Origin of the sequence: Streptomyces sp. NPDC050433, from assembly GCF_044458565.1 — a bacterium.
Lineage (GTDB): Bacteria > Actinomycetota > Actinomycetes > Streptomycetales > Streptomycetaceae > Streptomyces.
Genome location: NZ_JBITIB010000028.1, coordinates 5,405 through 60,921, shown reverse-complemented (window position 1 = coordinate 60,921; position 55,517 = coordinate 5,405). Strand labels below are relative to the sequence as shown.

Genomic DNA, 55,517 nt, shown 5'->3' with positions numbered 1-55,517 from the left:
TGGTGCCGGGCAAGGTCCAGATGATCGGCGAGGCCGGTTACGACTTCGTCCGCCGCGGGATCGTCTACGAGATCATCGGCAAGAAGGACGGTGAGAAGTACGTCCCGTTGATGGTGTCCATCTTCTTCTTCGTCTGGCTGATGAATCTCTGGTCGATCATTCCGCTCGCCCAGTTCCCGGTCACCTCGCTGATCGCGTTCCCGGCGGCGATGGCGATCATCGTCTACATCCTCTGGGTCAGCCTGACCTTCAAGACCCACGGATGGAGCGGTGGTTGGAAGAACATCACCGGCTACGACAAGTCGCTCGGCTGGGTCCTGCCGCTCGTCGTGGTGATCGAGTTCTTCTCGAACCTGCTGATCCGGCCCTTCACCCACGCGGTCCGACTGTTCGCGAACATGTTCGCCGGTCACCTGCTCATCGTCATGTTCACGCTGGCCACGTACTACCTGCTGAACGGACTGGGCTTCGTCTACGCCGGTGCCTCGTTCGCGATGGTGCTGATCATGACCGTCTTCGAACTCTTCATCCAGGCCGTCCAGGCGTACGTCTTCGTGCTCCTGGCCTGCAGCTACATCCAGGGCGCGCTCGCCAAGAGCCACTGAGCCCAGCCCCGTAATTCCAGAACCAACACCAGAACCAACAAACGTCCGGTGGCCAACCCCCACCGGGTCCGTGAAAGAGAAGGAAGTAACGGCATGTCCGCTGCTCTCGAATTGGTCAACCTCGCCTCTGCCAAGACCACGGTCGTCGGCAACGTGGCCTCGATCGGTTACGGCCTCGCCGCGATCGGCCCCGGCGTCGGCGTCGGCATCATCTTCGGTAACGGCACCCAGGCCCTCGCCCGTCAGCCCGAGGCGGCCGGCCTGATCCGCACCAACCAGATCATGGGTTTCGCCTTCTGTGAGGCGCTCGCCCTCATCGGCATCGTCATGGGCTTCGTCTACCAGTAAGCCGGACCGACAGCCCTACCCCTTTCACGGAAGGCATTGATGTGAACGCTCTCTACGTTGCGGCAGCGGCGGAGCCTCAGAATCCGCTCGTCCCGCTTCCTGACGAGCTCATCATCGGCCTGATCGCCTTCGCCATCGTCTTCGGCTTCCTCGCCAAGAAGCTCCTCCCGAACATCAACAAGGTTCTGGAAGAGCGACGTGAGGCCATCGAAGGTGGCATCGAGAAGGCGGAAGAGGCCAAGACCGAAGCGCAGAGCGTCCTGGAGCAGTACAAGGCCCAGCTCGCCGAAGCGCGTCACGAGGCGGCTCGTCTCCGTCAGGAGGCGACCGAGCAGGGCGCCACCATCATCCAGGAGATGAAGGCGGAAGGGCAGCGGCAGCGCGAGGAGATCGTCGCGGCCGGTCACGCCCAGATCGAGGCCGACCGCAAGGCCGCGGCCTCGGCGCTCCGCCAGGACGTCGGCAAGCTCGCGACCGATCTCGCCGGCAAGCTCGTGGGTGAGTCCCTTGAGGACAGCGCCCGGCAGAGCCGCACCATCGACCGCTTCCTCGACGAGCTCGAGGACGGCGCGTCGAAGGCTGAGGCGGCCCGATGAGCATGAACGGCGCGAGCCGCGCGGCGCTGGCCGCCGCACGTGAGCGTCTCGACGCGCTGACCGACAACACCTCGGTCGACGCGGCGAAGCTCGCGGAGGAGCTGACCGCCGTCACCGCGCTGCTCCACCGCGAGGTGTCGCTGCGCCGGGTCCTGACCGACCCGGCGCGGGCCGGCGAGTCCAAGGCCGAGCTGGCCGGCGGACTGTTGGGCGGGCAGGTGGGCGGCGAGGCCGCCGACCTGATCACCGGCATGGTCCGGTCCCGCTGGTCGCAGCCGCGTGACCTGGTCGACGCGGTGGAGGAGCTGGCGGCCCTCGCCGAGCTCACCGCCGCGCAGCGGGCCGGTGGCCTCGACGACGTGGAGGACGAGCTGTTCCGGTTCGGCCGGATCGTCGAGTCCAGCACCGAGCTGCGTGCCGCGCTGACCGACCGGGCGGCGACGGTGTCGGCCAAGACCGGGCTGCTGACCAGCCTGCTGGGCGGCCGGGCCAACCCGAGCACCGAGCGTCTGGTCGTCCGTCTCGTCACCCAGCCCCGTGGACGTAGCCTGGAAGCGGGTCTTCAGACCCTGTCCCGGCTCGCCGCGGCGCGCCGGGACCGGATGGTGGCCGTCGTCACGTCGGCGGTACCCCTCACCGAAGGCCAGAAGCAGCGCCTCGGCGCGGCCCTGGCCAGGCTGTACGGCCACCCGATGCATCTGAACCTCGACGTGGACCCCGAGGTCCTCGGCGGAGTCTCGGTCCGTGTCGGCGACGAGGTCGTCAACGGCACGGTCGCGGAACGCCTCGACGAGGCGGCACGGCGGCTGGCCGGCTGAAGGCCGCTCACCGTTACGTGACAGCCGGATTACCGACACACATATCCAGAGATCAAGAACTGCGGCCCGGTTGGGCCGTGCAGAAATTGCAGAAGATTCCTGGGGGTCGCCCCCAGACCCCCATAGAACTTCGGGCCCAACAAGGAGAGCAGGGAATCCAGATGGCGGAGCTCACGATCCGGCCGGAGGAGATCCGGGATGCGCTGGAGAACTTTGTCCAGTCGTACAAGCCGGACGCGGCCTCGCGCGAGGAGGTCGGGACGGTCAGCGTTGCCGGTGACGGCATCGCGAAGGTCGAGGGTCTGCCCTCGGCCATGGCGAACGAACTGCTGAAGTTCGAGGACGGGACCCTGGGTCTCGCCCTGAACCTGGAGGAGCGCGAGATCGGCGCGGTCATCCTCGGTGAGTTCAGCGGTATCGAGGAGGGTCAGTCGGTCACCCGTACCGGCGAGGTGCTCTCCGTCGGCGTCGGCGAGGGTTACCTCGGCCGTGTCGTCGACCCGCTCGGCACCCCGATCGACGGCCTCGGCGAGATCGCGACCGACGGCCGCCGCGCCCTGGAGCTCCAGGCTCCGGGCGTCATGGTCCGTAAGTCGGTGCACGAGCCGATGCAGACCGGATACAAGGCCGTCGACTCGATGGTGCCGATCGGCCGGGGCCAGCGTCAGCTGATCATCGGCGACCGCCAGACCGGCAAGACCGCCCTGGCCGTCGACACCATCATCAACCAGCGCGACAACTGGCGCTCGGGCGACGTGAACAAGCAGGTGCGCTGCATCTACGTCGCCATCGGCCAGAAGGGCTCCACCATCGCGTCCGTACGCGGTGCGCTGGAAGAGGCCGGCGCGCTTGAGTACACGACGATCGTCGCCGCCCCGGCGTCCGACCCGGCGGGCTTCAAGTACCTGGCCCCGTACACCGGTTCGGCCATCGGTCAGCACTGGATGTACCAGGGCAAGCACGTCCTGATCATCTTCGACGACCTGTCGAAGCAGGCCGACGCCTACCGCGCCGTCTCGCTGCTGCTGCGCCGTCCGCCGGGCCGTGAGGCCTACCCGGGCGACGTCTTCTACCTGCACTCTCGTCTGCTGGAGCGCTGCGCCAAGCTCTCCGACGACATGGGCGCCGGTTCGATGACGGGCCTGCCCATCGTCGAGACCAAGGCGAACGACGTGTCGGCGTTCATTCCGACCAACGTCATCTCCATCACCGACGGCCAGTGCTTCCTGGAGTCCGACCTGTTCAACGCCGGCCAGCGGCCCGCGCTGAACGTCGGTATCTCGGTCTCCCGAGTCGGCGGCTCCGCCCAGCACCGGGCCATGCGCCAGGTGTCGGGTCGCCTCCGCGTGGACCTCGCCCAGTACCGCGAGCTGGAGGCGTTCGCCGCCTTCGGTTCCGACCTGGACGCCGCGTCGAAGGCCTCGCTCCAGCGTGGTCAGCGCATGGTCGAGCTGCTGAAGCAGCCGCAGTACGCGCCGTACCCGGTCGAGGAGCAGGTCGTCTCCATCTACGCCGGCACCACCGGCAAGATGGACGACGTCCCGGTCGAGGACATCAGCCGCTTCGAGAGCGAACTGCTGGAGCACCTGCGCCGCGAGCGCAAGGAGCTGCTGACCAGCATCGCCGAGGGCGCCAAGATGTCGGACGACACTCTTGAGTCCATCAGCGACGCCATCGCCGCCTTCAAGAAGCAGTTCGAGACCTCGGACGGCAAGCTTCTGGGCGACGACGCCCCGGCCGGCGTCAACGTCTCCAAGTGACGACGGAAGGGACCTGACTCATGGGAGCCCAGCTCCGGGTCTACAAGCGTCGCATCAAATCCGTCACCGCGACCAAGAAGATCACCAAGGCGATGGAGATGATCGCCGCCTCGCGCATCGTCAAGGCGCAGCGCCAGGTGACGGCCTCCACGCCGTACGCGACCGAGCTGACCCGCGCGGTCACGGCGGTGGCGACCGGATCCAACACCAAGCACCCCCTGACCACGGAGGCCGAGGCGCCGGTACGGGCCGCGGTTCTGCTCGTCACGAGCGACCGCGGACTGGCCGGCGGCTACTCCTCCAACGCCATCAAGGCGGCCGAGCGGCTCACCGAGCGGCTCACGAGTGAGGGCAAGCAGGTCGACACGTACATCGTCGGCCGCAAGGGTGTCGCCTACTACGGCTTCCGTGAGCGCGAGGTCGCGGAGTCGTGGACCGGCTTCACCGACAGTCCGAGCTACGCGGACGCCAAGAAGGTCGCCGGACCGCTGATCGAGGCGGTCCAGCGGGACACGGCGGACGGCGGCGTGGACGAACTCCACATCGTCTTCACCGAGTTCGTCTCGATGCTGACGCAGACGCCGGTGGAGAACCGGCTGCTGCCTCTCTCCCTCGATGCGTCGGCGGAGGAAGAGGACTCGGCGGCAAAGCACGAGATCCTTCCGCTGTTCGACTTCGAGCCGTCGGCGGAGGACGTCCTCGACGCCCTGCTGCCGCGCTACGTCGAGAGCCGTATCTACAACGCGCTGCTCCAGGCCGCCGCTTCCAAGCACGCGGCCACCCGGCGCGCGATGAAGTCGGCGACCGACAACGCCGGGGATCTCATCAAGAGCCTCTCCCGGCTTGCCAACGCGGCCCGCCAGGCCGAAATCACCCAGGAAATCAGCGAGATCGTCGGTGGCGCCAGCGCCCTGGCCGACGCGACCGCGGGGAGTGAAAAGTAATGACGACCACTGTTGAGGCCACGGCCACGGGCCGCGTGTCCCGGGTCATCGGCCCGGTCGTCGACGTGGAGTTCCCCGTCGACGCGATGCCGGAGATCTACAACGCACTGCACGTCGAGGTGGCCGACCCGGCCGAGGACGGCAAGAAGAAGACGCTGACGCTCGAAGTCGCCCAGCACCTGGGTGAGGGACTGGTCCGCGCCATCTCGATGCAGCCGACCGACGGTCTGGTCCGCCAGGCCGTGGTGACGGACACCGGCGCGGGCATCTCGGTGCCCGTCGGTGACGTGACCAAGGGCAAGGTGTTCAACACCCTCGGCGAGATCCTGAACGACCCGGACGGCACGGCTCAGATCACCGAGCGCTGGCCGATCCACCGCAAGGCCCCGGCCTTCGACCAGCTTGAGTCGAAGACCGAGATGTTCGAGACCGGCCTGAAGGTCGTCGACCTGCTGACCCCGTACGTCAAGGGCGGCAAGATCGGTCTCTTCGGTGGAGCGGGCGTCGGCAAGACGGTCCTCATCCAGGAAATGATCATGCGTGTGGCGAAGCTGCACGACGGTGTTTCCGTGTTCGCCGGTGTCGGTGAGCGCACCCGTGAGGGCAACGACCTCATCGACGAGATGACCGAGTCGGGCGTCCTGGACAAGACCGCGCTGGTCTTCGGCCAGATGGACGAGCCGCCGGGCACCCGTCTGCGGGTCGCCCTGTCCGCCCTCACCATGGCGGAGTACTTCCGCGATGTGCAGAAGCAGGACGTGCTCCTCTTCATCGACAACATCTTCCGCTTCACCCAGGCCGGCTCCGAGGTCTCCACGCTGCTCGGCCGTATGCCGTCCGCGGTGGGCTACCAGCCGACCCTGGCGGACGAGATGGGTGTGCTCCAGGAGCGCATCACCTCGACCCGTGGCCACTCGATCACCTCGATGCAGGCGATCTACGTGCCGGCGGACGACCTGACCGACCCGGCCCCGGCCACGACCTTCGCGCACCTCGACGCGACGACCGTGCTGTCGCGTCCGATCTCGGAGAAGGGCATCTACCCGGCGGTGGACCCGCTGGACTCGACGTCCCGCATCCTGGACCCGCGTTACATCTCGCAGGCGCACTACGACGCGGCCAGCCGCGTCAAGGGAATCCTGCAGAAGAACAAGGACCTCCAGGACATCATCGCGATCCTCGGTATCGACGAGCTGGGCGAGGAGGACAAGCTCATCGTCCACCGCGCCCGTCGCGTCGAGCGCTTCCTGTCGCAGAACACCCACGCCGCCAAGCAGTTCACCGGCCTGGACGGCTCCGACGTGCCGCTCGACGAGTCGATCTCCGCGTTCAACGCGATCTGCGACGGCGACTACGACCACTTCCCTGAGCAGGCGTTCTTCATGTGCGGTGGTATCGAGGACCTGAAGGCGAACGCCAAGGAGCTCGGCGTCTCCTGAGTCACCGACTCATTCGGCGGGGGGCGGGCTCGTACCGCCCCCCTCCGAACCGCCGATCGTGACCCCATAGAATTAGACCGACACCCGGCGACACAGCCGGGTGGTGACCCGAGGAGCACCCTTGGCTGCTGAGCTGCACGTCGAGCTGGTCGCCGCGGACCGCAGTGTCTGGTCCGGCGAGGCCACCCTGGTCGTCGCGCGCACCACCTCCGGCGACATCGGCGTCATGCCCGGTCACCAGCCGCTGCTCGGTGTGCTGGAGTCGGGCCCCGTGACCATCCGTACGACCGAGGGCGGAACGGTCGTGGCCGCTGTGCACGGCGGTTTCCTCTCGTTCGCCGACAACAAGCTCTCGCTGCTCGCGGAGATCGCCGAGCTTGCGGACGAGATCGACGCCCAGCGTGCCGAGCGCGCGCTGGAGCGTGCGAAGTCGGGTGAGGACGACGCCGCCGAGCGGCGCGCCGATGTCCGACTGCGCGCTGTGGCGGTGCGCTGACGCACCGCTCCTGGAGAATTACCCTCAGCCGCGGCCCGTTCTGGAGTCATCCAGACCGTGTCGCGGCTGAGGCGATGGGGCCGCTGTTTCTGTTCGTTCGTACGGGTTACTCGATGAGGCGAGGAGGTCGGTATCGATGGTCCTCGCTCTGCTTGTCTGCGGACTGGTCGTCCTGCTGGTCGCGGTGGGGCTCTTCGTCTTCGGGCTGCGCCGACGGCTGATCCAGCGGTCCGGCGGGACCTTCGACTGCTCGCTGCGCTGGAACGTGGGCGAGGAGCCCGACACGTCCGGCAAGGGCTGGGTGTACGGCGTCGCCCGCTACAGCGGCGACCGGATCAACTGGTTCCGGGTCTTCTCGTACTCCCCGAGGCCCCGCCGCAGCCTTGAGCGCTCGGCCATCGAGGTGCGCGCCCGGCGCGCTCCCGAGGGCGAGGAGGAGCTGGCGCTGCTCTCCGACTCCGTCGTGCTCGGCTGTGTCCACAAGGGGACGCGCCTGGAGCTGGCGATGAGCGAGGACGCGCTGACCGGCTTCCTCGCCTGGCTGGAGGCGGCGCCGCCCGGCCAGCGGGTCAATGTCGCCTGAGTAGCCGGGCTTCTCGGACGTACGACGAGGGGGACGGTGCCCGTGGGCGCCGTCCCCCTCGCTGTGTGCCGTGCCGGTGCTACTTCAGACCGTTGTTGATCGCGGTCACGAGTTCGCCGTTCGCGGTGTCACCGGTGAAGTCCCAGAAGAACGCTCCGCCGAGACCCTGGCCCTTGGCCCAGGTCATCTTCGACGCGATCGTCGCCGGGGTGTCGTAGCTCCACCAGTTGCTGCCGCACTTCGCGTACGCCGTGCCGCCGACGGTGCCGGTGGCGGGGCAGGTGTTCTTGAGCACCTTGTAGTCCTCGATGCCCGCCTCGTACGTGCCGGGGGCCGCGCCCGTCGCGGTGCCGCCAGGCTCCGCCTGCGTGACGCCGGTCCAGCCGCGCCCGTAGAAGCCGATGCCCAGCAGCAGCTTCTTGGCCGGGACGCCCTTCGCCTTGTACTTGGCGATCGCGTCGGCGGAGTTGAAGCCGGCCTGCGGGATGCCGGGGTAGGAGGTGAGCGGGGAGTGCGGGGCCGTGGGGCCCTGCGGGGCGAAGGCGCCGAAGAAGTCGTACGTCATCACGTTGTACCAGTTGATGTACTGCGCGGCGGCGCCGTAGTCGGCCGCGTCGATCTTGCCGCCGCTGGAGGCGTCGGCGGTGACGGCCGCGGTGACCAGGTAGTTCTGGCCGAACTTGGCGCGCATGGCCTGCATCATGTTCGTGATCGACGCGGGACCGCTGGTGTCACAGCTCAGACCACAGGCGTTCGGGTACTCCCAGTCCAGGTCGATGCCGTCGAAGACATCGGCCCAGCGCGGGTCCTCGACCAGGTCGTAGCAGGACTGCGCGAACGCGGCCGGGTTCTTCACCGCGTCACCGAAGCCGCCGGACCAGGTCCAGCCGCCGAAGGACCAGAGGACCTTGATGTGCGGGTTGGCCGCCTTGAGCTTGCGCAGCTGGTTGAAGTTGCCGCGCAGCGGCTGGTCCCAGGTGTCGGCGACTCCGTCGACGGACTGGTCGGCGGTGTACGCCTTGTCCGTCGCGGCGTACGCGTCACCCATGGTGCACTTGCCGCCCTGGACGTTGCCGAACGAGTAGTTGATGTGGGTGATCTTGGACGCGCTGCCGGACGTCACCAGGTTCTTGACGTGGTAGTTGCGGTCGTAGACGCCCCACTCGGTGAAGTAGCCGAGCTTGACCTGGTCGCCGGGGCCCGGGTCCGTGCCGCCGCCGGTGGTCCTGACGGCGACGGAGCCGCTGACCGGTCCGGTCTGGTCGGCCGTGTCGCGGGCCTGGACGCTGTAGGAGTAGCTGGTGCCCGCCGTCAGGCCGGTGTTCGTGTACGTCGTACCGGTGACCGTGGCGATCTTCGAGCCGTCCCGCAGGACGTCGTAGTTCTTGATGCCCTTGTCGTCGGTGGCCGCGCTCCAGCTGAGCTTCGCCGACGTGTTGGTGATCTCGCTCGCCGTGGGTGTGCCGGGCGCGGTGGGGGCCGTGTCGCCGGGGACGCTGCCGCCGTCGCAGGACAGGCCGTTGAGCTTACAGCCGGAGGGGGCGCCGGGGCCGGTGCCGTTGAAGCCGAAGGTGACGGAGGCGCCCGGGTTCAGGGTGCCGTTCCAGCCGACGTTCTTGGCGGTCCAGTGGTTGGTGCCGCTCTTGGTGACCGTGGCGTCCCAGGCGGTGGTGACGCCGGTGCCGGCGGGGAAGTCCCACTCGACGGTCCAGGAGTTGAGGGTCGTGGTGCCGGTGTTCTTCACCGTCCACGAGCCTTCGAAGCCGGTGCCCCAGTCGGACTTCTTGGTGTACGTGGCGGTGGCCGACTCGGCTGCCTCGGCGGGGGACGCGAGGCCGACCATGGCGGCGAGGGGGAGGAGCAGTGCGGTCAGCGCCGCGACGGATCTGGACCTGAATCTGGTTCTTCGCAGGGAGGTGTTCGTGCTCAACGGGTACTCCTCGACGGTGAGTTGAGGTGAGTCCTGGGATGGTCCGGGGTGGTGCGGTCCGTGACACCCGACTCTTGCGACAGCTCGCGCACGAGTCAGTGGCGTGAGAGTAAGGAGGTCTGGACCAATCGTCAATAGGTCCAGACCAGAGGTGTGACGGGTGGGTCAGATGCCCAACTCCTGTGCCATGACCGCCGCTTGTACCCGGCTGCGCAGCCCCAACTTGCCCAGCAGCCTGCTCACATGTGTCTTGACCGTCGCCTCGGCCATGTCGAGCCGTACCGCGATCTCCGCGTTGGACAGCCCGCTGCCCAGAGACGACAGCACCTCGCGCTCGCGCCGGGTGAGCGCGTCGAGCACCGCGAGGTCCGGCGCCTCCGGTGACCGTACGGCCTTCGGCGACGCGAACTCCGCGATCAGCCGGCGCGTCACGGCCGGTGCGATCAGCCCCTCGCCGCGCGCCACCGTCCGTACCGCCTCGATCAACTCCCGCGCCTCGGTGTTCTTCAGCAGGAACCCGGACGCGCCCGCGCGCAGCGCGCCGAAGACGTACTCGTCCAGGTCGAACGTCGTCAGTACGAGTACATCCGCCAGCTTCTCCGCCACCACCTGCCGGGTCGCCGACACCCCGTCGAGCCGCGGCATCTGAACATCCATCAGCACCAGGTCCGGGCGCAGTTCACGGGCCAGCCGTACGGCCTCCTCGCCGTCCCCCGCCTCGCCCACCACCTCGATCTCCCGCGCGCTGCGCAGGATCAGCACCAGCCCCGCGCGTACCGCCGACTGGTCCTCGGCCACCAGAACCCGGATCGTCATGAAGTGCCGCTCTCCTCGTCGACGGGCAGCAGCGCCCGTACCCGCCAGATCTTCGTCCCGCCGGCGTCGTCCGCCGTCACCGGGCCCGCCTCGAACGCCCCGTCCAGCAGCGCGACCCGCTCACGCATCCCGACCAGACCGGCGCCGGAGCCGGGCGCGCGGGGGCCGGGCCGGTCGCCGTACGGGCTGGCGACCTCGACGCGCAGAGCGCGCCGTGAGAGCTCCAGGGCCACCGTCACCGTGCCCCGTGGTGCGTGCTTGAGCGCGTTCGTCAGCGACTCCTGGACGATGCGGTACGCGGCCATCTCCACCGACGCGGGCAGCGCCGCGCCGTCGCCCCGCCGGTCCTCCAGCGCGAACACCAGCCCGCTGGACGCGCCGTTCGTACGCGCCTGCTCCATGAGCGAGTCGAGCGCCCGCAGTGTCGGCGCCGCCGCCGGCTCCCGGTCGTCGCCGGCGTCCCGCAGCAGCCCGATCAGCCGGCGCATCTCGGCCAGTCCCGCGACGCTGTTCTCGCGGATCACCGCCAGCGCGTCCTTCGTGGTGCGCGCGTCGTCGAGGGAGAGCGCGGCGGTGGAGTGGATCGCGATGGCCGACAGATGGTTGGCGACCATGTCGTGCAGCTCGCGGGCCATCCGCGCGCGCTCGGCCGTCACGGCCTGCGTACGGTCCATCTCGGCCAGCAGCGTGGTCTGTTCGGCCCGCAGCCGGGCGGCCTCGGCGGCGTCGCGGTGATTGCGCACCAGCACACCGGTGGTGGCCGGGGCGATCGTGATCGCGGCGACGACCACCCCGAACAGCAGCGCCTCGGGCGAGCGGAGCCAGCTCAGGGCCGCGACGGTGAAGGTGACCGTGACCACCGCCGTGCCCCAGGGAATACGGCGGGCGGCGGACGGGCTGCCGTACAGCACCGCCGCGTACACGATGTCCGTGAACATGGCGACCGTCGCCACACTGCCCAGGGTGAACTGGTCGGCGACCAGCGCCAGTGTGGCGACGAGGAGGGCGGTGCGGGGCGCGCTCCGGCGCACCAACTCCACCAGGGAGATGGCGACGAGCGGCCCGAGCACCCAGAGACCGGGCAGCCCACGGCCGCCCTGGGTGTGCAGCCCGAGCGCCCACAGCAGCACGCCGCCGAGCAGGCCGGCCGCCGAGATCAGCACGTCCTCGCGGTGCGGACGGGGGAAAACGGTCACCCCTCCATCAAACACGGCACCCCGCGCGGGCACCTCCACGTACCGGGCGATGACGCGGTACATCGAAGGATGCAGTCACGGTTCGTCACTGGTGACGACGTTCTCGGCCCGGAGGGGCGGGAGGCTGGGAATGAGCCGAAAGGGGGCTGTCGTGATCATCACGCTGATCATCATCTGCGAGGTCGGATTCTGGGTGCTGCTGGGCATCGGACTGTCCTTGCGTTACTTCGCCCGCATGCCGCGCGCTTCGATGGCGGTGCTGCTGTGCGAGCCGTTGCTGGAGGTCCTGCTGCTCGTCGTGACGGCGATCGACCTCAAGAACGGCGCAGAACCGGACTGGAAGCACGGCCTGGCCGCGGTCTACATCGGCTTCTCGGTGGCCCTCGGCCCCCAGCTGATCAAGTGGGCCGACCAGCGCTTCGCCCACCGCTTCGCGGGCGGCCCGCCGCCCGTGCTGCCGCCGAAGTACGGCAAGGCCCGCGCGATCCACGAGTGGAAGACGGCCGCCCGCTGGATCGTGGCGTCGGCCATCGCGATGGGCCTGCTCCAGGGCGCCATCTGGTACGTCGGATCGGACGGGGACATCGGATCGCTCCAGGCGTGGCAGCAGAAGATGCTCTTCCTGATCGGCATCAACCTGGTGTGGGCCGCCAGCTACACGCTGTTCCCGAAGAAGGGTTCGGGCGACCACGCCCCGGTGGACAAGCCCAGGTCCTACAGCGACCGCTAACCGCGCGGCGGCTAGCGTTCCCCGCCCGGTACCCACAGCACGTCTCCGACCTCCTTGTTGGCCACCCTGGCCAGGATGAACAGGAGGTCGGAGAGACGGTTGAGATACGTCGCGGTGAGCGGATTCATGATCTCCCCGTGCACCTCGAACGCCGCCCACGTCGAGCGCTCCGCGCGCCGTACGACGGTGCACGCCTGGTGCAGCAGCGCCGCCCCCGCCGTACCGCCCGGCAGGATGAAGCTCCGCAGCTTCTCGACCTCCTCCAGGAACAGGTCGCAGTCCGCCTCCAGCTTGTCGATGTACGACTGCTCGACCCGCAGCGGCGGGTACTTCGGCTCCTCGACCACCGGTGTGGAGAGGTCGGCGCCGACGTCGAAGAGGTCGTTCTGGACCCGGACGAGGACCTTCACGACGTCGTCCCTCAGCTGCCCCAGCGCGATCGCCGTACCGATGACGGCATTCGCCTCGTTGGCGTCGGCGTAGGCGGCGATCCGCGCGTCGGTCTTGGCGGTACGGCTCATGTCGCCGAGCGCCGTGGTGCCCTTGTCGCCGGTACGGGTGTAGATACGCGTCAGATTGACCATGCGGTCAGCCTAGGCCTGCCGGTCGGCCCAGGCCTGCCGGTCGGCTGCCGACGGCATCGGCGGCGTGCGGGGCGAAAGAACGCTCAAGTACGCTGTACGGCACGGTTGATGAGGCGCCCGGTGCGTTCTCGATGTGATGTCCGTCATGTGAGACGTGACGCGCATCTCTTCACCAACACAGGGCAGCTCACGACCGATAACCTCCGGCAGAGAGAGAAATGTAAAGCGCGTGTTAAGCCGCGCGCGCCGGTCCGGAGCGGAAATCAAGGGGTACGTCGTGGCCAGGAAGCTCGCCGTCATCGGTGCCGGACTCATGGGGTCCGGAATCGCGCAGGTCTCGGCCCAGGCGGGCTGGGACGTCATTCTGCGAGATGTGACCGACGAGGCCCTGGCCCGTGGCAAGGACGCGATCCGCGCCTCGTACGCCAAATTCGTCACCAAGGGAAAGCTTGAGGAGGCGGACGCGGACGCCGCGCTCGCCCGGATCACCACGACCACCGATCTGGACGCCGCGGGCGACGCCGACATCGTCGTCGAGGCCGTGTTCGAGAAGCTCGACATCAAGCACGAGATCTTCCGCACGCTCGACAAGCTCGTACGCGACGACACCGTCCTCGCCTCCAACACCTCGGCCATCCCGATCACCAAGATCGCCGCGGCGACGCAGCGCCCCGAACGGGTCGTGGGCGCGCACTTCTTCTCGCCCGTACCGATGATGAACCTCTGCGAACTGGTACGCGGCTACAAGACCAGCGACGAAACTCTCGCCACCACACGGGAGTTCGCCGAATCGGTCGGCAAGACCTGCATCGTCGTCAACCGTGACGTCGCGGGCTTCGTCACCACCCGCCTGATCACCGCCCTGGTCGTCGAGGCGGCCAAGCTCCAGGAGTCGGGCGTCGCCACGGCGCAGGACATCGACATCGCGTGCAAGCTCGGCTTCGGGCACGCCATGGGGCCGCTCGCGACCGCCGACCTCACGGGCGTCGACATCCTGCTGCACGCGGCCGACAACATCTACACCGAGTCGCAGGACGAGAAGTTCGCGGCGCCCGAGCTGATGCGCCGGATGGTGGACGCGGGTGACATCGGACGCAAGAGCGGGCAGGGCTTCTACAAGCACTGATCTCGTACGTTCCGCTCTCACTCCGCCGTTCTCACCCCACCGGGTGAATTCGGTATCAGTTCACTCACGGACGACAACTTCCTCGGCCGCGCGGCTGTCAGTTGTTGCACAAGGACATTGCACGAACACGTCGTACGAAGACAGAGAAGACAGAAGAAGCCAGAAGAAGCCAGAAGAAGCCAGAGAAGACGCACGCGCAGCACATAAGCATTCGGGGAGCGCATATGTACATCAGGGGCGACCACGCCGGGCTGGTCGTCGAGGGCCGCCTCGACGTCCGCAGCGCGGCGGACGCCCGTACGGTCCTGCACACGGCCGTCGACGACGGAGTCGGCGATCTGGTGCTCGATCTGACCGGACTTGATTCCTGGGACGCCACCGGGCTCGGCGTCATCATGGGCGCGCACCGGCGGGCCGGCCGGTGCGGTCGCAGACTCGTCCTGCGCGGGGTGCCCGCCCAGATGCAGCGCCTGCTGGTGGCCACCCGGCTGCACCGCATCCTCGCCATCGAGGGCGGTATCGCGGCGGAGTCGCTTCCGCGCGTCTGAGCGTTCCCGCGGCGCCCCGCACAATCCTCACGAGACCGTGACGTCTCGGACGCGGTGGCACCCCGGCTGTTCCTGGATACTGTGCCGAGGTTTAGGGTTCGGCCGTCGGCCGACCGAAGACCCATGCGGCGGGCACCGGACCAGAAGTGACAGCGGGGCGTGCGGGGCCGGGAGGGCAACCGTACGCCACGATCTGGGGGGCTTTGACGATGAACCCGACCGACCCGACCCACCCGGCGGACCCACGTCCCGCGGGTGCCGGCCCCGCCGACACCGGTGCCGCCGGTGCCGGGCGCGCCGACGACAGACCCGCCGAGGCCGCCGACCGGCCGACTCCGTGGCTCACGCACCCGGCACCCGCGCGCACCGTCGAGTTGATCTCGGGCGACTTCCTGATCACCGTCAACCCCGTCGACGGCAGCGAGATCGAGCCCTGCCCGCCGGGCTCGCATCCGCCCGCCCCCGTCAGGCTCGACGCCGACGAGCGGGCGGAGCGGCGCCGCGCGGGCCGCCCGCCCATGCCGCCGGGGCCCGGCGCGGCCCCGCTCCCGCTGCTGGAGCGTCAGGAGGAGCGCGAACAGCTCGTCGCGCTGCTGGGGCGCGGACTCTCCGTACGGCTCACCGGGTCGGCCGGCTCCGGCCGTACGGCACTGCTCGAAGCTGTCGCCGGCGACTGCGAAGGCCTCGCGCCGGACGGGGTCGTACGGCTCTCCGGCCACCACCGCACCGTCACCGAGCTGCTGTACGAGCTGTACGCCGCCGTCTACCGGTCCGTGCTGTACCGCCCCGACCGCGGGGGTCTGCACGAACTGGTCCGTGGCATCGGCGCCGTGGTCGTCGTGGACGACCTCGAATTCGGCGGCGAGCCGCTGGACGAACTCCTCGAAGCGGCGCCCGAATGCGCCTTCCTGCTCGCGATCACCCCCGACGTCGACGCCCCCATATCGCGCGCGCGAATCGAAGACGTCCTGCTCGGCGGTCTCGGCCGCGGCGCCTCGCTCGACCTGCTGGAGCGTGCCACGGGGCGCCCGCTGACGGACGAGGAGACGAACTGGGCGGGCGACCTCTGGTTCGAGTCCGAGGGGCTGCCGCAGCGCTTCGTCCAGGCCGGGGCGCTGCTGCGCGGACGCGACCGGCAGCGGGCCGAGGCAAACTCCGAGCCGTACGAGGCGGACGGGGTCCTCGTCCACGAGCTGGCGGACGCGCCGTACGGCCAAGGGCCGGGCCGGGGCGACGGGTTCGGGGACGAGGGGGGCACCGCCGGCGGGTACGACGTACCGCTGCCGACCCTCGGTGAGGGCGCCGCGCCCGCCGTGCTGCTCGCGTCCCGGCTCGGCGAGGCGGCGCGTGAGACGTTGCGGTTCGCCGTCGCGCTCGGTGGCGAGGTGCCGCACCAGGCCCATCTGCCGGCCCTGGTGGGCGACACCCACGCCGACGCCGCCGTCGGCGAACTCATGAACGCCGGGCTCCTGTCGCCCGTCGGGCCGCGCTACCGGCTCGCCGCGGGAGCGCTCACCCAGCTTCAGGCGCAGGGTTACGCCGACGAGGCCACGTCCCGGGCACACGTCGCCGTCCAGCACTTCAGCTGGTGGGCCGGGCACCCGTCGGTCACCCCCCGGCGGGCCTCCACGGAGGCGGACGCGCTGCTCGCCGCGATGACGCCCCTGGTGTCGAGCGGCGAGGCGGGCCACGCGAGCGCCGCCGTGCTGCTGGCCAGGGGAGCGGCGCCCGCCTTCATGGCGGGACTGCACTGGGGCGCCTGGGAGCGCGCGCTGCGCATCGGCCAGGAGGCGGCGAGGATCGCCGGAGAGGTCGCCGAAGAGGCGTATTTCCACCACGAGTTGGGGATCCTCGCGCTCTGCGTCGGCAGCCTGGACCGGGCCCGCGCCGAGCTGGAGACCTCGATCGGCATGCGCGGGGCGGTCGCGGACAAGCGGGGCACGGTCTCCGGCCGCAGGGCGCTGGCCCTGGTCACCGACCGCGAGAACGGGAACACCCCGGCCGCCTTCCGCGCGGTGGACGGCGAACCGCCCGTGTCGCCGCCGCGCGGGGTCTCGATGGTCGTACCCGTCCTGAACGACCGGACGACGCTGCTGACCCGGCGCGACGACAGTTCCTCCGCACGCCGCCGTCGTCCGGTGCTGGGCGGCGCCCGCCGCAACCTGGTCGCCGCCGGCGCGGGCGCGGTGCTCGCCGCCGTACTGGGCACGGTCGTGACCCTCGGTGCGTCGGGCAACGACACGTCGCCCAACGACCGCGTCCAGACGGACCACTCGGCGGACGACGACGGCACCGGCGGCTACGACAGCCAGACGCCGGCGGACGCGAGCACGAAGAAGCCGGCCAAGCCGGGCAGTGCCCCCGCCACCACCGGCTCGGGCGCCCCGACGCCCAGCACGAGCGACGGCTCTCCGTCCCCGGACCCGGACGACACCCCGTCCGACGCCCCGTCGACCCCGTCCGACGACCCGAACCCCCCGGACCCGGACCCCTCGGACCCCGAGCCCACCCCGACGAAGACCACCCCGCCACCGAGCCCCACGCCGACCAGCCCCAGCCCGACGGCCCCGACGACACCCCCGGCGTCCCCGACGGACCCGGAACCGCCGCCCATGGAGTCGGCGACGGTGGGCAACCCGGCACAGCCGACTTCGGCGTCCCCGTCGGACTCCCCGACGACGGACAGCACGTCCGACGCGCCCGAACCGGACCCGACGTCCCCGGTCATCTGAGCGGCCGGGGCACCACAACACGGCGCTCCCGAACCGTGGTTACGATCCGGGGGCGACGGTGTCGAGCACCTCGCGCTCCCGCTCGGCGCTGAGGCCGGCACGCCGTATCCGGTCGAGGCCCTGCTCGCGTTCCCAGACCAGCGCGTCGGTGAGCAGTTCCGCACGCGGCCGATGACGCAGCCCCGCGGCGAGCGCCGCCGACCCGTTCCGGGCCGACCACCCTTCCCAGCCCGGCTCGACCAGCCACATCGGCAGCGACTCGGCCCCCATGTACTGGGCCAGGCCGTTCGCGAGCAGTCGCGCCGAGTCGACGGTGACCACCGGACCGGTGTGCCCGCCGACGGTGCGGGACAGCTCGATCCACTCCCTGAACGGGACGGCCGGACCGACAGCGTTGTACGTGCCGGTGGTGCCCGCCCGCGCGGCGTCGAGCAGCCAGGCGCTGAGGTCCCGTACGTCGATCGCCTGTGTCGGCGTGTCCGGGGTGTCGGGCACCAGCATGGGTCCCCGCGGATCACGTGCGGCTCGGGCCACCCAGTAGCCCGAGCGTCCCGAGTGATCCCCGGGGCCTCCGATCAGACCGGCCCGCGCGATGAGCAGGCGGTCACCCACGACGGCCGTCGACGCCTGCTCGCAGGCCACCTTCGCCTCGCCGTACACGTCGCGGTCGGCCTCGCTCCGGTCGATCGGAGGCAGGAGGACGGCGGACTCGTCCGCGTCCAGCGCCGCGTGCGAGGCGTAGGCGCTGACCGAGGAGACATAGACCCAGTGCCCGGCCCTGTCACCCAGCGCGTCGAGCGCCCCACGGACGAAGCCCGGCTGCCACGACACCTCGACGACCGCGTCCCACCCCCGGTCGAGCAGTTCCTCGTACGCCGACGGATCACGCCGGTCGGCGGCCACCAGGCGCGCTCCGTCCGCGACTTCCCCACTCTCGCCGCGAGCCAGACAGGTCACGCGATGCCCACGCTCGATCGCCTGCCGCGACACCTCGCGGCCCACCCACGCCGTTCCGCCCAGAATCAAGATCTCCATGCCACCAGCCAAGCACCGCACACACGGAACACCGGAGAGAATTAGCTGACAGCAGACCGGGTCCGTCGCCTCCGGACAGGACCTAGAGGTTGGCCTCTTCCGCGAACTGGTTGGTGTCGAACAACTGGTTGATGTGTCCCCCGAGTTCCGACCAGTGCTGGGCCGAGAGTTCGGCGGCGGCGCGGGCGTCGCCGGTGGCGCAGACCTCGACGAGCTGGGCGTGGTGCTCGATGGTGTTGCGTCCACCGAGCAGGGTGGAGAACTTGCGGTAGAGGATGCGGTGGATCTGGGGGTGGAGCTGTTCGACGATCCGGCTGAGGACAGGGTTGTCCGCCGCTGTGAGGGGGACGGCGTGGAAGCGGTCGTCGGCTGCCAGGGCGGCGGCGGTGTCATTGGCGGCCACGGCGTGTTCGAAGTCGCGGTTGGCCTCGCGCATGCGCCGCAGGTCCTGCTCGGTCATGACCGGTACCGCCGTCTCGACGGCCAGCCGGTCGAGGGAGCGCAGAACGGCGAGGGCCTTCTCGACGTCGCGGCGGTTGAGGGTGGTGATGCGGGTGTAGACGCCGGGCTTTGCCTCTACGAGGCCGATGTCGGCCAGCCGGGCGAGCGCCTCGCGTACCGGGGTACGGCTCAGACCGAGGCGCTCGGCGAGCTCACCGTCCTTGACCTTCTCGCCGGGGAGGAGATCACCGCGCACGATGGAGTCGCGCATGCGCTGGAAGACCTCGTCGCTGAGGAGGCGGCGGGATACCGGGCTGTCAAGTGACATATTGCGTACAATACATCGCCCCTGCTTCGGTGTCCCCGCCCTTGGGTCATGGCCTCAAAGCCTCCTGAGCTCGGCGGATCAGGGCTCGGGCGAGAGAGACGGCCGGGTCGACGAGAGGGACGTCGACGCTGTCGGCGGGCAGGCCGAGGGGGACCTCCGTGCAGCCGGCGATGACCGCCTGTGCGCCCCGTCGCGTCAGTTGGTGCGCGGCGTCCGCCAGTGGGGCACGCGCGGCGGCGCGGTCGCCGGCCTTGACGGCGCGGATGGCCGCCATGACCTGGTCCTGCTCGTCGGCGGAGGGCAGGACCAGCTGGATGCCGTGGCGGTCGAGCCATTCCTGGTAAAGGCCCGCGCGGACAGTGCCGGTGGTGGCGAGCAGCCCCGCGGTGCGCACGGGCGGCTGGAGGGCGGTGAGGTCGCGGGCGGCCTCACCGATCATGTGGATGATCGGCAGGCCGACGTGGTCGGTGATGCGGGGGACGAAGGCGTGCGCGGTGTTGCAGGGTATGGCGATGACGGTCGCGCCCGCCTCGCGCAGGACGCGGCTGCCGTTGAGGAGCCAGGGGGTGGGGTCGGGGCCGTCGCCGAGAAGGGCCTCGGTGCGGTCGGGGATGGTGGGGTCGGACCAGATCACTGTCCTGAGGTGCTCCTGGTCGGTGCGGCCGGGTGTCATCGAGACCAGGGTGGTGTAGAAGTCGGCGGTGGCCGCCGGTCCCATGCCTCCCAGGATGCCGATGATCTCCGTGGTATCGGCCGAAGTGGTCATTGAGCGGTGTCCTTCTGGAGAGGCTGAGGCCGAGCGGCTTCGTGGCCGGCGTTGTCGGGCGTGGCCGCCGTGGGTGCGGCCGGGTCGGTGGGGTGTTTGGCCTCCCGGCGTTTCTCGGAGCTGTCGACGACCGCAGCGGCGAGGGAGTTGCCGATGACGTTCACGCCGGTGCGGGCCATGTCGACGATGAAGTCAACTCCCAGGAGCAGGGCGATGCCTTCGGCGGGCAGGCCGATGGTGTTGCCTGCGGCGATGAGGACGACGATGGAGGCGGAGGCCACGCCTGCCATGCCTTTGGAGAGGATCACCAGCACGCCGACCATGAGGAGCAGGGCGGGCAGGGAGGTGTCGGCGCCGTAGGCGTTGGCGAGGAAGACCAGTGCGGCGGCCTGGTAGAGGACGGAGCCGTCGGTGTTGAAAGAGTAGCCGAGGGGGACGACGAACGAGGTCGTGGACCGGCTGAGGCCGAAGGCCTCCAGCTTGCCCATGAGCGGGGCCAGGACGGCTTCGGAGCTGCGGGTGACGAAGGCGATGCCCGCCAGGTTGGCAACCGACTTCAGCAGGTGGACGTATCGGATGCGGTAGATCGCGGCGATGAGAGGGAACAGGACGCCGAGCACGATGGCCAGACCCGCGTAGACGACGGCGATGAAGCCGACGAGGCTGCGCAGGCTGTCGAAGCCGTAATGGGCGACGTCGTAGGAGATGAAGCCGAGCACGCCGAGCGGGGCGACGCGGATGACGTAGCCGACGACCTTGAACATGACCGCGGCGACGGACTCCAGCACGTTGGCGAAGGGCTCGGACTTCTCCCCGATCGCGGCCATGGCCACGCCCACGAGCAGCGCGAAGGTGATGGCGCCGAGCAGGTTGCCCTCGCTGAAGGCCGCGAAGATGTTTTTCGGCACGGCGTGCAGAACCAACTCATGGAAGTCGATGCCCTGGCTGACGCTGTCCAGGTCCTTGGCGTCGGCCTCTTGGACGGGGGCGCCCTTGCCGATGCCGGTGAACTTCGCGAGCCCGACCGCGATCAGCAGGATGAGTGTGGTGACGACCTCGAAGTAGAGGATGGCCTTGGCGGCGATCCGGCCGACCTTCTTGACCGATTCCATGCGTGCGATGCCCAGCACGATGAGCGGGAAGACCAGCGGCAGGACGACGACCTGGACCAGGTTGAGGAAGAGGTCACCGAGAATCTTCATCTGCTCGCCGGCCCCCGGAGCGAAGGAACCGATCAGGGCTCCCATGCCGACGGCGATGATCGACTGCACGCCGATCGGCAACCGCAGACAGCGACGAAGGAGCCCGGGGCGTGATCCCGGCCGCGTACCCGAGTCGGCATCTGTGCTGTTCACCGGGGTCTCTGGGGGTTTCATCAGAACCTTTGACCTCTCTAATATATTGCGCTCTGCGTATTGGGCGGTAAGACTGGGTCCCCGAGCAGTCACCTGTCAAGAGGTCTCGCACTGACATCACGAGCGGTGCCGGACCGGCCCACGGCAGGTCTGCCGCAGTCGACGGCTGGACGAGGAGCACCGGATGGCACAGAGCACACGCGTCGAACACGACATGGTGGGAGACAAGGAGGTACCGGCCGACGCCTACTACGGCGTGCACACCGTGCGGGCCGTGGAGAACTTCGTGATCACCGGGTCGACCATCGCCCAATTCCCGGACCTGATCACGTCACTGGCCGCGGTGAAGGAGGCGGCCACGACCGCCAACCGTGACCTCGGCCTGCTGCCCGCGGACATCGCCGAAGCGATCATCGCGGCGTGCCGGGAGATCGGCGTCGGCCGTCTCGCCGACCAGTTCGTCGTCGACCCCGTCCAGGGCGGCGCGGGCACTTCGACGAACATGAACGCCAACGAGGTCATCGCCAACCGGGCCCTGGAAATCCTCGGCCACCCCCGCGGCCACTACGAGGTCGTCCACCCTCTCGACCACGTCAACCTGGGCCAGAGCACCAACGACGTCTACCCCACCGCCGTCCGCCTCGCCCTGGTCATGTCGCTGCGCAGGCTCTGCGACGTCCTGGGCGCGCTGGCCGACAGCTTCACCGCGAAGGCGGCGGAGTTCAGCGACGTGCTCAAGATGGGTCGCACCCAGCTCCAGGAGGCCGTACCCATGACCCTCGGCCAGGAGTTCACCGCCTACGCCGTCATGATCGAGGAGGACCGCGAACGCCTCTCCGAGGCCGCCGACCTGCTGTTGGAGTCCAACCTCGGCGGCACCGCCATCGGCACCGGCATCAACGGCCATCCCCGCTACGCCGAACTCGCCTGCGCCCATCTCGCCCGGATCAGCGGCGAACCCGTCAAGCCCGCGGGCAACTTCATCGAGGCCACCCAGGACTGCGGCGCCTTCGTCCAGCTCTCCGGCGTCCTCAAGCGTGTCGCCGTCAAGCTCTCCAAGACGTGCAACGACCTGCGTCTGACCTCATCCGGCCCGACCGCGGGCCTCGGTGAGATCAATCTGCCCCCGGTGCAGGCCGGTTCGTCGATCATGCCGGGCAAGGCAAACCCGGTGATCCCCGAAGTCGTCAACCAGGTGGCCTTCGAGGTCATCGGCAACGACCTGACCGTGACCATGGCCGCCGAAGCCGGACAGCTCCAGCTCAACGCCTTCGAACCGGTCATCGCCTACAGCCTGCTGCGCTCCCTGACCCACCTGCGTGCCGCCTGCGACACCCTCGCCACTCGGTGCGTTCCTGGCATCACCGCCAACCGTGACCGCCTTCACGGCAGCGTTCACCGCTCCGTCGGTCTGGTCACCGCGCTCGTCCCGCACATCGGCTACGCCGCCTGCACCGCCCTCGCCCGCCAGGCCCTGGCGACCGGCCGCCCCGTGAAGGACCTGGCGGCCGAGGCCGGCTACCTCACCGTCGAGCAGCTCGACACGATCCTGAGCCCCGAGAACCTCACCGGCCGGACCTCCCCGCCCTCCGTGGCGCTCACCCCGTGACCGGGCGAGCCGCCATACCCGTGAGGGCGGCGGGCCCGGGGCCGGCTCCCGTCGTGCGGGCTCAGCGGGTGAGGCCGTCCCCCGTGCACCCTCTCGCGCACTTTTGTGGCGAGGAGCCGCCAACGGCCGGTCAGGGCGGGCCAGTTCTCGACGAGACGGGAGTCCGGGGTCGTCATCTTCCCCAGTACCCCGTGGGCGACCCACAGCGCCTTGTCGCGGACCTCCTCCGAGGCGGTCCTCTCCAGCAGGTCCACGACCACTTCGGAGTCCGAGGCCTCCGCGTTACCGGCGCCGATCAGATTCAACGCACTCACGTGGTTGGCGGCCGCGCCGTACTGCGGGCTCAGTCCCGGAGGTGAAGGAGGCCGCCGAAGTACTTCGCGGGCGCGCCTGAGCACCTCGGGCTCGTACGCTTCGACGTCGTCCGCGTCAAGGACCTCGGACACTCCGTCACCGTGGTGGAAGTGGTCGAGCGCGATGCCCACCGCCATCGGGTGGTCGCTGTGCAGCAGTCGGAGGCGAGTGCCAGGGCGTCGGCTATCAGGTCGGCGTCCTGCGGCTGTGCGATGTTCATCATCGCGTTCAAGGCGCTCGCGTGACTGGCGCCCTCGAACGTGTCGTCGTCCTTGGGTGTGGGGGTCGGCGAAGCAACTCACGGGCTACCGCGAGTACGTCTGCCTCGCACCGTTCGAGCGCGCTCTCCCCACCGAATCGGGTCAGCGCGCCCGCGTACTGGAAATGGTCTAGCGCGATGCCCGCGGCGACGGTGTTCCCTCTGTGCGGCAAGGAGCTGGAGGCACGCAGATACGCGCTGCTGCCCGTGGGACTCAGCAGCTCGTCGAGCGCCCGGTTCAGCTCGGCTCCCTCCAGTGCGCGGCCCTGCCAGTGGAAGCTGTGAAAGCCGGACACCGCGCCCCGCCTCTCAGAACAGCCGCAGCTTGTCGTCCTCGATGCCCCGCAGCGCGTCGTAGTCCAGCACCACGCACCCGATGCCCCGGTCCGTCGCCAGAACACGGGCCTGGGGTTTGATCTCCTGGGCCGCGAACAGGCCGCGGACCGGGGAGAGATGGGGGTCACGGTTGAGCAGGTCGAGGTAGCGCGTCAGCTGTTCCACGCCGTCGATGTCGCCCCGGCGCTTGATCTCGATCGCGACCGTCGCGCCGTCCGCGTCGCGGCACAGGATGTCCACCGGGCCGATGGCGGTGGGGTATTCGCGGCGGATCAGGCTGTAGCCCTCGCCCAGTGTCTCGATGCGGTCGGCCAGAAGCTCCTGGAGGTGCGCTTCCACGCCATCCTTGATCAGGCCTGGATCGACTCCGAGCTCATGTGACGAGTCATGGAGTATTTCCTCCATGGTAATGATCAGTTTCTCGCCCGCTTTGTTCACGACCGTCCATACACCGACATCGTTCCCGGTGCCCTCTTTGAGGGTGCAGGGCGGCGACATCCAGTTCAGCGGTTTGTACGCCCTGTCGTCCGCGTGGATCGACACGCTCCCGTCAGCTTTGACCAGGATCAGACGGGGCGCGATGGGCAGATGGGCGGTGAGCCGGCCCGCGTAATCGACGGAGCAGCGGGCGATGACGAGACGCATGGTCCGCAACGCTACTCGACTGCCGCCGTTCGCCGCGATTCGCCCCTCAAGCCCCGTTCGTTTGTGGCCGGTTGTGTTCCCATTCGCCTGGTGCGGTCCGGACAGCACGCATAACGTGGATGCAGGAGGTCGTCGGTCGTGCACGCTGCGTCGTCGTCTCCCCCTTCCCTGCCCGTAAGGCCCCGGTTTGCTGGGGTCGCGAGAGGAGAACCCATGTCGCTCGACGTCTCACCGGCACTGTTGGAGCAGGCCGAGCGAGGCGAGGTCGACGAAGCGGAATTCGTCGACTGCGTCCGGACCTCCCTGCCTTTCGCGTGGGAGATGATCAGCTCCTTGGTGGCCCAGCTGAAGGTGGACGGCGGAGAGTTCGCCGACAACCAGACGCCGCCGCCGGACGAGCAGGCGCGCGGTCAGCTGCTGCGCGCACTCGCCAGTGACGCGATCCGCGGTGCGCTTCAGCGTCACTTCGGAGTACGTCTGGCATTCCAGAACTGTCACCGGGTCGCGGTGTTCCCGCTCGACCCCGCGGTCGACGAACGACTCGCCCGCTTCACTTCCATCAGGGGGCAGCTGCTCAACCAGTCCCCGGAACTCCGGGACTGCTGACGGCTTCGGTCCGGTGGCGGATTCCTGGGTCGACACAGGAATCCGCCCGACGGCCACGCTCACCCGGCCGTGCCCTCAGCACAGTTGGGGGAGCACGTCCGTACCCATCCTCCGTACGTTCTCCTCCGTGGCCGCCAGGTCCCCGGAGCCCTCGACGAGCAGCGCGAAGCGCGTGATTCCGGTTCGTTCCGCCGTGGCCGCCAGGCGGTCGGCGGCGAGCCGGGGAGGCCCGACCGGATGCAGACCGCACAGCAACTCCGTGTACGCGACGGGATCGCGCATGGACCGGTGCCTGCCGTCCACCGTCACATGGGCGTCGAGCCCTTGCCGCAGCCAGCCCGGCATGGCCTTCACCAGCGTCTCGGTCGCCTCCGTACGGCCGTCGGCGATCTGCGCCACCCCCGCCGACACGTGCCCGGCGCCGTCCACGGCCTCGGGCGGGTGGCCGGCGGCGATGGCGTGCGTACGCCAGAGGCCCACCATGTCGGCCTTCTCCTCGTCCCCGCAGTGCATCCCCAGCAGCATCGGCAGGCCCCGCTCGGCCGCCAGCCGCACACTCTTCGCGGATGTGCACGCCACGACGACCTCGGGCCCGCCCGCGCCCCCGATCAGCTCGTCGGGCCTTGGTACGACGGGGACTTCACGGAACCGGTAGCGCTCGCCGTCCGCCGACACCCGCGGCTCGCGCAGCCAGCGCAGCAGCAGGTCGAGCGAGTCGGGGAAGCCGCTCTCGTACGCCTGGAGACCCGAACCGAAGACCTCCAGATCGACCCATGGCCCGCCGCGGCCCACGCCCAGCGAGAAGCGTCCGCCGGAGAGCAGGTGCAGCAGCGCCGCCTGCTCGCCGAGCGCCACCGGATGCGTGTTCGGCAACACGCTGACCGCGGTACCCACTCGTATGCGCCGGGTACGTCCCAGGAGCAGGCCGGCCAGTGTCACCGCCGACGGGCACGTGCCGTACGGCACGAAGTGGTGCTCGGCCAGCCAGACCGAGTCCAGTCCGGCCTCCTCGGCGACCTCCGCCGTCCGCACAGCTCTGTGCAGTGCTTCCCCCTGGCCCTGGCCCGGGAATTGGGCGGCCAGTACAAAAGCTCCAACTCGCATCGCCTTCTGCCTCCTTGCGGCTGACGCGGCTCCCCCCTGTTGGCAATAACGTCTGACACGTGCCATGGGCACGGGCGCCGCAGAAGTTGTTGCGATTGTCCGCTAACTCCACCGTGCGGGTGCCCACGGTCTCACGCCGTGCGGGCACGGCACCGGGAGAGCGGCCCGTACGCTGGAGGGGAACCATGCTGTCTGCCCCGTGAGGTGTCACGTGTCCCCGCGCCGCAACCGCCCCCGAGGCGGCGAGAGCCCGACCGACAACGCAGGTGAGGCGTCGGACCGGTACGGCAGCTTCCAGCGGACCGAGTCCTGGCAGGGCGAGGAGTGGGCGGTGCGCAACGTGGCCGGCGCGACCGCCGCGGGCAAGCGGTACCGCTGCCCCGGTTGCGACCAGGAGATCCCCTCGGGTGTGCCGCACGTGGTGGCGTGGCCGGAGTACGGCGGCGTGGACGACCGGCGGCACTGGCACAAGGCGTGCTGGAACGCGAAGGACCGCCGCACCTCCCGGGTGCAGCGGTCCCGCAACGCGCCGAAGTTCTGATGCGCGGGCGACCTGTTGGCGTCGGCCCGACAGCCCCTACACGTCACGCCGGTCGAGCGCGAGGAAGGCGAAGGCCATGACCACGGCCGTGACCCCCGTCGCGATGAACAGCGGGTCCCAGCCGCTCGGCCCCGAGCCGGTCATCGAGGCCTCGTAGAGCACCGCGATCTGACTCGGGATCGAGTACTCGAAGAGAGCCTGCTGCACCTTGGCCAGCGACGACGAGAACATGAACATCGCCAGCACCAGAGGCAGCAGCACCACCCCGATCATGAGGGTGATCGCGCCCGCCGAGTGCCGGATGAGCGCACCGACGGCCAGCGCCAGCAGGCCCATCAGCGCCATGTAGAGGCCGACCCCGAGCGTGGCCCGCAGCCACTCCCCGCCGGTGGGCGTGCGACCGCCCAGCAGCGCGACCTGGAGGACGCCCGTCAGGGCGGCGGTCAGCGTGGTGATCGTGAGGACGAGCAGGAAGAAGACGATCGACTTCGCCGCCAGCACCCGGCCCCGGCTGGGGCAGGCGGTGAGGGTGGTGCGGATCATGCCCGTGCCGTACTCGGACGCGATCGTCAGCACACCGAGGGTGATCACACAGATCGAGCCCAGCAGTACGCCGAAGAAGCCCAGCGGCAGCGCGGACTCCCCGCTGAGAGAGGCCTCCGTGAGGGAGAGACCCCAGGCCACCAGCGTGCCGATGCCCAGCATCAGGACGATCATGACGCCGAGTGTCCACATGGTCGAGCGGACCGAACGGATCTTGGTCCACTCCGAGGCCACGGCGTCGCCGAGGGTGGCCGGGCGGACCGGGATCGGCGAGGTGTACGTCCCCAGGGGCTGCCCGCCCTGCCAGATCGGGGCCTGCTGCTCGTGCGGGGCGGTCATCGGGCGTCCTCGGTGGTCTCGGGCTTGGTCTCGGTGGGCTCGGGCGCGGGCAGGGGCCGGGCCTCGGCCCTGGCCTCGTCGCCCGCACCCCCGGTGGGCTTCGCGAGCGGCGCGGGCTTCGCGGGATCGGCGGCCGGCGCGGCGACGGCGTCCGTCGCGTACGGGTTCTCGCCGGGCGGCGGCGGCGCGTACCAGCCCTGTGTCGGCACCTCGGGCACCACCGGCGGCTCGTACAGCTGCACGCCGTAACCCGGCTGCGGCGGCGGGGCGAAACCGGCGAGCTGGTCGGTCGTCGACCGGTAGTCCACGGCGCTCTGCGTCAGCCGCATGTACGCCTCCTCCAGCGACGCCTGGTGCGGCGACAGCTCCCAGAGCCGTACGTCCGACTCGTGCGCCAGATCGCTGATGCGGGGCAGCGGCAGCCCGGTCACCCGCAGCGCGCCGTCCGGCTCGGACAGCACCTGGCCGCCCGCCTCGCCGAGCGCCGCGACCAGCTTCTCGCGCGCCTCGGGGTCGGTCCCCGCGGGGCGGACCCGAGCGAAGTCCGCCGAGTTGTGCGAGATGAAGTCCCTGACGCTCATGTCGGAGAGCAGCTGCCCGCGCCCGATCACGATCAGATGCTCGGCGGTCACGGCCATCTCGCTCATCAGATGCGAGGAGACGAAGACCGTACGGCCCTCGGACGCCAGCTGCTTCATCAGATTGCGCACCCAGAGGATGCCCTCGGGGTCGAGGCCGTTCACCGGCTCGTCGAAGAGCAGCACCTGCGGGTCGCCGAGCAGCGCGGCGGCGATGCCGAGCCGCTGGCCCATACCGAGGGAGTAGCCGCTGGAACGGCGCCGGGCCACGTCCTGGAGGCCCACCACGCCCAGTACCTCGTCCACCCGCGCCGCCGGGATGCCGGAGAGCTGCGCGAGCGACAGCAGGTGGTTGCGCGCGCTGCGCCCGCCGTGCACCGCCTTGGCGTCGAGGAGCGCGCCGACCTGACGGGGCGCGTTGGGCAGCCCCCGGAAGGGATGGCCACCGACGGTCACATGCCCGGCGGTCGGCCGGTCGAGACCGAGGATCATGCGCATCGTCGTCGACTTGCCGGAACCGTTGGGGCCAAGGAACCCGGTGACGGTACCGGGCCTCACCTGGAAGGAAAGGTTGTACACGGCCGTCTTGGCGCCGTAGCGCTTCGTCAGGCCGACTGCCTCGATCATTCTCCAGCCCCATCGACAGTTCAGTCAGGTGGTCGGGGCAGTGGCCGCTCCGGGCCGAAGGCCCCCGTAAGAGTTAGGAGGATATCCGGCCCTTGACGGTTCCGGCCAAGTCGTTGTGTCGGAGCGGCGGCGGCGAGGAGGTGTTCGGGGGCGGGAATCAGGCGTCGCGCTTCTTCAGTACGAGGTAGCCGCCGAGCAGTGCGGCGATCACCCACAGCACCATGATCCCCATGCCTTCCCAAGGGGTGTACGGGCTCTTGCCCGAGTTCAGCGCGCCGGGAACCACCTGCATGATCTTGGCGCCCGCCTGGTCGGGGAAGTACTTGGCGACCTCTTTCGCCTTCGGTACCGAGGCGAGGATCTGCGAGACGAGGAAGAAGAACGGCATCAGGATGCCGAGCGACAGCATCGAGCTGCGCAGCATCGCCGCGACGCCCATCGAGAACAGCGCGATCAGCCCCATGTAGAGACCGCTGCCGATGACCGCGCGCAGCACGTTCGGCTCACCGAGGGTCGTCCCGTGGTCGCCGAGCGCCGCCTGGCCGAGGAAGAAGGAGACGAAGCCGGTGATGAGCCCCACCACCAGGGCCAGCGCCCCGGCGACCAGGAGCTTGCTGAAGAGGAACGTCCCGCGCTGCGGTACGGCGGCCAGCGAGGTGCGGATCATGCCCGAGCTGTACTCCGAGCCGACGACCAGGACACCGAAGACCACCATCGCCAGCTGGCCGAGGATCATCCCGGAGAAGCTCACGAACGTCGGGTCGAAGGTGATGCGCTCGGCCTGCGACAGATCGTCGAACGTGGAGCCGAGCAGCAACGACAGCGCGAAGCCCATGGCCACGGTCACGAGGAAAGCGACGGCGAGCGTCCAGATCGTGGAGGAGACCGTACGGATCTTGGTCCACTCGGACTTGAGGACCGCTGGTACCGATGCCATGGGTCAGGCTCCCTTGCCCTGGTTGTCGTGCTGTCCCCACCGGGGACCCGGAGCGGTGTTGGCCGCCGGGGCGGCTCCGTCGCCGCCGGAATGGGCGTGGTACTCGACCGACTCGGCCGTCATCTGCATGAACGCCTCTTCCAGCGAGGCGCGTTGGGAGCTGAGCTCGTGCAGCGTGAGGTGGTGCCGGGCGGCCAGGTCGCCGATCTCCTCGGCGGTGGAGCCGTCGATCTCCAGCGTGCCGTCGGCCGCCTCGGTGACGGCGAAACCGCCCTCGTGCAGCGCGTCGCGCGCCTGCTCCCGCTGCGGGGAGCGGAGCCGTACGAAACTGCGCGAGTTCTCGTGGATGAAGTCGGCCATCGAGGTGTTCGCCAGGAGCTTGCCCTGGCCGATCACGATCAAGTGGTCGGCGGTCAGCGCCATTTCACTCATCAGATGGCTGGAGACGAAGATCGTCCGGCCCTGGTTGGCGAGGGTCTTCATCAGATTGCGGATCCAGTGAATACCCTCGGGGTCCAGACCGTTCACGGGCTCGTCGAACATCAGGATCTCGGGGTCACCGAGCAGCGCCGCCGCGATGCCCAGCCGCTGGCCCATACCGAGCGAGAAGCCCTTCGACTTCTGCTTGGCCACGGCCGTCAGACCGACGGTGTCGAGGACTTCATTGACCCGGCGCACCGGGATGCGGTTGCTCTGGGCCAGGCACAGGAGGTTGTTGTACGCGCTGCGGCCCCCGTGCATCGCCTTCGCGTCGAGCAGCGCGCCGATGTACTTCACCGGCTCTTCCAGCTCGCGGTAGTGCTTCCCGTCGATCCGGACCGAGCCACCGGTCGGGATGTCCAGGTCGAGCATCATGCGCATGGTGGTCGACTTACCGGCTCCGTTGGGTCCCAGAAAACCCGTCACCACTCCTGGCCGGACCTGGAAGGAGAGGTGGTCGACAGCGATCTTCTTCCCGAAACGTTTGGTGAGCCCTTCGACCTCGATCATTCGGACAACCTATGGGTGCGCAAAGCCCCCCGCCACTCCGGTGGCGGGGGGCTTGCACGATCGTTACGAGTGGAACGGACTGTTCGCCGCTCCGGCCGCCGAACAACTAGCGCGACTGCTGCGCCGGAACACCGCGGGAGATCGGCTCGTCCTCGGCCGGCGTACCCGCCGCGGCGACAGCCGCACCGGTCAGCGTGGCCAGCATCTCGCGGACGTTGGTCAGCTGGGCGTTGATCGAGTCGCGGCGGTTGGTGAGCGCCGCCAGCTCGCGCTCCGATTCGCTGCGGATCCGGTCGGCCTTGGCGTTCGCGTCGGCCACGATGTCCTCGGCCTGGCGCTGCGCGGTCTCCACCGTCTGACGGGCACGACGCTCCGCGTCCGTACGGAGCTTCTCCGCCTCCAGCCGCAGCTGCTCCGCGCGGTGCTCGATCTCCGCCAGGCGCTTCTCGGCCTTCGCCTGACGCGAGGCCAGGTCACGCTCGGACTGCTCACGCCGCTTGGCGAGGTTCGTCTCGAAGTCCGCGGCGGCCTGGGCGGCCTTGGCGCGGGTCTCCTCGAAGAGCGCGTCCGCCTCCTCGCGCTTCTGCTGCGCGTCCTTCTGCGCCTCGGAGCGCAGCGTCTGGGCCTCGCCCTTCGCCTTCTCGACGATACGGACGCCCTCGTCCTCGGCCTTCGCCTTGCGGTCGACGGAGAACGCCTCGGCGTCGTTGCGCACCTGCTGGGCCGCCGACTCGGCCAGCTCACGGTGCTGTTCGGCCGCGCGACGAGCCTCTTCGCGCAGGTCCTTCGCCTCCTCCTCGGCGAGGCGGAGGATCTTCTCAACGCGTGCACCCAGGCCGGCGTACGACGGCTCCGCGTCGGTGACCTGGGCCTGAGCGTTCTGCGTTTCGAGGTGGAGCTCCTCGATGCGCTTTTCCAGTGCGGTGATCCGTGCGAGAGCGCTGTCACGGTCGGCGACGAGTTTGGTAATGCGGTCATCCACCTGACCGCGGTCGTAACCACGCCGCACGAGCTCGAAGCCGAATGGGGAGGAAGTGTCGCTCATGGGGTTCCTGTCGAATGAGACCGGTGAGGTGATAGGGGGAATCCTAGGGGCCGAAGCGGCGTGTCATCGAGCGGATGCCGGTTTGATCTGGAGAATGTCCAGCCTTTTGAGTGGCTAACTGTCGGACGGCTTGCCACCCGAACGGGTAACGCCTGCTGCCGCGCCCGCCTTGACGCTACCCCCGCCGGAGGCTCCGGCTGAACCACTCTTGCCGCTCGCGCCCGGAGTCTCGAAGGACTCCAGCGCCTCCAGCACGTCCTGGACACGGGAGATTTCGGCCTGGATGTCCTCGCGCCTGCGTACCAGGACGTCGAGTTCACGACGGCCCTCCTCGACGGTGCGGGCGGCCTCCGCCTCGGCGTCGGCGAGCAATCTCTGGCCCTCGCGGGTCAGTTCGGCCTTCTTCTGCTCCGCTTCCTTCAGCAGTCCCTCGGCCTTCTTGACCGCCGCGATCCGGACCTTGCTCGCTTCCGAACCCGCCTCCGCCACCAGGGACTTGGCCTTCTGCTCGGCCTCCGCCTGCTGTTCGGTGGCCGCCCTGACCAGTTTGTCGACGCGTTCGCCCGCGTTCTTCATCTGCTCGGCCGTCTCGCGGCGCGCGCGCTCGTGGAGCTGGTCGATCTCGCCCTCGACCCGTGCCCGCAGCTCCTCGGTGCGCTCACGGATGGACGTGGCGTCCCTGCGAGCCCCGACGAGCAGTTCGTCGGCGTCCGTACGGGCCCTCTCCACCAGGGAGTTGCCCTCGACCGTGGCGTCCGCCGTGATCCGTGCGGCCTCGGAGCGGGCGGCGCCCACCATCGTGTCGGCCTGCGTCTCGGCCTCGGTGGCGGCGCGCAACGCCTCCTCCTGGGCCTTGTTGATGAGCTGGTCGGCCTGCTCGGCCGCGTCGGCGCGGCGCTTGGACGCGTTCGCGCGGGCGTCGTCGAGCAGCCGGTCCGACTCCGTGATCGCCTCGCTGACGGTCCGTTCGGACATGGCCTCGGCGTCCGACCTGATCTGCGCGGCCTCCGCGCGGAGCCGTTCGGCCGCCCGCTGGGCCGAGTTGACGGTCTCGGCGGCCTCGGCGCGCATCCGCTCCGACTCGCTCGACGCCTCGCCGATCAGCCGGTCCGCCTGCTCCGCGGCGTCGCTCCGGATGCGGTTGGCGTCGTCGCGCGCCTCCTGGCGGGCGCGGGCCCCGTCCTGCTCGGCGGCGGCCAGCGAGTCCGACGCCTCGGTCCGCAGGCGCTGCGCGTAGTCGGCGCTCTCCGCGCGCAGCCGCTCCGCCTCAGCGACCGCCTCGCCGACGGTGCTCTGGGCCAGCGCCCGGGCGGCGTCCGTCTCCTCGTGGGCGCGGCTACGCAGGCGTGCCGCGTCCTCCGCGGCGCGCTCGCGCTCCGCGTACGCGTCGGAGCGGACCCGGTCCGCCTCCTCCTGCGCCTCGGCCTTCGTCCGGTCCGCGGCGTGCTCGGCGGCGGAGCGCAGTCCGGCGATCTCCTGCTCGGCCTGGTCGTGCAGCCCGGCCACCGAGTCCCGTACCTGCTGCGCCGTCTGCTCGGCGGCCGAGACCATCTCCGTGGCGCGGAAGTCGGCCTCCTCGACCAGCCGCGCCGCCTCCGTCTGCGCCTCGTCGACCCGCTTACGGGCCGAGGCCAGCAGCTCCTCGCTCTGCTCGCGGGCCCGCACGCGCTCCTGGTCCGCCTCCGTACGGGCCGCGGACAGCAGCTCCTCGGCCTCACGGCGGCGGCGGGTCGCCTCCTCCCGCGCGGCGTCCAGCGCCTCGGCCGCCTCGGTCCCCACGCGCTCGGCCGCGGCGGCGGCCTCGGCGCGCAGCCTGTCGGCGCTCACCTGGGCCTCGGACTTGACCCGCTCCGCCTCCTGGGCGGCCTCGTCCCGCAGCCGTACGGCCGCGGACTCGCCCTCCGCGCGTGACCGGCCGGCGTCCTCGGCCGCCTCGTCCCGCAGCCGCTCGGCCTCCTTCTCGGCCTGGGCCTGGAGCGTACGCAGCCGCTCGGCGGCCTCCGCGCGCAGCCGCTCCGTCTCCTCGGCGGCCTCGCGGCGGATCCGCTCGCTCTCGCCGCGCGCGTCGGTGAGCGCCGACTCGGCGCCGCTCAGGCGCTGTTCGGCCTCGGTGTGCAGCCGGGTCAGTTCGTCGGCGGCGTCCGCCTTGCGGGCCTCGACACCGCGCTCGGTCTCCTCGCGCAGCTCGGCCGCCGCCTGCTCGGCGGCGGTCTTGGTCGCCTCGGCCTGCTCCTCGCCCTCCGCGCGCAGCCGGTCCGCCTCGGCGCGGCTGCGCTCCAGGGTCTCCTCGGCCTGCCTGCGGAGCGTCGTGGCGCGCTCGATGGCCTCCGTACGGACGCGCTCGCTGTCCGTGGACGCGGTGGCGCGCATCTCGTCGGCGTCGGCGCGGGACTTCGTCAGCAGCTCCTCGGCGGTGCTGGCCGCCTCCTCGATCTGCTGGACGGCCTCGCGGCGCGCCTCGCTCCGGATGCGCTCGCCCTCGGCGACGGCCTCGGACCGCAGCGTCTCAGCCTCGCCGCGCAGCCGGCGCGCCTCCTCCTGGAGCTCGACCGTCTTGGCGCGGTACTCCTTGGTGTCGTCCTTGGCCGCGCCCTTGAGCTGGTCGGCCTGCTCGGCCGCCTCGCCGCGCAGCCGGTCCGCCTCGGCGTCGGCCTCGCGGCGGATACGCTCGGCCTCCTCGCTCGCGGCGCGGGTGGTGGCCCTGGCGTCCTCGGACGCCTTGGTGAGGACTTCCTCGGCCGAGCGGGCCGCCTTGGCGAGCTGGGCCGCGGTGTCCTCCGCGGCGGCCGTACGGGCCTTCTCGGCGGCCTCGGAGACCAGCTTCTCGGCCTCGGCGCGGGCGTCGGCGAGCGCCTGGTCGGCCTCCGCCTTCAGCGCCTCCGACTCCTTCGTCGCCTCGCCGACGAGCCGGGCGATCTCGGACTTGGCGGTACGGGTGCGCTGTTCGTACTGGGTCTCGGCGCCGGCCAGCCGCTTGACCGCGGTCTCCTTGGCCTCGGCGACGAGCTTCTCGGCCTCGGCGCGGGCCTCGCGCAGCCGCTCGTCCGCCTCCTGTATGCGTGCTTCGGCCGACCGGCTCAGCTCGCCGGCCTGCTGGCGCGCCTGGTCGGACTCGGCCGTCGTCGTCGTACGGAGCTGCTCGGCGTGGCTGGTGGCCTCCTGCGCCTGCGTGGACGCGGCGTTGAGCAGCCGCTCGGCGTCCTTGCGGGCGCGCTGCAGAATCGCTTCGGCCTCGGCGCGGGCCGTCTCGGACTCGGCGCCGAGCCTACGGCGGGCCTCCTCGGCGACGCGGGTGGCCTCGGCGCGGGCGGCGGCCAGGGACTTCTCGGCCTCGTTGCGGGACTCGTCGAGCAGTCTGCGGGCCTGGGTCTCCGTACGGCCGCGCAGCTGCTCGGCCCAGGCGACGTTCTCGTTGACGTGCGACTCGACGGTCTGGCGGCGCTCGGCCAGCTCCTGGTCGAGCCGCTGGCGGCGCTGGACGGCCTCGGCGTGCAGCTCGGCCTGGAGCCTGGCCTGGTGCTCGGCGTGCTCCTGGAGGATGCGCTGGGTCTGGGCACGGGCGTCGCGCAGCTCGCGCTCGGCGTCGGTGCGCAGCTGGTCGGCCTGGATCTGCGCGTTGCGGAGCATCTGCTCGGCCTGATAGCCGATGTCGGCGTTGTCGTAGGAGGGCCGGGACACGAGGTTGCGGCGCGCCTCGTGCAGTTTCGCGCGCAGCACTTCGACCTGGTAACCGAGGTCTTCGGCGTGCTGGACGGCCTTCTCCCGCGCGGTCTTCAGCCGATCCATCTCGGCTTCGAAGCGCGAAAGGTGGTCGTCGTCAGCTCGGTGGCTCTCCTGGCGTTCGTAGCCCCGCACTGCGCGGTCCCATCCGTCCCCTGGTCGCAACTCTGGCAACTCCGCATTCGACACCGCCCGACGGGCGAACGGCCCCCGGGGAATGGTGACAGATCATCGGCCGGGGCGCCGCCCCGACCCGGCCCCGGCCCGGAGCGGCCCACTCTACCGGGCCGGGAATCGTTCGGGTCAGTGCTCGGAGGGCTTCGCGGCCGAGGTGACGAGTTCCGTCAGGACGCCGTGACAGTCCTTGGGGTGGAGGAAAGTGATGCGCGAGCCCATCGAGCCGGAGCGCGGCTCCTCGTACAGGACCCGCACGCCCTTGTCCCTGATGGCCTCCGAGTCACCGTCGACGTCGGCGGTGCCGAAGGCGATGTGGTGCACGCCCTCGCCGTTCTTGGCCAGCCACTTGCCCACGGCCGAGTCCTCGCGGACCGGTTCGAGCAGCTGGAGGTAGGAGGCCCCGCCGTCCGAGGTCTCGTTGATCTTGAGCATGGCCTCCCGTACGCCCTGCTCCTCGTTGATCTCGGTGTGGAACACCTCGAAGCCGTAGGTCGCCCGGTAGAACTCGACGGTCGCGTCGAGATCGTGGCAGGCGATTCCGATGTGGTCGATTCGCGTCAGCATGCGCACAGTGCAGCGCCAACGAGGCGGTTACGCAACGTGCGCGCTGTCACACTCACGGCCGGGTGACCCGGGACCTGTGCGCTCAGTACATTTGGTGAACCCTCGTTAACCCTCAAACGTCAGGCAAAGGGGTCGCATCTCATGCCGGATTCGAACACCACCACTTCCGTCATCGTCGCCGGTGCCCGTACGCCCATGGGCAGGCTGCTCGGATCGCTGAAGTCCTTCTCCGGTGCCGACCTCGGCGGCTTCGCCATCAAGGCCGCGCTGGAGCGGGCCGGCGTCACCGGCGAGCAGGTGCAGTACGTGATCATGGGACAGGTGCTCCAGGCCGGCGCGGGGCAGATCCCGGCCCGCCAGGCGGCGGTCAAGGCCGGCATCCCGATGGACGTCCCCGCGCTCACCATCAACAAGGTCTGCCTCTCCGGCCTCGACGCGATCGCGCTGGCCGACCAGCTGATCCGCGCGGGCGAGTTCGACATCGTGGTCGCCGGCGGCCAGGAGTCCATGACCAACGCGCCGCATCTGCTGCCGAAGTCCCGCGAGGGCTACAAGTACGGCGCGATCGAGATGCTGGACGCGATGGCGTACGACGGTCTGACCGACCCGTTCGAGTCCATCGCGATGGGCGCCTCCACCGAGAAGCACAACACCCGCCTCGCCATCGCCAGGCCGGAGCAGGACGAGGTCGCGGCACAGTCCCACCAGCGGGCCGCCGCCGCGCAGAAGAACGGTGTCTTCCAGGCCGAGATCACGCCCGTCGAGATCCCGCAGCGCAAGGGCGACCCGGTGGTCTTCGACCAGGACGAGGGCATCCGCCCCGAGACCACCACCGAGTCCCTGGGCCGGCTGCGGCCCGCCTTCGCCAAGGACGGCACGATCACGGCGGGTTCCTCGTCGCAGATCTCCGACGGCGCGGCGGCCGTCGTGGTCATGAGCAAGGCCAAGGCAGTGGAGCTGGGCCTGGAGTGGATCGCGGAGATCGGCGCGCACGGCAATGTGGCGGGGCCGGACAACTCGCTCCAGTCGCAGCCCGCGAACGCGATCCGGCACGCCCTGAAGAAGGAGGGCATCGCCGTCGAGGACCTGGACCTGATCGAGATGAACGAGGCCTTCGCCGCGGTCGCCGTCCAGTCGACCAAGGAGCTGGGGGTGTCCCCTGAAAAGGTGAACGTGAACGGCGGCGCCATCGCGCTGGGCCACCCGATCGGTATGTCCGGCGCCCGGCTGGTGCTGCACCTGGCGCTCGAACTCCGGCGGCGCGGCGGCGGCGTCGGCGCGGCGGCGCTGTGCGGCGGCGGCGGACAGGGCGACGCGCTGATCGTGCGGGTGCCGAAGGCGTAGGCGCTCGGCACGACGTCGGCAGGGACCTTTCGGCAAGCAGGAAACGGAGCGCGGTACGGATGACGGTGGACGTCCCCCAACTGGTGGCCCAGGCACGGGAGGGCCGGCCCAGGGCGGTGGCCCGGCTGATCTCACTGGTGGAAGGGGCGTCGCCGCAACTGCGCGAGGTGATGGCGGCGCTGGCACCGCTGACCGGCGGCGCGTACGTCGTCGGGCTCACCGGGTCGCCCGGTGTCGGAAAGTCGACGTCGACGTCCGCGCTGGTGGCCGCGTACCGGAAGGCGGGCAAGCGCGTCGGCGTACTGGCCGTCGACCCGTCGTCCCCCTTCTCCGGGGGAGCGCTGCTCGGCGACCGGGTCCGGATGTCCGACCACGCGTCGGACCCCGGCGTCTACATCCGCTCCATGGCGACGCGCGGCCATCTCGGCGGGCTCGCCTGGTCGGCGCCGCAGGCGATCCGGGTGCTGGACGCGGCCGGCTGCAACGTGATCCTGGTGGAGACCGTGGGGGTCGGGCAGTCGGAGGTGGAGATCGCCTCGCAGGCGGACACCTCGGTGGTGCTGCTCGCGCCCGGCATGGGGGACGGCATCCAGGCGGCCAAGGCCGGGATCCTGGAGATCGGTGACCTCTACGTCGTCAACAAGGCGGACCGGGACGGCGCCGACGCGACCGCCCGCGAGCTGAACCACATGCTCGGCCTCGGCGAGGCCCGCGACCCCGGCGACTGGCGCCCGCCGATCGTGAAGACCGTGGCGGCGCGCAACGAGGGCATCGACGAGGTGGTCGACGCGCTGGAGAAGCACCGCGCGTGGCTGGAGAAGCACGACGTCCTCACCGAACGGCGGGCCCGGCGCGCGGCCCACGAGGTGGAGACCATCGCCGTCACGGCCCTCCGCGAACGCATCGGCGACCTGCGCGGCGACCGGCGCCTGGGGGCGCTGGCGCGGCGGATCGTGGCCGGCGAACTCGACCCGTACGCGGCGGCGGACGAACTGGTGGCGGGGCTGACGGGTAAGTAACACCGAATGCCGGTGGCAGAGGAGGGGGGATGTGTCCTCTGCCACCGGCTGTTCCGGGCGGATGCCCGGCCGAGGGCTCAGGCGTCAAGTGCCGTACGCGAGACGTCAGTCGTCGTCGCCGTCGTCGTCACCGCGGTCGTCGTGGTCGTCGTCCCGGCCGTGGTCGTCGTCCCGGTCGTCGTCCTTGTCGTCCGCGTGGTCGTCCCGGCCGTCGCTGTCGTCGTCCCGGTCCGCCGCCACCGCGCCGGAGGACATGTCGACCGTCACCGCGTGCGAACGGCCGTCGTCGCCCCGCACCGTCACCTCCCAGTGGTCGGCCTTGCGGTCGTCGTCGTCCGCGTCGATCGACGTCACGGCGCCGGGGTGCTTCTTCAGCGCGGCTGCCGCCGCCCCCTGCGCGTCGACCGCGGCGCCGCGCACCGCGGCACGCTCGTTACGGTCGTCGTCGTCATCGTCGTCGTCCCTGTCGTCGTTGTCCGCGCGGACCGCGCCGGTCGACGCGTCGACCCGCAGGTCGTGCCACTTGCCGTCCTGGCCGATGACGTCGACCTCCCAGTGCCGGCCGGCGGACGGGCCGTCGTCGTCATCGTCGTCGTCCAGCTCGACGGACTCCACCTTGCCCGGATGCTGCTTCAGCGCCGCCGCCGCGGCCTGTTCGGCGGTGACCTTCGAGCCTGTCGGCCGGGTGTCGCCGTTACGGTCGTCCCTGTCGTCGTCGCGGTCGTCGTCCCGGTCGTCCCCGCCGCTCACCAGCGACGCCGAGGAAACGGTCTTCGGTGCGGTGTCCGCGCCGCCGCCGGTGCCGCCCATGGCGACCGCGGTGTACGTACCGCCGCCGATCAGAGCCGCGGTGGTGACGCAGGCGATGACAAGATTGCGCTTCATGAGGGTTCCTCCCCGTCGGGCCGTTTCGCTTGACCTCAATCTGGCTGAGCGAAGCTGAACGCAGCCTGAAGCCACCTGAAGTGATCTTCAGGTTCGGTTTGGGAGGCTGTGCGCATGCGCCTGTTGATTGTTGAGGACGAGAAGCGGCTCGCGGTGTCCCTGGCCAGGGGCCTGCGGGCCGAGGGCTTCGCCGTGGACGTCGTGCACGACGGCCTCGAAGGGCTGCACATGGCGGGTGAGGGCGCGTACGACCTGATCGTGCTCGACATCATGCTGCCCGGCATGAACGGCTACCGCGTCTGCGCCGCCCTGCGCGCGGCGGGCAACGACGTACCGATCCTGATGCTGACGGCCAAGGACGGTGAGTACGACGAGGCCGAGGGACTGGACACCGGTGCCGACGACTATCTGACCAAGCCGTTCTCGTACGTCGTCCTCGTCGCCCGCGTCAAGGCGCTGCTGCGCCGCAGGGGTTCCTCCGGGGCCTCGCCCGTCCTGCGTATCGGCTCCCTCACCGTCGACACGGCGGCCCGCCGTGTCCACCGGGGGGACACCGAAGTCACGCTCACCGCCAAGGAGTTCGCGGTCCTCGAACAACTCGCGATCCGGGCGGGCCAGATCGTCGGCAAGCCCGAGATCCTGGAGCACGTCTGGGACTTCGCGTACGACGGCGACCCCAACATCATCGAGGTCTACATCAGCGCGCTGCGCCGCAAGCTCGGCGCCCCCACGATCCAGACGGTGCGCGGCGCCGGGTACCGGCTGGTGGCCGTATGAGACGCCCCTTCTCCTCCGTACGGTCCCGAGCCGCGCTCGCCGCGACCGCCGTGGTGGCCGTGGCGCTGGTGGCCGCCGCCTTCGCCCTGCTGTTCGCGCTGCGCTCGAACCTGTCCGGCCAGGCGCAGGGCCAGGCCGACCAGTACTCGAACGAGGTCGCCCTGCAGATAGCCAAACCGGTGCCCATCGGCGACCTGGACCTGCCGGACAGCGAGGAACATCCGACCCAGGTGACCGACGCCAAGGGCCGACTGCTCATCGCGAGCGAGGGTCTGGAGAAGATCACCGGCACCGGGGTGCCGGCCGTGCGGCCCGCGTCGCCCCCGCCCACGACGGCGCCGACCCCCACTCCCACCCCGGCCGGCGACGACGATGACGACGACAGCGGTGGTGACGACAGCGGCGACGACAGCGGCGGTGACGACGACAGCGGGGACGACTCCGACGACGACACCACGGACCCGACCGACGGCGAGGTGTCCAAGGCCGGCGGGCACCGCGACGGAAGCGTGACCGCCGACGGCCGGACAGCGGACTTCCGCTTCTCCACCCGCCAGGTGACCGGCCTCGCGGGCGGCCCGTACATCGTCCACACGGGTGCCTCGCTCGAACCGCAGCAGAGCGCCGTCGGGGCGGCCAAGATCGCGATGCTCGTCGGTGTGCCGGCCCTGCTGGTCGTCGTGGGCGGAGTGACCTGGCTGGTCACGCGGCGCGCGCTGCGGCCCGTGGAGGGCATCCGGCGCGAGATGGCCGCCATCACCGCCTCCGAGGACCTGACCCGACGGGTGCCGGAGCCGGACACCCACGACGAGGTCGCCAAGCTGGCCCGTACGACCAACGAGACGCTGACCGCGCTCGAAGCGTCCGTGGACCGACAGCGGCGCTTCGTCGCCGACGCCTCGCACGAGCTGCGCAGCCCGATCGCCTCGCTCCGCACCCAGCTCGAAGTGGGCGAGGCCCACCCGGAGTTGCTGGACGTGCCGGGGGCGGTGGCCGACACCGTACGGCTTCAGCAGCTCGCCGCGGACCTGCTGCTGCTCGCCCGGCTGGACGCGGGGGAGCACGCCGGGCGTACTCGGGTGGATCTGGCCGCGCTGGTACGCGAGGAGGTCTCGCAGCGGTCGACGGACCGGATCCCGGTGACACCGGACGTCCGGGGCAGCGCCGAAGTGGCGGGCTCACGCGGTCAGTTGGCGCGGGTGCTGGGCAATCTGCTGGACAACGCGCAGCGGCACGCGGCGGGGGAGGTACGGGCGACGGTGCGCCGCGAGGGCGGCCGGGTGGTGCTCGCGGTCTCCGACGACGGGGCCGGGGTGCCGGAGGAAGAGCGGGAGCGGATCTTCGAGCGGTTCGTACGGCTCGACGACGCCCGCAGCAGGGACGACGGTGGCGCGGGGCTGGGCCTCGCGATCGCCCGCGACGTGGCACACCGGCACGGCGGCACTCTGGACGTCGGCCGCGCCGAGGCGGGCGGCGCGCTGTTCGAACTGCGCCTGCCCGCCGCCGTCGGGGATCCGGATCCGGACCGGCCGGTGGCCGCCGGCGCGTCAGCCCTTGGCGCGACGCCCGCGCAGGTGCTCGGCGACCGGGGTGAGTGACGCGCTCAGCGCGGCGAGCGCCTCGGGGGACAGCAGATCGATGAAGTGCTTCCGTACGGAGGCGACATGGTGCGGGGCGACCTGCTGCATGGTCTCCATGCCGTGATCGGTGAGGACGGTGAAGAGGCCGCGGCGGTCGGACTCGCAGTTCTCCCGGCGGACCAGGCCCGCGGTCTCCAGCCGGGTGATCTGGTGCGAGAGACGGCTCTTGGACTGGAGCGTGGCGGCGGCGAGGTCGCTCATCCGCAGCCGCCTGTCCTCGGCCTCGGAGAGGTTGACGAGGATCTCGTAGTCGTTGTTGGTCAGTCCGAACGGCTGGAGGTCCTTCTCCAACTGGTGCATCAGCAGCCTGCTGACGTCCAGATGGGTGCGCCAGGTGCACTGCTCCGCGTCGCTCAGCCAGCGGGTGGCCGTCTCGGTCTCCATATATGAAGTCTACCTAAGAAGTTGAAAATTGGACGAAGTCGGCGGGTGTGACTCCGGGCACGGAAAGGCGCACACGTTCGAGGTCACACTCCGCAGACTACCGCTCACAACCCGAAGCGGCGCTGGAGATCTCCCAGCTGTCCCGGCATCCGTGGCACACCGCTCGGCTGGCCACCCGGCTGACCTCCGCCGCCGCCCGGTACGCCGGGCTCGCCCGGCACCACGCCGCGCGCCGTCTCGGCCATCAGCGCCTCGCTCGACTGGAGCAGCACCGTACCCGCCCCGACGAACTCGAACTGGTGCTCCTCGCCCGACGACCCGCCGAGCCCGCTCATCGCCCGCAGCCCGCCCATCACCCCGGTCATATAGACGTGGTCGTAGTGGTGGCACGGCGACGGGCAGTCCGCCCAGCCCACCAGCGCCTGCGGATCGACCCGGATCGGCGGCTCCATGAAGACCACCGGACCGTTCGACGCGGCCACGAACTTCCCCGTACCGATCAGGGTCAGAAAGCCCGGCACGATCGACTGCTTGAGCGCCAGCGACGGCTCGTACGCCAGCAGATTCCCGGAACGGACGGTCAGATTGCCGTTCTCCAGGTCGAAGGAGTTGACGTCGAAGGCCCGGTCGGCGAGCAGCATCTTGCCGCTGCCCTCCGCCACCACCCAGTCGGCCGCGTGCAGCGGCGAGTGGAAGCTGCTGCGCACCAGCCGGTCGAGCCGGCCGTGGCCGATGCCGTTGAAGTCGATCCGCCCGTAATAGGCGATCATCTTGCCCTTCTGGAGGAACCACTGGCTCCCCTTCAGCTCCACACAGAAGGTGTACGCGTTGACGTTGTCGTCGCTCGGCAGAGTCGTCGGGTCATGAATCACGGGCGCGCTCACAGCTTCTCCTCCGACGCCTGGACATACACCGCACCGTTGCCGCTCAGCTCCAGCTGGAACGCCTCGCCCGAGCCCCGGCCCACCATGTCGCGCCAGCCGACGGCGGTGGAGAGCTTGTTCCGTACGTCGCCGTGGTGGGCGACATAGGCCTGAGGGTCGACATGGACCGTACGGCCCTGGCCGATCGGCAGCTCGATGATGCCGCCGTGCGCCATCACGGCGACCGAGCCATGGCCCTTGAGTGTCGTGGTGAACAGCCCCTGGCCCGACACCTGGCCGCGCACCATGCCCATCACGCCGCCCTGCGCGCCCATGAACATCGTGCCCTGCTCCAGCGTCCCGTCGAAGGCGAGCAGCCGGTCCGCCTCCACGTACAGGGTGTCCCCGGACAGTCCGATCACCTGGATGTGATGGCCGCCGTGGCCGAACATCACGGTGCCGTTCCCCTCGACCGTCATCAGCGGGGTCGCCTCGCCCGCCACGCGCCGGCCGATCATCGACATCAGACCGCCCTGGCCACCCGCCATGTTCGGCGTGAACGTGACATCGCCGCGGTAGGCGAGCATCGCGCCCCGCTGGCTGAACATCTTCTGGCCGGGCGCCACCGTCGCCTCGACCATCTTGGAGTTGATCTCCCGGAACGGCATCAGACATCGCCCCCGACGGTGTTGCGCTCGCTCGGCTGTACGTAGACCAGCCCGTCGCCCTCGAAGCGCATCTGGAAGGCCTCGCCGCCGCCCTCGCCCATGATCGTCCGGAAGTTCACCCCGGACTGGAGGTGCTGCTGGAGGTTGCCCTGGTGGGCGACGTACGCGCCGGGGTCGACGGAGAGCGGGTACTGGGGTGTCACCCGCAGCACCACGGCCGCGCCGTCCGACATGATCGCCGCCTGGCCCGTGCCCTCGACGGTCGTCGTGAACAGTCCGTTGCCGCTCGCGCCGCCGCGCAGACCGGTGAAGCTGGTGCCGGTGCGCAGGCCGCCGTCCGTACAGAGGAGGTTGCTCGCCTCCACGTACAGCTTGTCGCCGTGCAGCGCGACGAGACTGATCTCGCTCGCGCGGTCCGCGAAGAAGCAGGTGCCCTCGCCCTTCACCTCCATCATGACCATCTGTTCGCCGGTGAGGCGCCGGGTCACCATGCCCCGGATGCCCTCACCGCCACCGGACAACTTCTTGAACGCCATCCGGCCGTCGTAGGCGACCATCGAGCCGTTCTTCGCCCGCACGGAGTCGCCCGTCATGTCGACGGCGAGCACCTTGCTGCCTTGGAGTCGGAGCTGAGCCACAGGCCGAAGATATCCGCCCCCGGATAAAAAGCGGGCAAAGCCTGATGCCACAATGAGACGTCGCTTGTGCATGCGTTCACAAGATCGCGACGCCCCCCCGACGACGAAGGTGCCTGCCTCGTGGACATCAAGACCGCCTCATCCCTCCACCGTCTCCGCCTGGTATCGGCGCCGGAGGCCGTGTCGTTCCTGCTGCTGCTCGTCTGCTCCGTACTCAAGCGCACCACGGACTTCAACGCCGTCCCGGTGATGGGCGCGATCCACGGGATGCTCTTCGTCCTGTACGTGATCTTCTGGCTGGACGCCTGGAAGCGCACCAAGTGGTCGCTGGGCACCGCCGCCCTCTACTTCGTGCTGTCGGTCCTGCCCGCCGGCGGCTTCTTCGCCGAGCGCAAGCTCAAGCGCGAGGCCGAGAACGAGGTCATCGCCTCGCGCGCCCGCCGCGAGGGTACGGTCAGCGCATGATCGTCGCGTTCTCCATCACACCGCTCGGGGTGGGCGAGGACGTCGGCGAGTACGTGGCCGACGCCGTCCGCGTCGTACGCGAGTCCGGGCTGCCGAACCACACCGACGCGATGTTCACCTCCGTCGAAGGGGAGTGGGACGAGGTGATGGACGTCGTCAAGCGGGCGGTCGCCGCCGTCGAGGCGCGGGCGCCACGGGTCTCGCTGGTCCTGAAGGCCGACGTACGCCCCGGAGTCACCGACGGCCTCCGTACGAAGGTCGAGACACTGGAACGCCACCTGGCCGACTGACGGCGGCGGGCCGGCTCGTGGGCGGCGGGGGGCCGCCCCGGCCCGGTCGTCGGAGGCGTCGTCGGATACGTCGCCGCCGCCGCCGCTTCGGCGGTCCTTACCGCCACTCGCACGGACGACCCCAGTCGACACGCCGAGGTATATCCACTTTTCTGAGGATATCGACCTCGCTCAATCGCCTGGAGTTGCAGGAGGCACCGTGCGGCCGGAGGCCTATGACTACGACACCCACAGCTGTCTCGCCGGCCCCCTGACCGAGCCGGACACGACGGTCGCCTACCGGGTGCAGTACCGCAGCCTCCTCGCCCAAGAGCCCCACCGTGTACGCGCCGTCCTGCTGATGGTCATGGCGCCCCTCCTCTCCGGAGTGCTGCTGGTCTATCTGGTCTGGCCGACCCACTGGACCGAACGCGAGGGCGGCGCCCGCTGGCTCGTCGCCTTCGACACCGTGATGCTCGTGTCGATCGGGCTCATCGCCCTCTTCATGCTCGTCAACGTCACCTCCATCGCCCACGCCACACTGGTCGCCAGGGATCCCGTCCCGGTGGTCGCCGAGCTGGGCACCCGCGTCGCCTTCCTCACCACCTACGTCCCCGGCAAGGAACCGCTCCCCATGCTGCGGGCCACCCTCGAAGGCGCCGTACGGCTGCGCCACCGCGGCCCCCTCGACATCTGGCTCCTCGACGAGGGTGACGACCCGTCCGCCCGGCGGCTCTGCCGGGAGCTGGGGGTGCGTCACTTCAGCCGGCTCGGTGTGCCGGAGTGGAACCGGACGAAGGGCGTCCATAAGGCCCGTACCAAGCACGGCAACTACAACGCCTGGCTCGCGATGCACGGCGACGACTACGACTTCTTCGCCTCCGTCGACACCGACCACGTCCCGCTGCCCAACTTCCTGGAGAGGATGCTGGGCTTCTTCCGCGACCCCGACGTCGCCTTCGTCGTCGGACCGCAGGTGTACGGCAACTACGACACCGCGGTCACCAAGGCGGCCGAGTCCCAGCAGTTCCTCTTCCACGCGCTGATCCAGCGGGCCGGCAACCGCTACCACGCGCCCATGTTCGTCGGCACCAACAACGCCGCACGCATCACCGCCCTCAAGCAGGTCGGCGGCCTGTACGACTCCATCACCGAGGACATGGCCACCGGCTTCGAACTGCACCGCGGGAAGAACCCGCTGACGGGGCGGTTCTGGCGGTCCGTCTACACGCCCGACGTCCTCGCCGTCGGCGAGGGCCCCGTCTCCTGGACCGACTTCTTCACCCAGCAGCTGCGCTGGTCGCGGGGCACGTACGAGACGATCGTCAAGCAGTACGGCAAGGCGGTGTTCCGGGTGCCGCCGGGCCGCCTCCTCAGCTACACGCTGATGCTCGTCTACTACCCGATGACCGCGATCAACTGGCTCCTCGGCATCCTCAGCTGCGTCCTGTTCCTCTGGCTCGGGGCCTCCGGCACCCAGGTGTCGTCCTCGCTGTGGCTGATGCTCTACAGCGACGCCGCCGCCTGCCAGATCGGCCTCTACCTCTGGAACCGGCGCCACAACGTCTCGCCGCACGAGCCCGAGGGATCCGGCGGGCTCGCCGGCATGGCGATGTCCGCGCTCTGCGCGCCGATCTACCTCAAGTCGCTGGGCTCGGCGGTGCTGCGCACCAGAGGCCGGTTCGTGGTCACCCCCAAGGGCGGGGAGACCAGCGCGGACCGGCTCATGACGTTCCGGCTGCATCTGTTCTGGGCCGCCGTGCTGGCGGCGTCACTCGCGGCGTCCGTGCACTTCGGCCACAAGCACGCCGCGATGCGCACCTGGGCGGCACTGGCCCTGGCCGTCTCGCTCGCCCCGGTCGCCGTCTGGGGCTGGACCGTCCTGCGCGGGCGCCGCGACGGGGCGCGGATCCCGGTGCCGGCCACCGAGGGCGGTCCGGAGCAGCCGGAGCCCGCGTTCGCCACCACCACAGGAGGGAACTGAGCCATGGCCTACCGGCCCTCGCGCAAGTTCAAGAAGACGCTGCTCGGTGGCGGAGCGGTGGTGGTGCTGATGGCACTCAACGCGCCGGCGGCCATCTCCTTCGCGACGGACAAGTACCACGCGTACAAGATCGCGCAGCCCGGCTACAAGGCCCGCTACGGCTCCTGGGAGGTGCTGGACGTCCCCAAGGAGTACCGCACCAACGCGATCCACGCCGCGCTGCTGCACACCGGCAAGGTGCTGCTGATCGCCGGGTCCGGCAACAGCCAGAAGAAGTTCGACGCGGGCACCTTCGACACCGTCCTGTGGGACCCGGCGGACAACTCGTACCGGAAGATCCCCACCCCCGAGGACTTCTTCTGCTCGGGCCACTCCCAACTGCCGGACGGGCGGCTGCTGGTGGCGGGCGGCACCGCGCGCTACGAAGTCCTCGACGGGGAGGTCGACCGGGCGGGCGGCGGGATGCGAGTGAAGAACGAGAACCCGGACAGGGCACGGACCTTCAAGAAGGGCACCCGCTTCCGGTCGCCGTCGGGTGTCGAGTACGTGTCCAAGTTCGACGTCACCGTGCCCAGGGCGAAGCGGGACTTCAAGATCAGTTACGCCAAGAGCGGCCGGATGCTGCCCTGGAGGACGAAGGTCACGGCGGGCGAGGCGCGGGTCTTCGTGGAGGCCGCCGAGAAGGGGCCGCGGGCGCTGACGACGGAGGCCGCGCAGTACGGGATCGTCGGCCTCAAGGGCAAGGACGCCAAGAACTACTACGGCCTGGCGCAGAAGTTGACCACCGAGAAGCAGGACTTCCAGGGCATCAAGGCGGCGTACGAGTTCGACCCGGTGGCGGAGAAGTACATCCGGGTGGACCCGATGAAGGAGGCCCGCTGGTACCCGACGCTGGTCACCCTTGAGGACGGCCGGGTGCTCACCGTCTCGGGCCTCGACGACGTCGGCGCGGTACTCACCGGGGACAACGAGATCTACGACCCCAAGTCCAAGAAGTGGTCCAAGGGCCCGACGCGCTACTTCCCGACGTATCCCGCACTCTTCCTCACGAAGGGCGGCAAGATCTTCTACTCGGGGTCGAACGCGGGGTACGGCCCGGCCACGGCCGGCCGGCAGCCGGGCCTGTGGGACCTGAAGAAGAACATCTTCACGAAGGTCGAGGGGCTCTCCCAGCTCGACCAGACGGAGACCTCGGCGTCGCTGGTGCTGCCGCCCGCGCAGGACCAGAAGGTGATGGTCCTGGGCGGCGGCGGGGTCGGTGAGTCGTCCAAGTCCACGTCCCGTACGGCGATCGTGGACCTGAACCAGGACAGTCCGGCCTTCAAGGCCGGGCCGGACCTGCCGCAGGGGACGCGCTATCTGAGCAGCGTGATCATGCCGGACGACACGGTCTTCACGAGCGGCGGTTCCTCCAACTACCGGGGGCGCAGCGCCAGCGACATCCTCAAGGCGCAGTTCTACGACCCCAAGACCAACACCTTCACCAGGGCGGCCGACCCGACCGTGGGCCGCAACTACCACTCCGAGGCGCTGCTGCTGCCCGACGGGCGGGTGGCGACCTTCGGCTCGGACCCGCTCTTCGACGACGCCGACAACACGAAACTCGGCACGTTCGAGCAGCGGGTGGAGATCTTCACGCCGCCCTCCTTGGAAGGCGACCGCGCGAAGCGGCGGCCGGTGCTCGGGGAGGGGCCGGCGGAACTCGACCAGAACGGGCGGGCCACCTTCCGTACGGACGACTCACGGCGGCTCGCGACGGCGCGGCTGATGCGGCCGAGCGCCGTCACGCACAGCACGGACGTGGAGCAGCGCTCGATCGACCTCGGTATGACGAAGCGGGGCGGCTCGGTGACGGTGGACGTGCCGTCGGACCCGACGCTGGTGCCGCCCGGCTGGTACATGCTGTTCGTGACGGACACGGCGGGGGTGTCGTCGGAGGCGAAGTGGATCCAGGTGAAAGGCGAGTCCTGACGCCTATCCGCCCGCCCGGCGGGCGAGACCGAGTGCGTAGTCCGGCCACCACGTACCGGCGGACGGGCCGCCCCGGCAGGGCCCGTCCGAATCGCCGGGCCGCTTGATCCACAGATACGCGTCGACCAGGGCGTCACCGGTCTCGGCGGTCGGCGGCGTACCGAGCGACCTGCCCGGCGGATTGCACCAGGCCTCGTCGCGGTCATCCGTGAAGGGGCCCTCGCCGTTGCGGCTGGTGTCGACGGTGAAGTGGGCGCCGTCGAGGAGGCCGGACAGCCGGGTGCCGAAGGCCTTGACGGCCTCGTCCGTCTGGAAGTTGGAGACGTTCAGCGAGAAGCCGTCCGCCTTGGCGACCCCGGCCGTGCGCAGCGGCTCGGCGATCTTCGACGGCTCCTTGATCCAGGCCGGGTTGCCCGCGTCCAGATAGACCTTGGTGCCCGGCTGCTGCTTCAGCCGGCCGATCGCGTCCGCCAGCAGCTGATTGCGCTCTCCGTGGTGCTCGGCGGGTGTGCAGCCGTCCACCAGGTGGGAGACGGCGTCCGGTTCCAGGATCACCAGGGCGCGCGCGTCGCCGATGGCGTCGGCGAACGAGTCGATCCAGTCGAGGTAGGCCTTGCCGTCGCGGGCGCCGCCGGCCGAGTAGAGGCCGCAGTCGCGGTGCGGGATGTTGTACGCGACGAGGACCACCGTGCGCTTTCCGGCGGCGCCCTTCACGGCCCGGCGGATCTCGGGGACGGGGTCGTCGCCGGCGGGCCAGTCGGCCACGGGGCGCTCGGAGATCCGCCGGAGGACCTTGGCGTCGTCGGTACGGCCCTGGGCCTGCCACTCCTTGACCTGGCGCGCCGCGTCGCTCTCCGGGTCCACCCAGAACGGCGAACCGCCGGTGGGCGCGGGCTCACCCCGTACGGCAGAGGTCGCCCCGGACTCGTCCCTCGTGGGGGCGTCGGAGCCGGCTGAGCAGCCGGCGAGGGCCAGCGCGAGTGCGAGGACGGCGGTGGTGGCGGAGCTGCGGCTCGGTGTGCGGCTGGACATCCAGCCCCCTTGAACGGCTATTGACCGAATAATCACAGGACTGGTCAATCGTGACATAACGGTCACATTCCGTGGTGGTACGACACCGCCAGCGCGATCCCGAGCGGCGTCCGCTCGTACAGCACCTGGTGCGAGTGGCGCCGCGACGTCAGCAGGCCCGCGTCGCGCAGCACCGACAGATGCGCGGACACGGAGGAGGGCGCGAGGCCCAGCCGGTGCGCGAGCGCGGTGGTCCCGGCGGGTTCGTCGAGCGCGCACAGGACGTCGGCCCTGGCCCGGCCGAGCAGCCGGGCGAGCGCGTCCGGCGTACGGTCAGTGGCCTCCGTCCACAGCCCCCCGATGCCGCGCGCCGGATAGATCACGGCGGGCTGCCACGGCGGCTCGTGCCCGCCGATGATCTCGGGCCAGGTGAAGACGCTCGGTACGAGGACGAGGCCCAGCCCGCCGAGTACGCGGTGGTGGTCGCCGCGCGTGCCGACGACGGTGAGGGTGGAGTCGGCGTAGACGAGCCGGGGGCTCAACTCGCCGAGCAGGCGCCCGAATCCGACCTCGGCGAGACGCCGCGAGTGATAGGCGATATCCGCTTCGAGCAGCGCGCGCAGACGGGGCCAGTCGGGCTCGATCAACCGCTCCCAGACCTGCTCCAGCAGCCCGGCGAACCGCAGGACGGTCCGCGCGGGATCGGCCAGCATCTCCCGCCCGGTCTCGCTCTCCGCCGCGCCGGGCGTCTCGGCGAGCGCGAGGGCCAGGTCCCGATGGGCGGCCTCCGGGGGAGTGGACCGCACCAGGGCGATCTCCTCGGCGAAGGTGACGACGGGACTCCCGGGCGGTGGGCAGAGGAAGTCGGGGTTGTGGCCGACGCGCGGCATCACCAGCCACAGAGCCCGCAGATCGAGCCCGTCGGCGGCGCTCCTGACGCGCCGCAGCCACGGCAGGTGATACCCGTGCCGCTCGGGCCGCGCGAGGGTGCGGACGGCCTCCTGCGTCTCCCAGAGGGGCGACAGCGCGAACCGGCACCGAAGCAGATCGCGCTCCCCGAACCGCAACTGAAACGCCACGGTGGTCCCTCGCTCGTATACGGAAGATTCGGCTGCACCCGAAAGTCTAGAGCTCCGAGGCGCCCACGACGAGGCTACGTCCCATGCCACCCCCGAACCCACCGCCCCCCGATCCCCTTGGCCCGCCACCCACGGACGTGCCCGAGCCCACCGGGGCGGCGCCGGCGGGCGGCCTCGCCGACGGCCTGGCGACCCCGGCGGCGCCCGGCGCGGGGCGCCCCGGGCGTGACCGGCCCCGTGGGTACCTCGCCGTATTCGCCGTGAGGGAATTCCGCGCCGTGTTCGCCGCGCATCTGCTGTCCCTCCTCGGTGTCGTCGTCACCGAGATCTCGCTCACCGTCCTCGTCTACGACCTCACCGGGTCGCCCCTGCTCAGCGCCCTCACCTTTGCCCTCGGGCTGTTGCCGTACCTCTTCGGTGGGACGTTCCTCGCCGGGGTCGCCGACCGGTATCCGGCGCGGCGGGTGCTGGTCGTCTGTGATGTCGTCTGTGCCGGGTGCGTCGCCGTCATGGTGGTGCCCGGCACGCCCGTCGCGGGGCTGCTCGCGCTGCGGTGCGCCGTCGCGGCCGTGGCGCCCGTGTTCACCGGGACCCGTATGGCCGCGCTCACCGACATCCTCGGGGACGGGGATCTCTACGTCCTCGGCCGCTCCCTTCTGCGGATCGTGTCCCAGAGCGCGCTCCTCGCCGGCTTCGCCGTCGGTGGCGTGCTCCTCTCCGTCGTGCCCCCGCGCGGGGCGATCTCCCTCACCGTCGTCACGTTCCTCTGCTCGGCCGCCCTGCTGCGCTTCGGTACGAAGGACAGGCCGGCCCGTCTTCGTAAGGAGGACGGCGGCGCGAGTCTGCTGCGGGACTCCCTCGACGGCGCCCGGCTCGTCTTCGCCGACCGGCGGATCCGCGCGCTGACGCTGCTCTTCTGGGTGCCCGCGATGTTCGTCGTCGCGCCGGAGGCGCTGATGGCGCCGTACGCCGACCAGATCGGCGTCGGACCCGCCGCGCTCGGCCTGCTGATGTGCGCGATGCCGGTCGGGCACATCGCCGCCGAACTCGTCGCGGGCGCCGCCCTCAGCCCCCGCTCACGCGCGCGGATCGTGCTCCCTTCGGCCGCGCTCGGACTGCTGCCCCTGCTCGTCTACGCCGTCACGCCCGGCATGACCCTGGCCCTGGTCGCCCTCGCGCTCTCCGGTGTCGGCGCCGTGTACGTCATCGGTCTCGATCAGTGGTTCGTGGCCGCCGTCCCGGACGAACTCCGCGGCCGGGCAATGACGTTGATGACGGCGGGGCTGATGACGATCCAGGGCCTCGGCATGGCACTGGCCGGTCTCGCCGCCGAGTTCCTGCCCGTGCATCAGGTCGTCGCCGCCTCCGGGGCGATCGGAACCGTGTGTTCCGCCCTGCTTGTGTACGAGGTCCACCGAACCGCCCCCGGTGACCCCGGCGACCCCGCAAAACCGGAGTAGGGGCAGACCGCCAAATGACCACTCGGTAAGGTCGATGACGTGTCCAAGCCGCTCAGCCTTGCCTTCGATCCCATCGCCCGAGCCGATGAGCTGTGGCAGCAGCGCTGGGGCCCCGTACCGTCCATGGGCGCGATCACCTCGATCATGCGGGCCCACCAGATCCTGCTCGCCGAGGTCGACGCGGTCGTCAAGCCGTACGAGCTGACCTTCGCCCGGTACGAGGCGCTGGTGCTGCTCACCTTCTCCAAGGCCGGCGAGCTGCCCATGTCCAAGATCGGCGAGCGGCTGATGGTCCACCCGACGTCCGTCACCAACACCGTCGACCGCCTGGTCAGGTCCGGCCTGGTCGACAAGCGCCCCAACCCCAACGACGGCCGCGGCACCCTCGCCTCCATCACCGACAAGGGCCGCGACGTCGTGGAGGCCGCGACCCGCGACCTGATGGCGATGGAGTTCGGCCTCGGGGCGTACGACGCGGAGGAGTGCGCCGAGATCTTCGCGATGCTGCGCCCGCTGCGCGTCTCCGCCCAGGATTTCGAGGAGAACTGAGCCCCGCCGTCCGGGGGGACTTTTCGGGTCGTTACGCTCAGGGCCATGAAACAGAGCATCCTGACCCGCTACCGGGTCATGGCGTACATCACCGCCGTCTGGCTGCTGGTCTTCACCGTCGCCATCGTGCTGAAGTACGGCTTCGACACCGGCGACACCATGGTGATCTCCCAGATCCACGGTCTGCTCTTCATCGTCTACGTCGTCTTCGCCTTCGACCTCGGCTCCAAGGCGAAGTGGCCCTTCGGGAAGCTCCTGTGGGTGCTGGCCGCCGGCTGCATCCCGGTCGCGTCGTTCTTCGTCGAACCGAAGATCACCCGTGAGGTCCAGCCGCTCATCACACGGGACGAGACCGCCCCCGTCGAGGCCTGAGCCGCCCCGGCGACGCCCCCCACCCACCGCCGTGAGGAAACTCGCGGCGGTCAGCGTTCGACATTTACTAGGACGTCCTAGTAAATTCGAAGCATGGACCCTCACGCGCACGCCGACACCGCCGCCATGGAGGAGGGCCGCCAGCGCTGGCAGGCCCGCTACGACAAGGCCCGCAAGCGGGACGCGGACTTCAGCACGCTGTCCGGCGACCCCGTCGACCCCGTCTACGGGCCGCGTCCGGGTGACACGTACGAGGGATTCGAGCGGATCGGCTGGCCGGGGGAGTATCCGTTCACCCGCGGCCTGCACGCGACCGGCTATCGGGGCCGCACGTGGACGATCCGCCAGTTCGCGGGCTTCGGCAACGCGCGCCAGACCAACGAGCGCTACAAGACCATCCTCGCCAACGGCGGCGGCGGCCTCTCCGTGGCCTTCGACATGCCGACCCTGATGGGCCGCGACTCCGACGACCCGCGCTCCCTCGGCGAGGTCGGCCACTGCGGCGTCGCGATCGACTCCGCCGCCGACATGGAGGTCCTGTTCGGCGACCTCCCGCTCGGGGACGTCACGACGTCCATGACCATCAGCGGCCCCGCCGTCCCGGTCTTCTGCATGTATCTGGTCGCCGCCGAGCGCCAGGGCATCGACCCCGCCGTACTGAACGGCACGCTCCAGACCGACATCTTCAAGGAGTACATCGCGCAGAAGGAGTGGCTCTTCCAGCCCGAGCCCCATCTGCGGCTGATCGGCGACCTGATGGAGCACTGCGCGGTGTCCATCCCCGCGTACAAGCCCCTCTCCGTCTCCGGCTACCACATCCGCGAGGCCGGGGCCACGGCCGCACAGGAGCTGGCGTACACCCTCGCCGACGGCTTCGGCTACGTGGAGCTGGGCCTCTCGCGAGGCATGGACGTCGACGTCTTCGCCCCCGGCCTGTCCTTCTTCTTCGACGCGCACCTCGACTTCTTCGAGGAGATCGCCAAGTTCCGTGCGGCGCGCCGGATCTGGGCGCGCTGGATGAAGGAGATGTACGGCGCGAAGACGGACAAGGCGCAGTGGCTGCGCTTCCACACCCAGACGGCGGGCGTCTCGCTCACCGCGCAGCAGCCCTACAACAACGTCGTACGGACCGCGGTCGAGGCCCTGTCGGCGGTCCTCGGCGGTACGAACTCGCTGCACACCAACGCCCTGGACGAGACCCTGGCGCTGCCCAGCGAGCAGGCCGCGGAGATCGCGCTGCGCACCCAGCAGGTGCTGATGGAGGAGACCGGCGTCGCCAATGTCGCCGACCCGCTGGGCGGTTCCTGGTACGTCGAGCAGCTGACCGACCGCATCGAGGCCGACGCGGAGAAGATCTTCGAGCAGATAAAGGAGCGCGGCCTGCGGGCGCACCCCGACGGCCAGCACCCCATCGGCCCGATCACGTCCGGCATCCTGCGCGGCATCGAGGACGGCTGGTTCACCGGCGAGATCGCCGAGTCCGCCTTCCAGTACCAGCGCGCGCTGGAGAAGGGCGACAAGAGCGTCGTCGGCGTCAACGTCCACCACGGCTCGGTCACCGGTGATCTGGAGATCCTGCGGGTCAGCCACGAGGTCGAGCGCGACCAGGTGCGGGAGCTGGCGGACCGCAAGGCCGCGCGCGACGCCGCCGCTGTCCGTACGTCGCTGGACGCGATGCTGGCCGCGGCGCGCGACGGGTCGAACATGATCGGACCGATGCTGGAGGCGGTCCGCGCGGAGGCGACGCTGGGCGAGATCTGCGGGGTGCTGCGGGACGAGTGGGGCACGTACACGGAGCCGCCCGGCTTCTGACGGCACGACGCCCCGGTACACGCGCAGCTCGCCGTACACGACTTCGAAGCCGCTGTCCCGGTCGTCGAAGGGGGGGGGGGGGGGGGGGGGGGGCGCCCCCGCCGCCCCCCCCCCCCCCCCCCGCCCCCCCCCCCCCCCCCCCCCCCCCCCCCCCCCCCCCGCCCCCCCCCCCCCCGT

The 55,517-nt window shown here is 70.2% G+C and carries 53 protein-coding genes and 1 pseudogene (1 of these 54 cut by a window edge); 30 read left to right on the top strand and 24 right to left on the bottom strand.

The window, feature by feature from the left end; genetic code table 11:
- The 9 genes from atpB to ACIBLA_RS29010 form a co-directional block, all read left to right on the top strand.
- A protein-coding gene (gene atpB, locus ACIBLA_RS29050; protein ID WP_363241293.1) for a F0F1 ATP synthase subunit A crosses the window boundary here: on the top strand, positions 1-605 show its 3' portion. It extends 208 nt beyond the left edge of the window; only the last 605 of its 813 coding nucleotides appear in the window; the start codon falls outside the window, past its left edge; it ends in the stop codon at positions 603-605.
- A gap of 93 nt (positions 606-698) precedes the next feature.
- Positions 699-953, top strand: coding sequence for an ATP synthase F0 subunit C (atpE, locus tag ACIBLA_RS29045; RefSeq protein ID WP_078075070.1), 255 nt, complete (start codon positions 699-701; stop codon positions 951-953).
- Positions 954-994: 41 nt separating this feature from the next.
- Positions 995-1,549: a F0F1 ATP synthase subunit B gene (locus ACIBLA_RS29040; RefSeq protein WP_363241294.1), complete on the top strand. Its 555-nt coding sequence runs from the start codon at positions 995-997 to the stop codon at positions 1,547-1,549.
- A 2-nt stretch (positions 1,550-1,551) separates the two neighbouring features.
- Positions 1,552-2,367 (top strand): F0F1 ATP synthase subunit delta, encoded by an 816-nt coding sequence (locus ACIBLA_RS29035; protein WP_399200361.1) that lies wholly within the window; start codon positions 1,552-1,554, stop codon positions 2,365-2,367.
- A gap of 161 nt (positions 2,368-2,528) precedes the next feature.
- Complete coding sequence (atpA, locus tag ACIBLA_RS29030; RefSeq protein ID WP_363241295.1) at positions 2,529-4,127, top strand: F0F1 ATP synthase subunit alpha; 1,599 nt, start codon at positions 2,529-2,531, stop codon at positions 4,125-4,127.
- A 20-nt stretch (positions 4,128-4,147) separates the two neighbouring features.
- Positions 4,148-5,071, top strand: a complete 924-nt coding sequence (locus tag ACIBLA_RS29025; protein ID WP_363241296.1) for a F0F1 ATP synthase subunit gamma — start codon at positions 4,148-4,150, stop codon at positions 5,069-5,071.
- Positions 5,071-6,510 (top strand): F0F1 ATP synthase subunit beta, encoded by a 1,440-nt coding sequence (gene atpD, locus ACIBLA_RS29020; RefSeq protein ID WP_363241297.1) that lies wholly within the window; start codon positions 5,071-5,073, stop codon positions 6,508-6,510. Before ACIBLA_RS29025 ends, atpD begins: the two co-directional genes overlap by 1 nt.
- A gap of 121 nt (positions 6,511-6,631) precedes the next feature.
- The gene (locus tag ACIBLA_RS29015) at positions 6,632-7,006 is read left to right on the top strand and encodes a F0F1 ATP synthase subunit epsilon (protein ID WP_354604884.1); all 375 of its coding nucleotides are present in this window, start codon (positions 6,632-6,634) and stop codon (positions 7,004-7,006) included.
- Between the two features lie 136 nt (positions 7,007-7,142).
- Positions 7,143-7,589, top strand: coding sequence for a DUF2550 domain-containing protein (locus ACIBLA_RS29010; RefSeq protein ID WP_363241298.1), 447 nt, complete (start codon positions 7,143-7,145; stop codon positions 7,587-7,589).
- 79 nt (positions 7,590-7,668) lie between these two features.
- On the opposite strand, the gene ACIBLA_RS29005 is transcribed toward ACIBLA_RS29010, so the two are convergent.
- The 3 genes from ACIBLA_RS29005 to ACIBLA_RS28995 form a co-directional block, all read right to left on the bottom strand.
- On the bottom strand, positions 7,669-9,519 hold the full coding sequence (locus ACIBLA_RS29005) for a glycoside hydrolase family 18 chitinase (RefSeq protein WP_363241299.1): 1,851 nt from the start codon (positions 9,517-9,519) through the stop codon (positions 7,669-7,671).
- 165 nt (positions 9,520-9,684) lie between these two features.
- Complete coding sequence (locus ACIBLA_RS29000; protein WP_363241300.1) at positions 9,685-10,335, bottom strand: response regulator transcription factor; 651 nt, start codon at positions 10,333-10,335, stop codon at positions 9,685-9,687.
- On the bottom strand, positions 10,332-11,531 hold the full coding sequence (locus ACIBLA_RS28995) for a sensor histidine kinase (protein ID WP_399200335.1): 1,200 nt from the start codon (positions 11,529-11,531) through the stop codon (positions 10,332-10,334). The genes ACIBLA_RS29000 and ACIBLA_RS28995 overlap by 4 nt, the downstream gene beginning before the upstream one ends.
- A gap of 151 nt (positions 11,532-11,682) precedes the next feature.
- On the opposite strand from ACIBLA_RS28995, the gene ACIBLA_RS28990 reads away from it, so the two are divergent.
- Entirely contained in the window at positions 11,683-12,261 is a 579-nt protein-coding gene (locus ACIBLA_RS28990; RefSeq protein ID WP_399200360.1) for a hypothetical protein, read from the top strand.
- Between the two features lie 11 nt (positions 12,262-12,272).
- Here ACIBLA_RS28990 and ACIBLA_RS28985 read toward each other — a convergent pair whose 3' ends face one another.
- The gene (locus tag ACIBLA_RS28985) at positions 12,273-12,845 is read right to left on the bottom strand and encodes a cob(I)yrinic acid a,c-diamide adenosyltransferase (protein WP_363241302.1); all 573 of its coding nucleotides are present in this window, start codon (positions 12,843-12,845) and stop codon (positions 12,273-12,275) included.
- A gap of 277 nt (positions 12,846-13,122) precedes the next feature.
- Here ACIBLA_RS28985 and ACIBLA_RS28980 point away from each other — a divergent pair, with 277 nt between their 5' ends.
- From ACIBLA_RS28980 to ACIBLA_RS28970, 3 genes are all read left to right on the top strand, one after another.
- Positions 13,123-13,971 carry a 3-hydroxyacyl-CoA dehydrogenase family protein gene (locus tag ACIBLA_RS28980; RefSeq protein ID WP_399200334.1) on the top strand — a complete coding sequence of 283 codons (849 nt, stop codon included), beginning with the start codon at positions 13,123-13,125 and terminating at the stop codon, positions 13,969-13,971.
- A 224-nt stretch (positions 13,972-14,195) separates the two neighbouring features.
- Entirely contained in the window at positions 14,196-14,519 is a 324-nt protein-coding gene (locus tag ACIBLA_RS28975; protein WP_399200333.1) for an STAS domain-containing protein, read from the top strand.
- Positions 14,520-14,728: 209 nt separating this feature from the next.
- Positions 14,729-17,251, top strand: coding sequence for an ATP-binding protein (locus tag ACIBLA_RS28970; RefSeq protein WP_399200332.1), 2,523 nt, complete (start codon positions 14,729-14,731; stop codon positions 17,249-17,251).
- A 39-nt stretch (positions 17,252-17,290) separates the two neighbouring features.
- On the opposite strand, the gene ACIBLA_RS28965 is transcribed toward ACIBLA_RS28970, so the two are convergent.
- The 4 genes from ACIBLA_RS28965 to ACIBLA_RS28950 all read right to left on the bottom strand — a co-directional run bounded on the left by ACIBLA_RS28965 (position 17,291) and on the right by ACIBLA_RS28950 (position 21,104).
- Positions 17,291-18,286: an NAD-dependent epimerase/dehydratase family protein gene (locus tag ACIBLA_RS28965; RefSeq protein WP_363241306.1), complete on the bottom strand. Its 996-nt coding sequence runs from the start codon at positions 18,284-18,286 to the stop codon at positions 17,291-17,293.
- Between the two features lie 82 nt (positions 18,287-18,368).
- The gene (locus ACIBLA_RS28960; RefSeq protein ID WP_363241307.1) at positions 18,369-19,055 is read right to left on the bottom strand and encodes a GntR family transcriptional regulator; all 687 of its coding nucleotides are present in this window, start codon (positions 19,053-19,055) and stop codon (positions 18,369-18,371) included.
- A gap of 46 nt (positions 19,056-19,101) precedes the next feature.
- A complete protein-coding gene (locus ACIBLA_RS28955) occupies positions 19,102-19,821 on the bottom strand; it encodes an aspartate/glutamate racemase family protein (RefSeq protein ID WP_399200331.1) in 720 nt (239 codons plus the stop codon).
- On the bottom strand, positions 19,818-21,104 hold the full coding sequence (locus ACIBLA_RS28950) for a dicarboxylate/amino acid:cation symporter (RefSeq protein ID WP_399200329.1): 1,287 nt from the start codon (positions 21,102-21,104) through the stop codon (positions 19,818-19,820). Before ACIBLA_RS28950 ends, ACIBLA_RS28955 begins: the two co-directional genes overlap by 4 nt.
- A 256-nt stretch (positions 21,105-21,360) precedes the next feature.
- Here ACIBLA_RS28950 and ACIBLA_RS28945 point away from each other — a divergent pair, with 256 nt between their 5' ends.
- From ACIBLA_RS28945 to ACIBLA_RS28935, 3 genes are all read left to right on the top strand, one after another.
- Positions 21,361-22,785, top strand: coding sequence for an aspartate ammonia-lyase (locus ACIBLA_RS28945; RefSeq protein WP_363241310.1), 1,425 nt, complete (start codon positions 21,361-21,363; stop codon positions 22,783-22,785).
- A 455-nt stretch (positions 22,786-23,240) separates the two neighbouring features.
- Positions 23,241-23,384 (top strand): hypothetical protein, encoded by a 144-nt coding sequence (locus tag ACIBLA_RS28940; RefSeq protein WP_399200327.1) that lies wholly within the window; start codon positions 23,241-23,243, stop codon positions 23,382-23,384.
- 152 nt (positions 23,385-23,536) lie between these two features.
- Positions 23,537-23,683 carry a hypothetical protein gene (locus ACIBLA_RS28935; RefSeq protein WP_363241311.1) on the top strand — a complete coding sequence of 49 codons (147 nt, stop codon included), beginning with the start codon at positions 23,537-23,539 and terminating at the stop codon, positions 23,681-23,683.
- Between the two features lie 24 nt (positions 23,684-23,707).
- Here the strand turns inward: ACIBLA_RS28935 and nucS are convergent, their stop codons facing one another.
- The gene (gene nucS, locus ACIBLA_RS28930; protein WP_363241312.1) at positions 23,708-24,379 is read right to left on the bottom strand and encodes an endonuclease NucS; all 672 of its coding nucleotides are present in this window, start codon (positions 24,377-24,379) and stop codon (positions 23,708-23,710) included.
- 213 nt (positions 24,380-24,592) lie between these two features.
- On the opposite strand from nucS, the gene ACIBLA_RS28925 reads away from it, so the two are divergent.
- Positions 24,593-24,985: an SCO5389 family protein gene (locus ACIBLA_RS28925; protein WP_363241313.1), complete on the top strand. Its 393-nt coding sequence runs from the start codon at positions 24,593-24,595 to the stop codon at positions 24,983-24,985.
- 75 nt (positions 24,986-25,060) lie between these two features.
- Here the strand turns inward: ACIBLA_RS28925 and ACIBLA_RS28920 are convergent, their stop codons facing one another.
- Positions 25,061-26,089, bottom strand: coding sequence for an LLM class flavin-dependent oxidoreductase (locus ACIBLA_RS28920; protein ID WP_399200326.1), 1,029 nt, complete (start codon positions 26,087-26,089; stop codon positions 25,061-25,063).
- A 211-nt stretch (positions 26,090-26,300) separates the two neighbouring features.
- Here ACIBLA_RS28920 and ACIBLA_RS28915 point away from each other — a divergent pair, with 211 nt between their 5' ends.
- Positions 26,301-26,630, top strand: coding sequence for an ATP/GTP-binding protein (locus ACIBLA_RS28915; protein WP_363241315.1), 330 nt, complete (start codon positions 26,301-26,303; stop codon positions 26,628-26,630).
- Positions 26,631-26,666: 36 nt separating this feature from the next.
- On the opposite strand, the gene ACIBLA_RS28910 is transcribed toward ACIBLA_RS28915, so the two are convergent.
- The 7 genes from ACIBLA_RS28910 to mce form a co-directional block, all read right to left on the bottom strand.
- Positions 26,667-27,512, bottom strand: coding sequence for an ABC transporter permease subunit (locus tag ACIBLA_RS28910; RefSeq protein ID WP_363241316.1), 846 nt, complete (start codon positions 27,510-27,512; stop codon positions 26,667-26,669).
- The gene (locus ACIBLA_RS28905) at positions 27,509-28,717 is read right to left on the bottom strand and encodes an ATP-binding cassette domain-containing protein (RefSeq protein ID WP_363241317.1); all 1,209 of its coding nucleotides are present in this window, start codon (positions 28,715-28,717) and stop codon (positions 27,509-27,511) included. The genes ACIBLA_RS28910 and ACIBLA_RS28905 overlap by 4 nt, the downstream gene beginning before the upstream one ends.
- Before the next feature lie 157 nt (positions 28,718-28,874).
- Positions 28,875-29,654, bottom strand: a complete 780-nt coding sequence (locus tag ACIBLA_RS28900) for an ABC transporter permease subunit (protein ID WP_363241318.1) — start codon at positions 29,652-29,654, stop codon at positions 28,875-28,877.
- 3 nt (positions 29,655-29,657) lie between these two features.
- Positions 29,658-30,644 (bottom strand): ATP-binding cassette domain-containing protein, encoded by a 987-nt coding sequence (locus ACIBLA_RS28895; protein WP_363241319.1) that lies wholly within the window; start codon positions 30,642-30,644, stop codon positions 29,658-29,660.
- Between the two features lie 106 nt (positions 30,645-30,750).
- Complete coding sequence (locus ACIBLA_RS28890; RefSeq protein WP_363241320.1) at positions 30,751-31,689, bottom strand: cellulose-binding protein; 939 nt, start codon at positions 31,687-31,689, stop codon at positions 30,751-30,753.
- A gap of 114 nt (positions 31,690-31,803) precedes the next feature.
- On the bottom strand, positions 31,804-35,544 hold the full coding sequence (gene scy, locus ACIBLA_RS28885; RefSeq protein WP_399200325.1) for a polarized growth protein Scy: 3,741 nt from the start codon (positions 35,542-35,544) through the stop codon (positions 31,804-31,806).
- Between the two features lie 168 nt (positions 35,545-35,712).
- On the bottom strand, positions 35,713-36,150 hold the full coding sequence (gene mce / locus ACIBLA_RS28880) for a methylmalonyl-CoA epimerase (RefSeq protein ID WP_363241322.1): 438 nt from the start codon (positions 36,148-36,150) through the stop codon (positions 35,713-35,715).
- A gap of 141 nt (positions 36,151-36,291) precedes the next feature.
- Here mce and ACIBLA_RS28875 point away from each other — a divergent pair, with 141 nt between their 5' ends.
- The gene (locus ACIBLA_RS28875) at positions 36,292-37,494 is read left to right on the top strand and encodes an acetyl-CoA C-acetyltransferase (RefSeq protein WP_363241323.1); all 1,203 of its coding nucleotides are present in this window, start codon (positions 36,292-36,294) and stop codon (positions 37,492-37,494) included.
- Between the two features lie 59 nt (positions 37,495-37,553).
- Positions 37,554-38,513, top strand: a complete 960-nt coding sequence (gene meaB / locus ACIBLA_RS28870; protein WP_399200324.1) for a methylmalonyl Co-A mutase-associated GTPase MeaB — start codon at positions 37,554-37,556, stop codon at positions 38,511-38,513.
- Between the two features lie 105 nt (positions 38,514-38,618).
- Here the strand turns inward: meaB and ACIBLA_RS28865 are convergent, their stop codons facing one another.
- Positions 38,619-39,398 carry a PepSY domain-containing protein gene (locus ACIBLA_RS28865; protein ID WP_363241325.1) on the bottom strand — a complete coding sequence of 260 codons (780 nt, stop codon included), beginning with the start codon at positions 39,396-39,398 and terminating at the stop codon, positions 38,619-38,621.
- Between the two features lie 114 nt (positions 39,399-39,512).
- On the opposite strand from ACIBLA_RS28865, the gene ACIBLA_RS28860 reads away from it, so the two are divergent.
- Together ACIBLA_RS28860 and ACIBLA_RS28855 are read left to right on the top strand one after the other, a co-directional pair.
- Positions 39,513-40,175, top strand: a complete 663-nt coding sequence (locus ACIBLA_RS28860) for a response regulator transcription factor (RefSeq protein ID WP_363241326.1) — start codon at positions 39,513-39,515, stop codon at positions 40,173-40,175.
- A pseudogene (locus ACIBLA_RS28855) lies at positions 40,172-41,674 on the top strand (ATP-binding protein); the annotation flags it as partial. The gene ACIBLA_RS28860 and the pseudogene ACIBLA_RS28855, both read left to right, overlap by 4 nt.
- A 48-nt stretch (positions 41,675-41,722) precedes the next feature.
- Here the strand turns inward: ACIBLA_RS28855 and ACIBLA_RS28850 are convergent.
- From ACIBLA_RS28850 to ACIBLA_RS28835, 4 genes are all read right to left on the bottom strand, one after another.
- On the bottom strand, positions 41,723-42,199 hold the full coding sequence (locus ACIBLA_RS28850) for a MarR family transcriptional regulator (protein WP_363241329.1): 477 nt from the start codon (positions 42,197-42,199) through the stop codon (positions 41,723-41,725).
- Between the two features lie 104 nt (positions 42,200-42,303).
- On the bottom strand, positions 42,304-43,083 hold the full coding sequence (locus tag ACIBLA_RS28845) for an AIM24 family protein (RefSeq protein WP_399200323.1): 780 nt from the start codon (positions 43,081-43,083) through the stop codon (positions 42,304-42,306).
- Positions 43,080-43,730: an AIM24 family protein gene (locus tag ACIBLA_RS28840; RefSeq protein ID WP_363241331.1), complete on the bottom strand. Its 651-nt coding sequence runs from the start codon at positions 43,728-43,730 to the stop codon at positions 43,080-43,082. The genes ACIBLA_RS28845 and ACIBLA_RS28840 overlap by 4 nt, the downstream gene beginning before the upstream one ends.
- Positions 43,730-44,323, bottom strand: a complete 594-nt coding sequence (locus tag ACIBLA_RS28835) for an AIM24 family protein (protein ID WP_399200359.1) — start codon at positions 44,321-44,323, stop codon at positions 43,730-43,732. Before ACIBLA_RS28835 ends, ACIBLA_RS28840 begins: the two co-directional genes overlap by 1 nt.
- Positions 44,324-44,488: 165 nt before the next feature.
- On the opposite strand from ACIBLA_RS28835, the gene ACIBLA_RS28830 reads away from it, so the two are divergent.
- The 4 genes from ACIBLA_RS28830 to ACIBLA_RS28815 all read left to right on the top strand — a co-directional run bounded on the left by ACIBLA_RS28830 (position 44,489) and on the right by ACIBLA_RS28815 (position 49,057).
- A complete protein-coding gene (locus ACIBLA_RS28830; protein WP_363241332.1) occupies positions 44,489-44,833 on the top strand; it encodes a DUF3817 domain-containing protein in 345 nt (114 codons plus the stop codon).
- Positions 44,830-45,123, top strand: coding sequence for an MTH1187 family thiamine-binding protein (locus ACIBLA_RS28825; RefSeq protein WP_363241333.1), 294 nt, complete (start codon positions 44,830-44,832; stop codon positions 45,121-45,123). Before ACIBLA_RS28830 ends, ACIBLA_RS28825 begins: the two co-directional genes overlap by 4 nt.
- A 199-nt stretch (positions 45,124-45,322) precedes the next feature.
- Entirely contained in the window at positions 45,323-47,086 is a 1,764-nt protein-coding gene (locus ACIBLA_RS28820; RefSeq protein ID WP_363241334.1) for a cellulose synthase catalytic subunit, read from the top strand.
- A gap of 3 nt (positions 47,087-47,089) precedes the next feature.
- The gene (locus ACIBLA_RS28815; protein WP_399200322.1) at positions 47,090-49,057 is read left to right on the top strand and encodes a galactose oxidase-like domain-containing protein; all 1,968 of its coding nucleotides are present in this window, start codon (positions 47,090-47,092) and stop codon (positions 49,055-49,057) included.
- Between the two features lie 3 nt (positions 49,058-49,060).
- Here the strand turns inward: ACIBLA_RS28815 and ACIBLA_RS28810 are convergent, their stop codons facing one another.
- Complete coding sequence (locus tag ACIBLA_RS28810; RefSeq protein ID WP_363241336.1) at positions 49,061-50,089, bottom strand: glycoside hydrolase family 6 protein; 1,029 nt, start codon at positions 50,087-50,089, stop codon at positions 49,061-49,063.
- Between the two features lie 62 nt (positions 50,090-50,151).
- Entirely contained in the window at positions 50,152-51,147 is a 996-nt protein-coding gene (locus tag ACIBLA_RS28805) for a DUF5937 family protein (protein ID WP_399200321.1), read from the bottom strand.
- Positions 51,148-51,230: 83 nt separating this feature from the next.
- On the opposite strand from ACIBLA_RS28805, the gene ACIBLA_RS28800 reads away from it, so the two are divergent.
- The 4 genes from ACIBLA_RS28800 (at position 51,231) to ACIBLA_RS28785 (ending at position 55,340) form a co-directional block, all read left to right on the top strand.
- Positions 51,231-52,607 carry an MFS transporter gene (locus tag ACIBLA_RS28800; RefSeq protein WP_363241337.1) on the top strand — a complete coding sequence of 459 codons (1,377 nt, stop codon included), beginning with the start codon at positions 51,231-51,233 and terminating at the stop codon, positions 52,605-52,607.
- 39 nt (positions 52,608-52,646) lie between these two features.
- Entirely contained in the window at positions 52,647-53,156 is a 510-nt protein-coding gene (locus ACIBLA_RS28795; protein ID WP_363241338.1) for a MarR family transcriptional regulator, read from the top strand.
- A gap of 45 nt (positions 53,157-53,201) precedes the next feature.
- Entirely contained in the window at positions 53,202-53,528 is a 327-nt protein-coding gene (locus ACIBLA_RS28790) for a DUF3817 domain-containing protein (RefSeq protein WP_363241339.1), read from the top strand.
- Between the two features lie 93 nt (positions 53,529-53,621).
- Positions 53,622-55,340 (top strand): methylmalonyl-CoA mutase family protein, encoded by a 1,719-nt coding sequence (locus ACIBLA_RS28785; protein ID WP_363241340.1) that lies wholly within the window; start codon positions 53,622-53,624, stop codon positions 55,338-55,340.
- Positions 55,341-55,517 lie beyond the last annotated feature (177 nt).

Bases quoted from the DNA above. Each gene is read 5' to 3' on its own strand.
- atpE (WP_078075070.1), top strand. From the start codon at position 699: ATGTCCGCTGCTCTCGAATTGGTCAACCTCGCCTCTGCCAAGACCACG.
- ACIBLA_RS29035 (WP_399200361.1), top strand. From the start codon at position 1,552: ATGAACGGCGCGAGCCGCGCGGCGCTGGCCGCCGCACGTGAGCGTCTC.
- atpA (WP_363241295.1), top strand. From the start codon at position 2,529: ATGGCGGAGCTCACGATCCGGCCGGAGGAGATCCGGGATGCGCTGGAG.
- ACIBLA_RS29025 (WP_363241296.1), top strand. From the start codon at position 4,148: ATGGGAGCCCAGCTCCGGGTCTACAAGCGTCGCATCAAATCCGTCACC.
- atpD (WP_363241297.1), top strand. From the start codon at position 5,071: ATGACGACCACTGTTGAGGCCACGGCCACGGGCCGCGTGTCCCGGGTC.
- ACIBLA_RS29010 (WP_363241298.1), top strand. From the start codon at position 7,143: ATGGTCCTCGCTCTGCTTGTCTGCGGACTGGTCGTCCTGCTGGTCGCG.
- ACIBLA_RS29000 (WP_363241300.1), bottom strand. From the start codon at position 10,335: ATGACGATCCGGGTTCTGGTGGCCGAGGACCAGTCGGCGGTACGCGCG.
- ACIBLA_RS28985 (WP_363241302.1), bottom strand. From the start codon at position 12,845: ATGGTCAATCTGACGCGTATCTACACCCGTACCGGCGACAAGGGCACC.
- ACIBLA_RS28975 (WP_399200333.1), top strand. From the start codon at position 14,196: ATGTACATCAGGGGCGACCACGCCGGGCTGGTCGTCGAGGGCCGCCTC.
- ACIBLA_RS28970 (WP_399200332.1), top strand. From the start codon at position 14,729: ATGAACCCGACCGACCCGACCCACCCGGCGGACCCACGTCCCGCGGGT.
- ACIBLA_RS28965 (WP_363241306.1), bottom strand. From the start codon at position 18,286: ATGGAGATCTTGATTCTGGGCGGAACGGCGTGGGTGGGCCGCGAGGTG.
- ACIBLA_RS28960 (WP_363241307.1), bottom strand. From the start codon at position 19,055: ATGTCACTTGACAGCCCGGTATCCCGCCGCCTCCTCAGCGACGAGGTC.
- ACIBLA_RS28955 (WP_399200331.1), bottom strand. From the start codon at position 19,821: ATGACCACTTCGGCCGATACCACGGAGATCATCGGCATCCTGGGAGGC.
- ACIBLA_RS28945 (WP_363241310.1), top strand. From the start codon at position 21,361: ATGGCACAGAGCACACGCGTCGAACACGACATGGTGGGAGACAAGGAG.
- ACIBLA_RS28935 (WP_363241311.1), top strand. From the start codon at position 23,537: ATGCCCGCGGCGACGGTGTTCCCTCTGTGCGGCAAGGAGCTGGAGGCA.
- nucS (WP_363241312.1), bottom strand. From the start codon at position 24,379: ATGCGTCTCGTCATCGCCCGCTGCTCCGTCGATTACGCGGGCCGGCTC.
- ACIBLA_RS28925 (WP_363241313.1), top strand. From the start codon at position 24,593: ATGTCGCTCGACGTCTCACCGGCACTGTTGGAGCAGGCCGAGCGAGGC.
- ACIBLA_RS28920 (WP_399200326.1), bottom strand. From the start codon at position 26,089: ATGCGAGTTGGAGCTTTTGTACTGGCCGCCCAATTCCCGGGCCAGGGC.
- ACIBLA_RS28910 (WP_363241316.1), bottom strand. From the start codon at position 27,512: ATGACCGCCCCGCACGAGCAGCAGGCCCCGATCTGGCAGGGCGGGCAG.
- ACIBLA_RS28905 (WP_363241317.1), bottom strand. From the start codon at position 28,717: ATGATCGAGGCAGTCGGCCTGACGAAGCGCTACGGCGCCAAGACGGCC.
- ACIBLA_RS28900 (WP_363241318.1), bottom strand. From the start codon at position 29,654: ATGGCATCGGTACCAGCGGTCCTCAAGTCCGAGTGGACCAAGATCCGT.
- ACIBLA_RS28895 (WP_363241319.1), bottom strand. From the start codon at position 30,644: ATGATCGAGGTCGAAGGGCTCACCAAACGTTTCGGGAAGAAGATCGCT.
- ACIBLA_RS28890 (WP_363241320.1), bottom strand. From the start codon at position 31,689: ATGAGCGACACTTCCTCCCCATTCGGCTTCGAGCTCGTGCGGCGTGGT.
- mce (WP_363241322.1), bottom strand. From the start codon at position 36,150: ATGCTGACGCGAATCGACCACATCGGAATCGCCTGCCACGATCTCGAC.
- ACIBLA_RS28875 (WP_363241323.1), top strand. From the start codon at position 36,292: ATGCCGGATTCGAACACCACCACTTCCGTCATCGTCGCCGGTGCCCGT.
- meaB (WP_399200324.1), top strand. From the start codon at position 37,554: ATGACGGTGGACGTCCCCCAACTGGTGGCCCAGGCACGGGAGGGCCGG.
- ACIBLA_RS28865 (WP_363241325.1), bottom strand. From the start codon at position 39,398: ATGAAGCGCAATCTTGTCATCGCCTGCGTCACCACCGCGGCTCTGATC.
- ACIBLA_RS28860 (WP_363241326.1), top strand. From the start codon at position 39,513: ATGCGCCTGTTGATTGTTGAGGACGAGAAGCGGCTCGCGGTGTCCCTG.
- ACIBLA_RS28850 (WP_363241329.1), bottom strand. From the start codon at position 42,199: ATGGAGACCGAGACGGCCACCCGCTGGCTGAGCGACGCGGAGCAGTGC.
- ACIBLA_RS28840 (WP_363241331.1), bottom strand. From the start codon at position 43,730: ATGCCGTTCCGGGAGATCAACTCCAAGATGGTCGAGGCGACGGTGGCG.
- ACIBLA_RS28835 (WP_399200359.1), bottom strand. From the start codon at position 44,323: ATGACGGGCGACTCCGTGCGGGCGAAGAACGGCTCGATGGTCGCCTAC.
- ACIBLA_RS28825 (WP_363241333.1), top strand. From the start codon at position 44,830: ATGATCGTCGCGTTCTCCATCACACCGCTCGGGGTGGGCGAGGACGTC.
- ACIBLA_RS28815 (WP_399200322.1), top strand. From the start codon at position 47,090: ATGGCCTACCGGCCCTCGCGCAAGTTCAAGAAGACGCTGCTCGGTGGC.
- ACIBLA_RS28810 (WP_363241336.1), bottom strand. From the start codon at position 50,089: ATGTCCAGCCGCACACCGAGCCGCAGCTCCGCCACCACCGCCGTCCTC.
- ACIBLA_RS28800 (WP_363241337.1), top strand. From the start codon at position 51,231: ATGCCACCCCCGAACCCACCGCCCCCCGATCCCCTTGGCCCGCCACCC.
- ACIBLA_RS28790 (WP_363241339.1), top strand. From the start codon at position 53,202: ATGAAACAGAGCATCCTGACCCGCTACCGGGTCATGGCGTACATCACC.
- ACIBLA_RS28785 (WP_363241340.1), top strand. From the start codon at position 53,622: ATGGACCCTCACGCGCACGCCGACACCGCCGCCATGGAGGAGGGCCGC.